Source organism: Corynebacterium nasorum (genome assembly GCF_032821635.1).
In the GTDB taxonomy this organism is placed as follows: Bacteria; Actinomycetota; Actinomycetes; order Mycobacteriales; family Mycobacteriaceae; genus Corynebacterium; species Corynebacterium kefirresidentii.
This window is the reverse complement of the sequence record NZ_JAVBIE010000005.1, coordinates 1-57,671: the sequence shown is the minus strand read 5'-3', so window position 1 is coordinate 57,671 and position 57,671 is coordinate 1. Positions and strand designations below refer to the sequence as shown.

The following is a 57,671-nucleotide window of genomic DNA, read 5'->3' as shown; positions in this document are numbered from 1 at the left end:
CCGGCAAAGACCTCGCGGTAGGCGCGGGCCACACGGGCCGGGGTTTCGCGCAAACCCTCGCGGTCGGGGTCCTCCCCCACTGCAAGGAGCAACTCGCGTACCGCCGCCTCCGCCCGGTCCTGGTCGAAGGGGGCACGGGCGGGAATGTGATTATCAGGCATTAGTTATCTTCTTGCTTGTCGTCCTCGCGCGCATAGGGATTCTTGCGGCGATCCTTCTCGTCCCAGCCAGGGCTAAACCACTGGCTGGTCTCAGCCTCAGCATCCGCGCCGGCATCCGGCTTGTGATGCTTACCGCCGCCCGTAGCGGGGCGTGCGGCAGGGCGTGCCGTCGGACGCTCAGCGGGTTCGGAAGGCTGAGCCGGCCGATCAGGCTGTGCGCCAGCTCGTTTGGTGTCTGTGGACTCCTTGCCCTGGTTTGTTGGGGTGCTTCCCAACTCGCGGGCGGTGTCCGGATCGACGTAATCGCCAGCGTGCTGGCCAAAGTTGAAGCCCACTTCACCCTTCGGTTCTTCACCGGCGAGGCGGCGCTCACGGGCGGCCCTGGAGGCATCGAGAAGCGTCATGCGCTTAGGCAGCTCCTCGCCGCGCTCCTTAGCCAGCTCGACCGGGGTCTTGACCGGCGCATAACCAATCTGGCGGGGGAAGCGATCATCCTCGCCTGGGAAAACGTCGAAGGCTTCGCGTGGCTCGATGCCATCGAAGATTCGCTCCAGGTCGGGGCGGCGCAGGGTTTCCTTCTCCAGCAAGGCCTCTGCCAGCTTATCCAGGTAGTAGCGGTTATTGCGCAGGATGTCATAGGCCTGCTCGTGCGCGCGCTCGAGCAAGTAGCGCATCTGCTCATCGATCTTGGAAGCAACCTCATCGGAGTACTCGATGGAGCCGCCGCCACCCATCTGGCTAAAGGGATCGCCCTGCTCCTTGCCGTACTTCACGGTGCCGAGCTCCGGCGAGAAACCGTACTCGGTGAGCATGGAACGAGCGATCTTGGTGGCGTTTTCGATATCGGAGGACGCACCGGTCGTCGGCGCACCGAAGACCAGTTCCTCGGCCGCGCGACCGCCCATGGCAAAGACCAGGCGGGAGAAAAGCTCATCGCGGGTGTACATGCCCTTGTCATCTTCCTGCGAAGTCATGGCGTGGCCGCCGGTGCGACCGCGGGCCAAGATGGTGACCTTGTACACGCGCTCAATATCCTTGAGTGCCCACGCGGAAAGCGTGTGTCCGCCCTCGTGGTAAGCGGTGACTTTCTTCTCGTGCTCGGAGATGATCTTGCCCTGGCGGCGCGGGCCGCCCACGACGCGGTCGGTGGCCTCTTCCAAAGCGTCATAGGTAATGACGTTGCCGCCGATGCGGGCGGTAAGCAAAGCGGCCTCGTTGAGTACGTTGGCCAGGTCCGCACCGGACATGCCGGCAGTGCGCTTGGCCAGCTGCGCTACGTCAACCTCTTCTGCCAGCGGCTTATTCTTCGCGTGCACGCGCAGGATCTGCTCGCGGCCGGCCAAGTCCGGGTTGGTGACCGGAATCTGGCGGTCAAAGCGGCCTGGGCGCAGCAGCGCCGGATCGAGGATGTCCGGGCGGTTGGTGGCGGCGATGAGGATTACGCCTTCACGGTCACCAAAGCCGTCCATTTCTACCAGGAGCTGGTTGAGGGTCTGCTCGCGCTCATCGTGGCCGCCGCCGGTGCCGGAACCGCGCTGGCGGCCCACGGCGTCAATCTCGTCCACGAAGATGATGCAGGGGCTATTTTCCTTCGCCTGCTTGAACAGGTCGCGCACGCGGGAGGCACCCACGCCGACGAACATCTCCACAAAGTCAGAACCGGAGATGGAATAAAACGGCACGCCGGCCTCGCCAGCCACGGCGCGGGCCAGCAAGGTCTTACCGGTACCCGGAGGGCCATAAAGCAGCACGCCGCGCGGGATCTTGGCGCCTAGGTCGTGGTAGCGGGTGGGGTCATCCAAGAAGTCCTTGATCTCTTGCAGCTCGTCCACGGCTTCGTCCGCGCCGGCCACGTCCTCAAAAGTATTGGTCGGCATATCCTTGGTCAGTTCCTTAGCCTTGGACCCGCCGATACCAAACATGCCGCCTGCACCCTGCTGCATGCGGGACATGAGCCAGAAGAGCACACCGAAGAGGATGATCATCGGCAGCAGCATGCTGAGCATGGAGCCCAAGAAGGATTCCTGCGTGACATTGGTCTGGTACTTCTGGGCACCAGAATCCTTGACAGAGTTAAAGACCTGCTCGGAGGCGCGGGCCGGGTACTTGGCCACAATCTCCTTCACGCCTTCGCGCTCGTCTACCGTGATTTCGTCCTTGAGCTTGATGCGCAGGCGCTGCTCGCGGTCATCAATTTCCACCTCATCGACGTTTTTGTCTTTAAGCTGGGTCAGTGCAACGGAGGTATCCGCTTGCACGTAGCCGCGGGCATCGTTGCTAAAGAAGGTAAAAGCGTACAGCGCGATAAGGATAAGTGCCGCAATCCCGCCGTAGCGAATAATCTTGTTATTTTTCATTACTGCGCGATTTTAGTCGGTGGTGTAGACATCAGGGTGAAGGGTGCCCACGTAGGGCAGATCGCGGTAGCGTTCCGCATAATCTAGCCCGTAGCCGATGACGAATTCATTAGGGATATCAAAGCCCACATCCAAAAGGTCGATATCGGCCTTTACTACCTCCGGCTTACGCAGCAGCGTGACCACATCAAGCGAGGCTGGGTTTCGCCCCTTCAGGTTCCGAATAAGCCATGACAGGGTAAGGCCGGAATCAATAATGTCTTCCACAATAAGCACGTTGCGCCCCGCAATATCGCGGTCCAGGTCCTTCAAAATGCGCACCACACCGGAAGAAGAAGTGGAGGCGCCATAGGAGGACACGGCCATAAACTCCAACTCAGAGGGGATAGATAGCTTGCGCGCGAAATCCGTAAGGAAGAAGGCCGCGCCCTTGAGCACGCAGACCAAAAGCAGGTCTTGCTCAGCGTCGGCATACTTTTCAGAGACCATATCCGCGAGTTCTTGGACGCGGTTTTGCAGTTCCTCTTCTCCAATGAGGATTGCTTCTACATCCTCACCGTAGCGGTTTGCGGGAACGGCGAAGTCTTTCTTGTCGTGCACGAGTGGGCTCCTTTAATGACCAGACAACAGTGCCAGTTTGCCACCTATACGGGCTACTTCCAACCTCTGCCCCACCTGCCGCGCCGATCGCACAGCCACCGGCCCTTGCCCGCGCCAGTGGGTACACAGCTTAGCGACGTCCCCCACTCCCCTCCGGGTCACCTCTACCCCTTCGCTGACTAGCCACGCCGCGATCGCTCGCCGACGCCGCGGTTCTGCCAATGCCGCCAGCTCCGCGCAGTCCGTGGTGGGTGGGGTGTAGAGAGCGGCATCGTCAAGCGCGGCGTCACGTGCCGCTTGCGCCAGCGCTGGCACCGCATCCCCGCCGATGATGCGGCTCAACTGCGGGATTACCTCGCGGCGCAGCGCCACGCGGCGAAAATTCGTGTCCGCATTCTGCGGGTCCTGCCACACCGAAAGCCCCAATTCCGCGCAGGCGCCCTCGGTATCGGCGCGGCGCACGTTCAACAGCGGCCGCACCACGCGGGCGCCTTCCACCTCGCTGCGCTCACTCATGCCGGCCACCCGTCCGCGCAGCGCGCCGAGCAAAAGCGTTTCCGCCTGGTCATCGGCCGTATGCGCCACGGCAACCTCTAATCCTTCGTCCGCGCACGCGGCGGCCAGTGCCCGATACCGCGCCGCCCGCGCGGCCGCCTCCATCGACTCCGCCCCCGCCGCAGCGTCCGCCTCAACGCTAAGCACCTGCGCCCGCGCGCCTAGCGTTCGCGCCTGGTCGGCCGCGCGCTCGGCCTGCGCCCGCGATCCGTCCTGCAACCCGTGGTCCACGCACAGCGCGAGCACCTCGTGCCCCTCCGCCACCAGCGCCGCCAGGAGAGCCAGCGAATCCGCGCCTCCGGACAGCCCCACCGCCACTGCGTGGTCAAGGCCAGCGGCGCGCACGCCGCGCCGACACGCCAGAAAGTGCGGCGAAACCCGCGGCCAAAAGGGCTTATTAGAACTCATGCAGAGCAGAAGCCAACGCGTCTTGGGCCTTGCGGGCGGCCAAAATATCGCCGTCATTCACCAGGAAGGCAAAGGCATATACGCGCCCGGAATCACCCTGCGCGGTGCCGGCCAAGGCCGAGACCCCAGTCAGCGTGCCGGTCTTAGCTCGCACGTAACCCTTGGCCGCGGAATCGCCGTAGCGCTCGTACAGCGTGCCATCGCCGCCGGCTACCGGAAGGTAGGACACCAGCGGGCGCAGGCGCGGATCCTTGACCGCGCCATTAATAAGTTGCGTCAGCAGCCCGGCCGTGAGCCGATTATCCACCGAGAGCCCGGAATTGTCCTTAATGTCGACACCCTCGACGTCGAATCCTTGCTCCCGCAGCACCTCGAGCGTGGCCTGCGTATCGCCTTCAAAGCTGGCTTCCTTGCCACGGGACATCGCCAGCTCACGCGCAATGGCTTCGGCCATGACGTTATCGGAATGGCGCACCATTTCTCGGGCGCGGTCCGCTAACGGCGGCGAATCCACGCTCGCCACCTCCTGCGCGTTCTCCGCCACAGAGCCCATGCCTACCTTGCCCGCGCCGAGGCGATCGCCTAGCTGCTTAGCGACGTCCAAAGCCGGCTCATGACTCCTCGGCACGTCCCCCGTCGTCGCGCCCAAGCGACCACCGTAGAGCATGGCCGGTTCCATCGGCGCGACGAAGCCGCCGTCCACGTTTTCCGGATCCCAGCCTGGGGCCTGCGCCTCGCCGGACCACACTGAGGTATCGACGTAGACGCCATCGACCTGCTCGACGTTCTTCGAAATCTGCTCGGCCAAATCATCGAGCTGTTCGTGCGTCATCCACACATCGCCCGCGGCTTTAATGACCACGTTCTTTTCGTTCGACCCACGGTAGACCTTGGTGGTGATTTTCTCATTCTCATCCAGCGCCAACGTCGCCGCCGCAGTGGTAAGGACCTTCGTAGACGAGGCCGGGGTAAGCCGCTTATCCGCGTCGCGCTGCCACACCACGTCACCGGTTTCGGTATCGATCACCTCGCCGCCAAAAGTGGCAAGGTCCTTATTCTTGGCGAGCTCATCCAGCTTCGCGCTCAGCGCATCCAGGTCTGCCTCTCCCGGCTCTGCTGCGCTCAACGGCTCCTCAGGAGCCTCGACCGCCTGCGCCTCCCCGTGCGAGAGATCGCCGTATTCGCGCTGGAGGGTAACGCCCAGCGCAGCCGTACCTCCGACCGCTGCCGCTACCACGAGCGCGGTCGCTGACCACCAAACATGCTTTGCTTTCATTGCCTTTAACCCTAGCGCGAATCCGCAACGCGCTAGACTATGGGCAGTAATTGATACCCAATCCCCCATGGAGGACATCGCTGTGAGCGTTGAAGTAACCATTGAAATCCCGAAGGGCTCCCGCAACAAGTACGAGGTTGACCACGATTCCGGCAAGGTCTACCTCGACCGTTACCTGTTCACCCCGATGGCTTACCCGGCTGACTATGGCTTCATCGACCACACCCTGGGCGAGGACGGCGACCCGCTCGACGCCCTGGTCATCCTGCCGGAGCCGGTCTTCCCGGGCGTAGTCGTTGAGGCCCGCATCGTCGGCGTCTTCAAGATGACCGACGAGGCCGGCGGCGACGACAAGCTGCTCGCCGTCATCGATGACCCGCGCTGGGAGCGCTACCAGGACATCAACGATGTGGAGCAGCACATCAAGGACGAAATCGAGCACTTCTTCGTCCACTACAAGGACCTGGAGCCGAACAAGGAAGTCACTGGCTCCGGCTGGGGCGACAAGGACGAGGCAGAGAAGATCCTCGAAGAGGCTAAGGCTCGCTTCAAGTAAGCGCTTCTGCCGCACGCTAACGGCGGCACTGTGAAGGTACGTTTCCGCAGACGGTGGGGACCGAAGAGGTTTCCCACCGCGCGCCGAAGCGTACCTTTCGCGTTTTCCGACTAATCACTGTCGTTCACGGTACATAGTGGCGAAAAATAGCGTGTTTCGGGGCGTTATTTGCCGTGAACGTTAAAGGCACCTGTGGACGAAAACCGCGCCTTAGAAGCCACAATGGGAGGCAAGCCAGCCGTCGAGCTCAGATTCCGGAGCATCAGGAGCGATGGGGTCCTCGACGAACTCCTCACCTGTGCACGCCTTGTCCTTGGCAGTAGTGAGCATGAGCGAGCGGCCGTCCGGGTAATCCAGCACCACGTTGGCGGAGGCGTAGCCGGCGGTCGGCTCGCCGAAGGTGCGCACGTTGTCCAGGCCGCGGAAGGTCAGGAGGATGGCTTCGGCGGAGGAGGCGGCGTCGATGGCGGCATCGAGGAGCTCCGCGTTGGTCGGGTCCTCTTTCAAAGCCTCGCGGGCGCGCTGAAATTCTTCACTCTCGCCATAGATTCCGGTATACGCTGCGGTATCCACCACCGCGGTGTTGATGTGTTTTTCGCTGGCGTTGAAAAGAAAATAGGGCTAGCCCAGCAGCGCCCCGCCATAGGAGGGGCCGAGGAAGTACACGGCGGCGAACACCGCGATAAAGGCAACGCTGAAGAGTCCGCCAAGAATTTTCAGTACAGTTTTCATTCTTTTTTCATTCTTTTCGACCTCCTGTGCGCAGCACGTAGCCGCGCAACGGTTCAACAAGGACAATGGCAAGAAGCGTGACCACCCAGCCCACCGCCAGGAAGCCGAAGGCCATAAGCAGGCGAGCGCTCACATCGACGTCGCTTTGCTCGACGTTGGAGAAAAACATCAGCGAAGCAATTCCGCCGCCGAAGAGAAAACCGAAGGAGCTCAAGGCCACGACCGGCCCCATGACGGTCAGCGCCCCGGAGCGGAACTGGAAGCCGCGCGGCACGCCCATCAAATCCAGAGAGCGGATGAGCTCCTTGTCCTCGAAGATGCCGGAAACCTGACCCAGGATGATGGACATGGTGGTCAACGTGAAGCCGAAAACGAGGGTTAGTACAACGCCAGTGGAGATGTCCTTGAACACCACGTTCATTCCGGGATCTTCTTCGAGCACCGAGGCCAAGGCATCGGAGCCCAGGGGCGCGGCAACGAGGAAGCCGGCCAGGTAGCCGAAGAAGCCGATGGCAGCGCTGCGCCGCCATGCCGGGCGGGCATTGCCCGCCACGCGCTGGCAGGCCACGAAGTGCGCGGTTCCGGGGAAGAGGGAGAAGACGTGCGCGCCCAACTGCAGGATGAAAGGCGCGATGAGGTTGATGCTCATCAGCATGCCAAACATGACCACGATGACCATCGCGGTGGGCGGGCCCGCCTTGCCCGTGAGGAACACGCCGCCGACTGCCACGATGATGAGGAAGACGATGGCGCGCCACCAGCGGTAGGCCGCGGGCATCTGGCGTTTGGCCACGCCCAGCGGGCTCACCCGCACGCGGCGCATGCCGTACAGTGCCGCGCCGATGGCCAGGAGGAAGAGCACGCCGGCCACGGCTATATATCCCCACCAGGGCAGCAGAATCTCTGTCAGGTCAATGGGCCGCATTTGGAAGTCCAGCTGGGTAAAGACCGGTGCGACGAGTAGGCTAATCAACCCGCCGAGCACGATGCCGATCACCGCCTGGAGGCCGGTTTCCACAATTGCCATGCGCTCCACCTGGCGGGAGCTTAAGCCCAGCAGGCGCAGGGTGGCTAGGCGCTGCTCCCTTCCGGACGCACCCAGGACGGCGGCCTGGGAGGTGAGGTTAAACAGCGCGGGAAGGATGAACGCGCAGGAAAAGAGAGCCAGGGCGAACCAGGGATAGAGGAAGGCCTCCATCTCGTTGCCAAAGGCCTCCTTGAGGGCGGGCGCGGCGTCCTCGACGTGCTGGGCGCGCTCCCAAAACATCCAGGTGCCGCCCGCAACCAAAAAGGCGATGGCGGAACCGATGGTCAGGCTCACAATCGCCAATAGAGAGACGATGCCCGTGCCCGAGCGCGCGCGAATGGATTCGCGCTGCAGGTCATAGACCAAGGTGGCGGTGTTCATCGAATCACCCCCAGGCGGCGGTCGTCGTGAATGATGCCATCGCGAATCTCCACGCGGCGCTGCATCCAATCGGCCACCTTCGGGTCGTGCGTGACCATGACCAGGCTCGCCCCGGCCTGGCGCACGATGGTGGTGAGCATCTGCATGACCTCGTGGCCGGTGGACTGATCCAGCGCACCGGTCGGCTCGTCGGCGAAGACAACGCCTGGGTTCGCCACTAGCGCACGCGCAATGGTCACGCGCTGAGCCTGGCCACCGGAGACCTGCGCCGGGCGGCGGTCCGCCAGGCCACCCAGGCCCAGCTGATCAAGAAGCTCCATCGCGCGCCTGCGGGCCGCACCCCGCCCCATACCGTTAAGCATGGCCGGCAGCGCCACGTTATCCACGTTGCTGAGCTCCGGCAGCAGCTGACCATCCTGGAAGACGAAGCCGAAGTTGCGCAGGCGGGTGCGGGAGCGGGGGTGTCGGAAAGCGCGGAGAGCTCCTCGTCCCCGTAGCGCACGCTACCGTGCGTGGGGGTGAGCACGCCGGACATGCAGTGCAGCAGCGTGGACTTGCCGGAGCCAGACGGCCCCATGACAGCCACGAGCTCGCCCGGTTCAATGTCGAGGGAAATTCCGGCGAGCACCGGGCCGCCGCCGAAGTCCTTGGTGATGTCTGTCAGGGAAAGTATCTGTGCCATGTCTCTCATTTCACCGTGCCGGGCCCGCGGAAAGAACAGCCCTAGCGTTGCTCTTTAAGGTAGTGCCAGCACTACCCCTGTAGTTCGGGACACCCGATATGCTGTGAACCGTGTTCCGAAAGAATCCCCAACCCACCACGCACGAGCAGCAGCAGGCGCAGCAGATTGCGCAGCTCACGGCCTCGCGCCGCGCCATCGCGGACGCCTACGAGGTCGAGCGCGCCCGCATCGAGCGCGACCTGCACGACGGCGCGCAGCAATACCTCGTGGCCGCGAGCATGAAGTTGGGCGAGGCTCTTCTCGACGCCCCCGCTGGCCTCACCGAGCTCCTCACCGCCGCAAAGCAGGACGTGGACCGCGGCCTGAATTCCCTGCGCGCCACGGTGCACGGTATTCACCCACAGGTGCTGCAGGATCACGGCCTGGTCGCCGCGCTTGCCGACGCCGCCTCCTCCCACGGCCCCCACGTCAGCGTCTTTGCCCCGCATTCTCTGCCTGAGCTCTCCGCCTCCGTGCTGGCCTGCGGCTATTTCTTCGGCACGGAAGCTTTGACGAATGCGGCCAAGCATGCGCCGGGCGCGCCGGTTTCGGTGCTGGTGACCTCGGACGATTCGCTGCGCATCACCGTGGTGGATGAGGGCCCCGGCGGCGCACAGGTCGTCCCCGGGCGCGGCCTGGCGGGGATGGCCGAGCGTCTTGCTGCCTTCGGCGGAGAAATGTCTTTGTCCTCACCGCCTGGCGGCCCGACCCGGGTGGCCGGGTCCACTCCCCTTCTTCTCGATCGCGGACAGCCAGGAGTGTAAAAGATGAGCTTAAGGATTGTGGTAGCGGATGACTCCGCCATTCTGCGCGAGGGCCTGGCCGGCCTGTTGGAGCGCCGCGGGCACTCTGTAGTGGACCAGGCTTCCTCTGCCCCTTCGCTCGAGGCTGTGGTGGATAAACTGCGCGACGACCTGCCAGACATCGTCATCACGGACGTACGCATGCCGCCGGGCATGGGCGACGATGGTTTGAAAGCCGCCGTGAATTTGAGAAACGCCTACCCGGGCCTGCCTGTCATGGTGCTCTCCCAATACGTGGCCCCGGCCTATGCGGTGGAGCTCTTCGACTCCCCCGAGGCCGGCACCGGCTACCTTTTGAAGGACCGTGTCTCCGAGGTGCGCGACTTCCTGGCCAGCCTGGACGTGGTGGCCCAGGGCGGCACCGTCATCGACCCCACCGTGGCTCAAGCTCTCATGAGCTCCGGACGCAGCGGCTTGGGCGAGCTCACCCCGCGCGAGCGCGAGGTTCTCGAATTAATGTCCCGCGGCAAGTCCAACAAGGACATCGCCGCCGAGCTCGTTTTATCCGCCGCCGCGGTGGCCAAGCATGTCTCCAACATCTTCACCAAGCTTCGCTTAGACCCCAGCGAGGACAACCGCCGCGTCAAGGCGATTCTGGAGTACCTCTCCGCGCACCGTTAAAACGCGCACGCAGGCCTCCGCGGGGCCAGCGCCGTGTGTGTCACTTTGACCCGATGCGCCACACAAGAATCGCCGCGGGCAGCCCGCACGACGCTCACGGTAAATAGAGCGCGAACCCCCCAATTTCCGACGCTATTTACAGAAAACGACATCGACTCCTCACACGAACCGACGATTTAAGTGCCACAGCCAGATCCGCGGCTTGCACCTGCGTGCTCTCCGCCAGAACCCGTTCTTCAACACGACGAATCACGCGGTCCTTCACATTTTTATTCCGGGCAGGTGTGGCCTAACTTTCTGGCCGGTTTGTGCTCTGATTCAGCAAGGTGCGAGTTTTAACCTTCACTAGGTTGAGATTCCACAGTCGAGCCTCATCGACCATAGCGAATTCGGTGGTGTCCTCATCCGAGATGTCCACTTCGATGGTGACAGCATTGCCTGCGGAAGACATGATGGTGTAGTTAAGCCCTTCAAGCCTGTCAATTAAGGTGGTGACCGCTTCGCTTCTCGGGGAGGTCTTGCCCGAAAGCGCAGTAGCAATATCAACGAGCTTCTTTTCATCGATTGCTTCATCGCCGCTGTCGATGAAGCAATATTGTTGAATTGGCGATCCATCCTCTACAGGAGCGATGGAATGCTCTTCCGCTGAACCAACTTTTCTAAGTGTCAGCGTCCCGGTGACGTCCTCAAAAGCTAGCTGCTCCCGTGGACTGCGGTTGTTGCAGGCAAAGTGAATGGTGTCGCCTTCCCTCTCAGTGATAACAATTCCTGAATCACCAGTCATGCATTCGTATCCAGGTTCGACTCCTTCCATGTAACTATGGAGGTATTCGTTAAAGACACTGAGCCAGTCTGACTTTTGTCCGGTTCGCAGACGAAAGCCTGCGCTATTGCTAACGCCATCGGTAAGACGAATGCTGTTTTCTGTCTCATTATCAAAGAGCACGAACTCAGCGCTAAAGGTCCTAAGCCTCATTGCAGTGGGAGCCGTTCCTTGGCGAACTTCAAATTCGAGGTTGACAATATATTCGGTGTGAGGCTCCAAGCTCACCTCGATATCGCTTTCAATGGTTATGCCATCGATTTCAAGCGTGCCTTGTCGAAGCTCTGTCCGCATCTCTGCCAGACTTTGCATCAAAAATTTCCCTTTCAATTCAGATGAGCGTTGAAAGCGTGGCGGAGAAGCCCCACTCTCGCCATGAACAGAAAGCCGTACCGTGGGCTGTACGCCACTCTAATCACAACCAAGACGGGTTCGCCTGAATTCATCTCAGTTGCCGCTGGAAATTCATGCCCTGCGCACATCCGCCGCGGATGCCAAGGATTTGGACCAAGGCATACTCTAAGCCTCGACTACAAGGGGTTAAACGCCGAAGCAGATAACTGTTTGGGCTACAAATCTGGCGAGACAAGAGCTAAAGCTGCTGGAACAGACAATTGACGCAACGGGCCGAGCTCGCATGTTGTCGCCGTCCCTAGTTCCTCACGGCTCTTCTCGGACGCGGCACGCGGAGCAGCATAAGGACCTATGCGTGACTAGGGTATGAGGCATGAAAAACGTTCAACCAACCGAAGTACCAGAAGGCGCTCAGCTCATTGATGTCCGCGAGAATGATGAGTGGGCAGTGGAGCGCGCGAAGGGCGCGACCCACATCCCGATGAGCGAGATTACGGGTCGCATCCAGGAAATCGACCCAGATAAGGATATCTACGTAATCTGCCACGCAGGCGGTCGCAGCATGCAGGTCTGCCAGTATCTAGAACATGCGCTGGGCTGGGACACCATCAATGTGGATGGCGGCACGGATAAGTGGAAGGCTTCTGGGCTTCCCATCGAAACGGATTAATTGGCCTTAACCAATCTTTTGGGATTATGATGATGGTATGGCTTCCACGAATAATTCTGTAATCCCAACGACCCTGCTCGAGTCCCCGTCGTTCCAATTGGAGCGCCTCCGCCGCCGCACCCGCGATGGCGTAGAGGCTGCTTTGCAGACCAAGCAGACAACGCTGCGCGAGTACTGGGTCCTTACCTGTCTGGTCGACGCGGATGCCGCGTCGCAGTCTTATCTGTCCGAAACCCTGGCCATTGACGCCTCTGACATGGTGCGTCTTATCGACGCCCTCGAGGACCGCGGCTGGGCAAAGCGCGAACGCGACCCAAAGGATCGCCGCCGCCAGATCGTCGCTTCCACCAAAAAGGGCACAAAGGCCCACAAGGACCTGGCGGTGCTGGTCGCTACCGCCGAGGACGAGGCATTGGATGAGTCCACCAATAAGCAGCTCAAGCATCTGCGAAAGTTGGCTAAGTCCATCATTGCCGCGGACGAAGAAGAGGCATAAATGGCGGGTCCCGAATCGCTCGTCCCACAGCAGTACCTTCTAGGAAGCGCGGCACCGCGGCCGCGCACGCTGTGGGACATCATTACCACCACCGCGGAAATGAACCCCGATGCCGCCGCGCTTGATGACGGCGAAATCATCACCTATTCCGAGCTCATCCACGAGGTCGAGGCATGGGCTGCCGAGCTGCACGCCAATGGCGTGCGCCGCGGCGATCGCATCGGCATTAGGATGACCTCCGGCAAACGCGAGCTCTACCTCGCCATTTTGGCGACCTTGGCGGCAGGCGCAGCCTATGTGCCTGTCGACGCCGATGACCCTGACGAGCGCGCCGAGATGGTTTTCGGCGAAGCCGATATCGATGGCGTTTTCACGGACGACGGATTCCGCTTCCTGCGGGACTCCGCGCGCCCGGACGCCCCTGCCGAGGAGACGAATGCTCCGCGCCCAGAGGACACCGCGTGGATCATCTTCACCTCAGGTTCGACCGGCAAGCCTAAAGGCGTGGCCGTCAGCCATCGTTCCGCGGCCGCCTTCGTGGACGCGGAAGCGAGCCTCTTTTTGGTCAACCACCCGCACGGGCCCTTAGGTCCTGAGGATCGCGTGCTCGCCGGCTTGTCCGTCGCCTTCGATGCCTCCTGCGAGGAGATGTGGCTGGCCTGGGGCCACGGCGGCTGCCTGGTCCCAGCACCGCGGTCTCTGGTGCGTTCCGGCATGGATTTGGGCCCATGGCTCATCCGCCGCGACATCACCGTCGTGTCCACCGTGCCCACCCTGGCGGGCCTCTGGCCGGCCGAGGCTCTCGACAATATCCGCCTACTCATCGTCGGCGGCGAGGCCTGCTCGCAAGAATTGGTGGACCGTTTGGCCACCGAGGACCGCGAGATGTGGAATACCTACGGCCCCACCGAGGCCACCGTCGTCGCCTGTGCGCAGCAGATGCTGCCGGGCCGGCCGGTGTCCATTGGATTGCCGCTTAACGGTTGGGACCTGGTGGTCGTCGATAAGCAGGGCATGCCCGTGGAAATGGGCGGCGTCGGCGAGCTGGTAATCGGCGGCGTGGGACTGGCGTCCTATCTGGATCCGGCCAAGGACGCGGAAAAATACGCACCGCTGGAGTCCATGGGCTGGCAGCGCGCCTATCGCACCGGTGACCACGTTCGCCTGGAAGAAGACGGGCTGTACTTCGTCGGCCGCGTGGATGACCAAGTAAAGATTGGCGGGCGCCGCATCGAGCTCGGCGAGGTCGAAGCTAATGTTGCGGCGCTAGATAACGTCTACAACTCGGCCGTGGCCGTGCAAAAGACTCCCGGCGGCGAGTCCGTTCTGGTGGGCTATGTCTCCCTCGAGGATGAGGCCAAGGGCTTCGATCACGAGGCCGCGCACGCTCGCCTGGCCGATACCATGCCGGCCGCGCTCGTCCCACGCATCTGCGTGATGGAAGAGCTGCCGGTGCGTACCTCCGGCAAGGTGGATAAGAAGGCCCTGCCGTGGCCGCTGCCTGGAGTGGGCGTGGAATCGACCACGCTGACCGAGACCGAGAAGTGGCTCGCGGAGCTGTGGGTAGAAACGCTCGGCGTATCCGTGGAGGACGAGAACGCCGATTTCTTCTCTCTCGGCGGCACCTCGCTCGCGGCCGCGACCCTCGTGGGTCATATCAGGGAGCGCTACCCCACCGTGGCCGTGCGCGACCTCTACGACCACCCACGCTTGGGCTCGCTGGCCGAGCTCATTGCGGGAGCCGAACCGCGCCCCGCTGCTGCTGACGTCCCCATGCGCGAGGTCACCAAGATCGGCTTCGGCACCCGCCTCGCCCAGACCCTGATTCAGATCCCCGTCATGACACTGGCCGCCTCCAGCTGGCTGGCCTGGCTCATGTTGGGTTCTACCGTGGCGGCATCACTGGGCTTTGAGTGGGCCGCGGCCTATCCGTGGTGGCTGGTCATTGCCCTGCTCATCGTCTTTGTCACCCCCGTCGGCCGCATCCCCATTGGCGGCTACGGCGCGCGTCTTATTACGGCCGGCATTAAGCCGGGCGATTACCCGCGCGGCGGGTCGACGCACCTGCGCATCTGGGCGGCCGAGCGCTGGGCTAATGCCTCCGGCGCGAGCTCCCTGGCCGGTGCCACGCGCGTGAATAACTACGCCCGCACGCTTGGCGTCAAGGTCAAGCGCGGCGTGGACCTACACTCCCTGCCGCCGGTGACCGGCCTGCTCACGCTGGGCAAGCACGCCGCCATCGAGCCCGAAGTGGATCTTTCCGGTTATTGGCTGGACGGCGATATCTTGCATGTGGGCGCCATCGACGTCAAGGAAGGCGCTCGCGTGGGCGCGCGCTCCACGCTGTTGCCTGGCACCGTGGTGCGCAAGTATGCCCACGTGGAGGCCGGTTCCACCGTTACCGGCCGCAAGAAGATCAAGGACGGCCAACGCTGGTCCGGCTCGCCTGCCCAGAAGGTGGGCCGCTCCAAGCACCGCTTCCCGTCCCATACGCCAAAGCGCCGGCCGTGGTGGGTGGCTATCTATGACGCCACCTCCGTCCTCCTCGCCATCCAGCCGGTCGTGGCGCTGGCGATAGGCGCGGCCATCGTCCTCGCCCTTGTGCATTCCACGGGTGGCGATAGCTTCATCGGTGCGGTCTTCTTCGCGCCCGTCGGCGCGCTGGCGGCCTTTGCCACCTATATGCTGCAGACCTGGCTGGGCGTGCGCATTCTCTCGCTGGGCATTAGCCCGGGCGTGGCACCCGTGCGCTCGGCCACGGGCTGGCGCCTGTGGGCCATCGAGCGCCTCATGGACGAGGCCCGCACCAAGCTCTTTCCGCTCTATGCCTCCCAGCTGACCCCAGCCTGGCTGCGCTCGCTCGGCGCGGAGATTGGCGCCAACGTGGAAATCTCCACCGCGGTCATGATCCCCAAGCTCACCGAGGTCAAAGAGGGTGCCTTCCTGGCCGATGACACCATGATCGGCGGCTACGAGCTCGGCGGCGGCTGGATGCGCACCGGCGAGACCAAGGTGGGTAAGCGCTCCTTCGTGGGCAACTCCGGCATCACCGCACCCGGCCGCAAACTATCGAAGAACTCGCTGGTTGCCGTTCTTTCTTCTACCCCGAAGAAGACGAAGGCCGGCGCCAACTGGTGGGGTGCGCCGCCAGAGCGCATGCGCCGCGTGACCGTAGAGGTGGACTCCCCCGCCAACTCGGGTGAGGCGCTGACCTATAACCCGGGCTTTGCCGTCAAGGCCGCCCGCGGCGTGGTGGAAACCATGCGCCTTTTGGCACCGATGTTTTCTGCCATGTTGCTCGCGGCAACCCTTAGCGTCTACGACTTGCTTCTCGACGCCCTCGGCTTCCCCCTGACCTGGCTCCTCTCCGGCCTCGTGCTCATGGGCATGGGTGCGGTGGCCATGGCCGTCACCGTCGCGGTGAAGTGGATCTGCGTGGGCAAGCACCGCGCGGCTGACCACCCGCTGTGGTCCGCTTTTGTCTGGCTCAATGAGCTGCAGGATACCTTCGTGGAGGTCGTCGCCGCGCCGTGGTTCTTCCAGCACACCTACGGCTCCGGCGAGATCAACCTGGGGCTGCGCGCCCTCGGCGTGGAAATCGGCCGCGGTGCGTGGATCGATTCCTACTGGTTCCCGGAAACGGACCTCATCCGCGTCGGTGAGGCCGCCACCGTGGGCCCTGGCACGGTGGTGCAAACCCACCTTTTCCAGGACCGCGTGATGAGCCTAGATACCGTCACCATCCAGGACGGCTCCACCCTAGCCGCCCACTCGGTGGCGCTGCCTGCCTCGCTCATCGGCACTGCATCCACCGTGGGTCCCGGCTCGCTGGTTATGCGCGGTGACCGCGTGCCCACCAACGCCGTATGGCAGGGCAACCCCATCGAGCCGTGGGAGCGATAGGTCGCCGGCCATAATCTGCGCCCTACCGCGCGAAGTCCTGGTATTTAATCATCTCGCCGGACTTGAAGTCCCAGGCCTCCACCCGGACACGGTCAGCAAACACCTTGACCCGCAGTCCGGTGGAGGCCTCTTCCTTTTCCTTAACAATTTTTTCGTCGTTATCGCCATCCGGTAGGTACTCATTGAGAATGGCGCCGGTGTTGACCACGGGGAAGCCGGTACGGCCAGCCTCACCAGTGCCGTCATAGCGGCGGGTTCCCCACCAGTTATTCTGACGCAGCGAAGAGTGGCTGTGGCTGCTAAACCACACGATGTTGTTGTACTTATTGACCACGTTGGATAGCGCCTCGAGGTCCTCAAAGTCATTCTGGTACCACGCCGAATGAGACATCGATACCGTCTGTGGCAGCAGCGGATGGCTAAAGACCAACGCCGGAGTGCCCTTAGCATCCCAATAAGCCAGGCGCTCATCTAGCCAATCGAGCTGCTCCTTGCTGATGCGCTGGAACGGCTCCTTGCCGTGGCGCAGAATATCGGAATAAAACTCGGTATTTACCGAAATGAGCGGCACCCCATCCACCACTTCTTCCTTCCACGGTTTATCCTGGCCGGAGTATTTGAGAAAGCGATCCAGGTAAGTCTTAGAGCCTTCCTTGCCATACATTTCGTGGTTGCCGATGGTCCACAATTCCTTGCCCGAATCGTGCGGCACCTCGCTGTGCGCGGCCAAGAAATCATCCCACTGCTGCTGCGAGCCATCGTCCACGAGGTCGCCGTTGAGCACCAGCGCCCCGGCCTTGTCCTCCATACCGTTCAACTGGCGGACCGCGTCTTTGTAGTCTTGGGGGTCGCCCTGGACGTCGGAAAGCACGTCTACTGTGGCTTGCGGTGAGCCTTTAAGCTCGCCCAGCGGCTTGACGACGCCCACATTATCCACCGCCCACCACCAGTCATCATTGCCGTTGTTGTAGCGGAAGTTGACCTGCATCTTCCTTGCGCCAGCCGGCACATCGATGCCGATGGACTCGTGATTGGAAAAGACGTCCCTATCAAAAGCGGCAATCTCCTGCGCCTTACCGCCATCGAAAGAAACCTCCACGGTGGCATTCTGCCCATCTTTGCCTTGGCGGTAATGGTGATCGAATTCCACGTTTACCCGGTCCTGCCCCGCCACCGGGATGTCCGGGGTCTTCAGACCCGCGGTCATGGAATCGCCTTCGGCCAAGCGCTGCTGCTTGTTGTCGATGATGGCGAAGGTGTCATGAGCCTGAGTGAAGTAGTGGCGCATATCGGTACCAGATGCCCAGGTCCAGTGGCGCATATCGCCAAAGGTCCAGCCTTTCCAGCGCGCCTCGCCCGAGTCCACGCCCTGCACGTCGGTCTTCCACCCCTCCGGCGCGCGATGGGTGAACCATGCCGGGGTATCCGCCCCGTCGAAGCTTTCCTGCCACAGCACCCGAGACTCAGTGGCGTCCTCCTGCTGCACATCGTCTCCTGTGGAGGAACCGTGGGAGGAGCTCGGTGAAGAACTCAGCGAAGAGCCGAATGACGACCCCAATGAAGAACTAAGGGACGAACCCGGAAGCGAGGACTGGGCCGCAGCTCCGGGTGCGCCTACTATTGCGGTAAGCGCCAGGACAGAAGAGAAAGCACAGAGTTTATTTTTCATAACTCAATTTCTATCTGGCCTGGGCAACACGGCGGTTACATATACGTAAACTCTTGGCAAGCACTAAATGCTTGCCAAGAGTCCTGGCCTATGTTCCTTGCTATCTAGGCGTGACGGTGCAGCCAATCCACGACCGTATCGAGGGCTTGGTCGGCCGCCGGCTCATTGAAGACCTCGTGCTTCTGGCCCTCCCAGGTCACATACTCCACGTCCTTGGAGGAAATGGAGTTGTACCAATCCTGGGAGAAGTACGGCGGAACGATGCCGTCTTTGGTGCCGTGCATGATAAGCGTCGGAGCGGTGAAGAGGTCTGCATTGACGGCGTCATAATTCGCAATTGCTGCCAGCTGCAAGGCCGTGCCAGCACTGGTCTTTTTTGCGATAAGCGGGCTCGAAGCATATTCGTCCTTCACCGCCTGGTTAGTGGAGATGCCATCTGTAAACGGATTAGACATCGTGATGCCCTTGCTCCACTCCGGCGAGTCCACACCGATTTCGGTACGGTGCGGGATTAGGTTCTGCGCGTAGCGGGCATTGAAACTGGTGAGCTGGGCCAACGGCAAGCGTTCAAAGATAGTGGGATCCAGCTTCTTCTGGGTCTCAGAAATATCATCCGGCGTGATGTTCTTTCCCGCAACATTCTTGCCCGAAAGGTTCAGCGGCGCGCCGCCACCGTTAGTGATGATGCCATCGACCTTGCCCGGCTCACGAATGCCATAGGCCTCCACGGTCAGCGAGCCCATCGAGTGGCCCAGCAGGAAGGTCTTTACTCCCTGATTTTCTTCCTTCGCCATGTCCACGACACGGTCGAAATCATCGAGGATGTACTGGAAATTATCGATATGCCCCATCGGTACGCTGCCGCCGGCGGATTTGCCGTGGCCGCGGTGATCTACGCGGTAGACGTTGTAGCCTGCATCGAGCAAGCGCTTGGCGACGTAATCGTAACGCCCCGAGTGCTCAGATACACCGTGCGCCAAAACCACCGCACCGCGTGGGTTTGCCACCTTCTGCTTCCGGTAGTAAATCTTTACACCCTGACCGCGCTGGCTATCGAAGTAGCCATCCTCGTCACAAACCTGCTTGTCAGAGACGGTCGGGCGTCCCAATACATCTGGCTTCTGGTCTGCCGTTGGGGCCGGTGCCTCTTGAGCAGCTGCGCCAACTGTAAACGTTCCAGATACCGCCACTGGTGCCGCCATGACAGCAGCCGCCGTCAAGCAAGCGGTTACATGCTTCTTCATCATCACCGTCTCCTCTTTAGTGTTGTATCTCATAGTGCTTTCCTGGATGAGATTGAGATAACAGTGATGCTAAATACGCGACGATATAAAGCACAAATAACTTCCAATTATGTAACCTACGGTTCCGTAAAATAACCGCACGGAAACGGACTTTTAGGAAGAACAAATTTTGCCAAAACTATTGCCCAAATCCACCCCCGTTACCCCCTTAATACAAAAAGCGGGAAACTCGAAGTTTCCGAGTTTCCCGCCGTCGTGATGGCTAATCCAGCTAAAGCTTAGTCACCAATCTGGTCGCGACCACGCTTAACAATATTCTCATCAACCTCGCCCACCAGCTCGTGATCCTTGTTCGTATACTCGAACTTGGACAGTACATAGCGCATAGCGTTAATGCGGGCACGCTTCTTGTCGTTGGACTTAATGGTAATCCACGGCGACTCTTCCGTATCCGTATAACGGAACTGCTCTTCCTTAGCACGGGTGTAGTCGTCCCACTTATCCAGCGAGGCCAAGTCCATCGGGGACAATTTCCACTGGCGCACTGGGTCAATCTGGCGAATAGCGAAGCGAGTGCGCTGCTCCTTACGAGTAACCGAGAACCACAGCTTGGTCAGGGAGATACCCGAGCCCAGAATCATATTCTCCAGCATCGGAACCTCGCGAAGGAATTCCGCGTGCTGACTTTCGGTACAAAAGCCCATAACCCGCTCCACCCCGGAACGGTTATACCAAGAGCGGTCAAAGAAGACGATTTCACCACCGGCCGGGAAATGCTCGATGTAACGCTGGAAGTACCACGAGGTGGACTCACGCGGCGACGGCTTTTCCAATGCCACTGTGCGGGCACCGCGCGGGTTCAGGTGTTCGTTAAAGCGCTTGATAGTGCCGCCTTTACCGGCTGCGTCGCGCCCCTCAAAGATAATAATATGACGCTGACCAGTTTCCTTGGTCCAGTTCTGCCACTTCAGCAATTCAATCTGCAGCGCACGCTTAACGGACTCGTACTCATCGCGAGTCATGCGTTCATCGTAGGGGTAATTTTCACGCCAAGTCTGAACCGGGGAACCATCCGGCATGATCAGCGAAGGGTCATCCTCATCGGTTCCGTCGACGACGTAGCCGTCTGTTTTTGCCAGGTCAATCTCGGGAAGATCGTCGTCTTTAATATCAGCCATGCATTAAGTGTAACCCGAATATAGACAGCAAGCGCGTTAAACTTTCGAAGTTATCCCTTCCCTAAGAAGTTATCCCTTCCCTAAACAGCCACCAAAACGAAAAGAAGGCCTACCGAGACGGTAGACCTTCTTGCTTCAGTGAGCTTTAAAGCTTAGAACTGGAGGATGTTCTTATACGAACATGCCGATCAGCTTGGAAGCGCCTTCAGCAATGGACAGCAGCGGAGAAAGAACCTCGTGGATAGAGTTGAACAAATTGCTGCTCAATTCTACGAAGCTGCCGAAGTTGGAGGAAAGTTCCTGCATTTTAGTGTCTCCTTATTGAAGGTTGGTTGATGGAAAGGTCTTGCTTACTTGGAGCTCAGTTCTTCCAAGCCGTCACCGAAAGTCTCGAAAGCTCCCTTCAGGGCCTCAAATCCTTCAGCGACGCCTTTCCAGTCCTGGATGCCCTGAACAATCTTGCTCCAGCCTTCCCAGGTAGTTACGAAGTTATCCAAGTGCATCTGAATGGTGGAGAGATCCATGTTTGAACTCCTAAAATAGATCCGAAGCTACTGCCGCGGAGGGGTTTGCAGTTTGCAGACACCCTCAGCGGGCGTCACAAAAGATATTTTGACACAAGTTTGAACGAAATCAAGTCAAATTTGCATAGATGCCCCATCACGCAGGCAACTTGATAGGGATAAGTTTATGGCTTTTGGAGGCATTAAAATTTTTTACCTTAACTGAAAGGCTACTAAACTGGGCTTTTACATTACGCTTTAAATAGCTAGGTTAGCTCAGGCTTAACACTGTAACGCTTCCGGAGTAACGAACGATAGGTAGGCGCAAAACCCACTCTCCGAGAGCGAAAAACCTTTTTAAATTCCGCCCCTTCGGCTACCCCTATACGGGGTCACTGGGGTGCATGGTTCGCATGTTAAAAGCTGTGGCGGAGAATCGCGAGCCATATAGCGCGGTGAATTTCCCAAAAGCTCTCCGATCTCCAGCCCCAATTGAAACCGACTATGACGAGCACATTCGGAAAGTCATCTCGTAAAGACGCAGCGTTCACATATCGCATCACTTAAAGAAAATGGTGCAGACACGCCGAAGCGCCCCGTTTCATGCGCTCTAAAGCACAGAAACGGGGCGCTCAGGCTGATGCTAGGCCCGTTGTTATTGGCGGCCTATGGGGTATAGGGCGTTAGAAGCCCATGCCGCCCATGGCGTCAGCGTCCGGCATGCCGTTGTTGGCTCCGGCCGGCTCAGGCTTGTCGGCAACGACGGCCTCGGTGGTCAGGAACAGAGCTGCAATGGAAGCAGCGTTCTGCAGGGCAGAGCGGGTGACCTTAACTGGGTCATTGATGCCAGCCTCCATGAGGTTTACGTACTCGCCGGTAGCAGCGTTCAGGCCTTCGCCTGCTGGCAGGGAGGCAACCTTGTCAGCCACAACGCCCGGCTCCAGGCCAGCATTGTGTGCAATCTGCTTCAGCGGTGCGGACAGAGCCTCACGGACGATCTTGACGCCGGTAGCTTCGTCACCCTTGAGGTCATCCAGGGAATCCAGAACGGAAGCGGCCTGCAGCAGGGCTACGCCACCGCCGGCAACGATGCCCTCTTCCACGGCAGCCTTAGCATTGCGGACCGCGTCCTCGATGCGGTGCTTGCGCTCCTTGAGCTCAACCTCGGTAGCGGCACCGACCTTAAGGACGGCAACGCCGCCGGAGAGCTTAGCCAGACGCTCCTGCAGCTTCTCGCGGTCATAGTCGGAATCAGAGCTTTCGATCTCGGCACGGATCTGCTTGATGCGGCCGTCGATCTGCTCCTGGGAGCCAGCACCCTGAACGATGGTGGTCTCGTCCTTGGTGACAACAACCTTGCGTGCCTGGCCCAGGTACTCCAGCTCGGCGGTCTCGAGGGAGAGTCCGACCTCCTCGGAAATAACCTGGCCGCCGGTAAGGATGGCCATATCCTGCAGGGTGGCCTTGCGGCGGTCACCGAAGCCCGGCGCCTTCACAGCAACGGACTTGAAGGTGCCGCGGATCTTATTGACAACGAGGGTGGACAGTGCCTCGCCCTCAACGTCCTCGGCGATGATAAGCAGCGGCTTGCCGGACTGCATAACCTTCTCCAGCAGCGGGACAAGATCCTTGATATTGGAGATCTTGGAAGAAACGAGAAGGATATAAGGATCCTCGAGGACTGCCTCCTGGCGCTCCATATCGGTAGCGAAGTAGCCGGAGATGTAGCCCTTATCAAAGCGCATACCCTCGGTTACTTCGAGGTCAACGCCGAAGGTATTGGACTCTTCCACGGTGATAACGGAGTCCTTGTTTACGGAGCCGTTGCCCACGGTGTACATAGCCTCAGCGATCTTCTCGCCGATAGCCGGGTCAGCAGCGGAGATGCCTGCGGTGGTAGCGATCTGCTCCTGGGTTTCTACTTCCTTAGCGGAAGACAGCAGAGAATCTACAACCTTCTTGGTTGCGGTCTCGATGCCGCGCTTGATGCCCATAGGGTTGGAACCTGCGGCTACGTTGCGCAGACCCTCGCGTACCAGAGCCTGTGCCAGCACGGTTGCGGTGGTGGTGCCGTCGCCAGCGACGTCATCGGTCTTCTTAGCTACTTCCTTGACCAGCTCGGCGCCGATCTTCTCATAAGCATCCTCGAGCTCGATTTCGCGAGCGATAGAAACACCATCGTTGGTAATGGTCGGGGCGCCCCAGGACTTTTCCAGGACGACGTTGCGGCCCTTAGGGCCGAGGGTGACCTTGACGGCGTCGGCCAGCGTGTTCAGGCCGCGCTCAAGGCCGCGGCGGGCCTCTTCATCAAAAGCGATAATCTTTGCCATTGTGTTTGTGCTCCTTGGTTTATTGAGGACGACACTCACGTCTTTCTCGCTGCGGACGCCCGCGACGGCATGGCTGGTGAGTGTGAACCAACCTCAACCACAACGATGTAGATTTATCTGGCACTCATACTGTGCGAGTGCTAACGACCATTCTGGCACTCTCCCATCGCGACTGCAAGAAAAAATGGCGCCCCCATGCAGGGACGCCATTATATTAAGGAATGGATCAGAAACTAGGAGCTCTTCACCGTGCGCTTGGTCCAGCGGTAGATAAACGTCAGCGCAAGAATAAAGAGGATCACGCCAACCACTGTGGCGGAGGTACCGCCTGCAAAGATCTCCAGCGGGCTATCACCGCCAGCAGCGGCGATAATGCCGGCATTGACCACGCCAAAGAGGGACTCACCCACGATCAAGCCGGTAGCCAGGAGGGTTCCCATGCGCTTGGCAAACTCAGGGCGGGATTGCTTCGCGGCCCACTTATCGTAGAAAGTGCCCAGGATGGCGCCGATGGGGATGACGATGGTCAGCGCGGCCGGCAGGTACATACCCATGCCAGCTGCCAGCGGGGACAATGAGTACTTATCGGTGAACTTGCGCAGGAGCTCGTCAATAATAATGAGGACAGCGCCGATGGCCATGCCTATAAAGATAAGGTCCCAATCCAGCGAGCTATCGAAGATGCCGGAGGCAACCGAAGACATCAAGGCGGCCTGTGGGGCGGCCAAGGCGTCTTCGCCCGCACCCTCCATGCCTTGGAAACCGAAACCGTTGAGCATGACCTGCAAAATCGGCGGGATGACTAGGGAGCCGAAGACCACGCCGATAATGAGCGCTACCTGCTGCTTCCACGGGGTAGCGCCAACGAGTGCGCCGGTCTTCAGGTCCTGCAGGTTGTCATTGGAAATGGTGGCAATACCAAAGACAATGGCCGCGGTAAAGAGCGTATACGCCACCAAGGACAAAGGATCAGCGCTGGTGCCGCGGGTAACGGCGGCGATGAGCAGCGAGGCAGCAAGCACGGCGATGATACCGATGGAGGAAATCGGCGAGTTAGACGCACCAATCAGGCCCGCCATGTAGCCGCACACGGAGGCGATAATGAGGCCTACCAGCAACGTAAAGAGCACGGAGACGGTAATGAGCACGGCCATATAGTCATGGATATCGGTACCCTGCACGAAGTCCCACAGCAGCAGCGCGATGGGCACCATAAACGCCACGATGGTGGTGGCAACATAGGGGAAGGGAATATCTCGCTCGGTCACATCCACGGCGGACCCGGACTTACGGGCGCGCGAGGAGGCTAGCGACTGGCGGATACCCAGCGCAATGGGCCCGGCAATCTTCAGCAGGGTCCAGATAGCGGCAATGGCCATGGTGCCCACGCCGATGAAGCGGATGTCATCGGAGAAGGTGGTATCGACGACGTCGGCAAGCGCGGTGGCGCCCGAAATATCACCGGTGGTGAAAATGGGCAGCAAGATGAAATAGGAAATCACAACGCCAACCAGCATGGCGATGCCCACCGGCAGGCCCACCAAGTGGCCCACGCCGATAAGGGCGGTAGAAAGGCTCGTGCCCAGGGTGGTCGCGCCGGCGCCGAGTTTGAAATAGGCGGTGACCTCAGAGGCGGCCGCCTTCATTGCGGTCAGCAGCGCCATGACGGCCGAGGTAATACCGCCGGCGACGATGATGCGCAGACCCTTGGCATTTTCTTCCTGGCTGGCGCCGGAAGCATTTTCATCGCCCACCTTGAGGACCTCGGCCGCGGCCACGCCCTCCGGGTAGGGCAGATCGGAGCCTGTTACCAAAGCGCGGCGCAACGGGATGGAATACATCACGCCCAGCACGCCGCCGATGATGCACACGCCGGCCGTCTGCAGGAAGCCGAAGCCCTGCCAGTACCCCACCATCACTAGGCCCGGGAGGACGAAGATGATGGCGGACAAGGTGCCCGCAGCAGAGGCGATGGTCTGGACAATATTATTTTCTTTAATGTTATGACCTTTGAAATGGCGCAATACTGCCATGGAAATCACGGCAGCGGGAATGGAGGTAGCAAAGGTCAAGCCCACCTTCAGGCCTAGGTACACGTTGGCAGCGGTGAAGATGAGGGTAATCAGGCCGCCGATGATAATGCCGCGCAGAGTCAGCTCGGGCAGGGTGGCCTTGGAACCTGCGGCGGATGATGCGTTCGCCATGCCAGGTCCTTTCTATTCTCGGCTATGAAAGTTTCTCGTTTCACCCCGCGTAACAAACCGCAGCCTGCCACGTCCGTTCCTGTCTGTTTGGCCCCGATTCCTCGCCGGAATAGGGTCCGAACGGACAAAATCCGCACAGGGTGGAATGAATAAATTTTAGTTCACCACCCCAGCGTTTTCCTATTCCGGTTGCTCTATAGCTTGGGCAGGGCGGGTACGGTAGTACACATGACTGCACTTAATGAAAGCATCCGCAACGACCGCGAGACCATTTTCCGCCAGCTCAGCGAGCTCGTAGCCTTCAACTCCGTCCACAATGAGGAAGGCTTGGAGGACCAGACCAAGGGCGCGAGCCAGTGGGTTAAGTCCGCACTCGAAGAAGCCGGAGTGAGCGTGGAAACCATCACCACGGCCGATGGCTCCACCGCCATCTTGGGCGAGCGCAAGGGCGACGAGGGGGCCAAAACCGTCCTGCTTTACTCCCACTATGACGTAGTACCGGCGGGCAACCGCGAAGCGTGGGATTCTGATCCTTTTACCCTTACTGAGCGCCAGGCCGCCGATGGCTCTACTCGTTGGTACGGCCGCGGCGCCGCCGATTGCAAGGGCAACGTGGCCATGCACCTAGCGGCCCTGCGCGCGGTGGACAATAACGGCGGCACCAAGGTCAACCTGAAGTACCTCATCGAGGGTTCTGAGGAACGCGGCGGCGAGGGCCTGTCCCAGCTCATCAAGGACCGCCCGGAGCTTTTTGCAGCCGATGCCATCCTCATCGCCGATGCCGGCAACTCCGCCGTAGGCCAGCCGACCTTGACCACTTCCCTACGCGGCGGCGCGCAGATTGGTGTGCAGGTCGATACGCTGGCCGCCGGCGTTCACTCCGGCCAATTTGGTGGCGCGGCCCCGGACGCCGCCAAAGCCCTGATGCGCGCCATCGACTCCCTATCCGATGAGTACGGCCGCACCGTTATCGATGGCGTAGATACCACCGCCGAGTGGTCCGGCCAGGAATACTCGGCCGAGGCCTTCCGTGCCGATGCACAGCTGCTGGAGGGCACCAAGATCATGGGCGAAGATGACCCGGCTGGCGCCACGCCAGTGGCCTCTATGGTCTGGTCCCGCCCAGCCATTACCGTCACTGGCTTTACCTCCACCCCAGTATCCGAGGCTGTCAACGCCGTGCCCGCTACCGCTTCCGCCCAGCTCAACCTGCGCGTTCCGGCTGGCGCCGATGCCGCCGCGATTGCCGACGCCGTCTGTGCGCACCTCCGCAGCCACACCCCGTGGGGAGCCCACGTCAAGGCCGAGGTGCTCGAGTCCAATGCCGGCTTTGCCGCCGATCCGGAAAAGCCAGCCGCTGCTCTGCTAGGCGAATGCCTTTCCGAGGCATATAACGCAGAGACCGCCGCACAGGGCATGGGCGGTTCCATTCCGCTGACCACCGAGCTGCAAGAGGCGCATCCTAACGCGGAGATCGCCCTCTACGGTGTGGAGGAGCCCAAGTGCACCATTCACTCCGCCAATGAGTCGGTGGATCCCACCGAGATCGAAAATATTGCCGCAGCCGAGGCGCTCTTCCTGCAGCGCTACTCCTAAGGCTTGCGCCCCTAGCCCAGCCTGGGTCCTGGCTATTGCCGCGGCACTGCGGCGTACCCCGCTCCCCACGGAGCGGGGTTTCTTTATGCCGCAGAATAGCAGCATATAATACAGCGCCAAAAATAGTTCTTTCAAAGCCGTAGAAAAGCCGGTAAAGTGGCAAAAAGTTGGCCCCGCGCTCGGCCATGTTGCTTGCACTATGCCACCGCGGCGTACTCAGCGGCGTGCGGCTCGTGAATGTTCTCGTCTCTCGGTAGTTGTGATGCTCGTGGTGTTCGCGGCAGCGGGGCAAGAGAACGCGATACAACCAAAAGGAGCGCAGTAACCAACGTGCTAATACTCCTGGGTACTCTCATCGCCGCCACCGTGGTGGCACCGCTGCTCATCATGCGAATGGGTCGCCCGGCATTTGGAATTTTGGCCCTAGTCCCCGGCGCAGGCTTTGTGTGGACGCTCATGCACTTTCTGCGCGGCACCTTCGCAGACGGTGGCGCGGTTGAGCATACCGTGGAATGGATGCCCTCCGCGAACCTAAGTTTTGACCTCCGCTTAGACGGACTAGGCGCGCTGTTTAGCCTCATCATCTTGGGCATGGGCGCGCTGGTATTGATCTACTGCTGGGGCTATTTCGACGGCACGCGACGCCGCTTGGCCATGTTCGCGGCGCAAATGGTGGGCTTCGCCACCGCCATGTTTGGTCTAGTGGCCGCGGATAATTTCCTGCTGATGTACGTGTTCTGGGAGATTACCTCCCTGCTGTCTTATCTCTTGGTTAGCTACTATGCGGAACGAGCCTCCTCCCGCCGCGCGGCCCAGCAGGCGCTGATGGTCACCGCGCTGGGCGGGCTAACCATGCTCATGGGCATTATCTTGCTCGGGCGGCAAACTGGGGCGTGGACCTTTAGTGATATCTCCGCCTATGAGAACTTTGCGCAAACACCCTATGTCACGGTGGCCATCGTGCTCATCTTGGCGGGCGCGCTGACAAAGTCCGCAATCGTACCGGCGCACTTTTGGCTCCCCGGCGCGATGGCGGCGCCGACTCCGGTCTCCGCTTATCTCCACTCCGCCGCGATGGTTAAGGCCGGCATCTACCTCGTCGGGCGCTTGGCGCCCTCGATGTATGAGGTGGCAACCTGGCACGTGGTGGTTATCTCCTTAGGCGTATTTACCATGCTGCTCGGTGGCTGGATGGCGCTCAAACAGCGCGACCTGAAGCTGATTTTGGCCTATGGCACCGTCTCCCAGTTGGGTTTTATCACCTCCATCATGGCCGTAGGCTCGCGGGAAGCCATGCAGGCCGGCCTCGCGCTGACCTTTGCGCACTCGCTATTTAAGGCGGCGCTTTTTATGGTCGTCGGAGCTATCGATCACTGCTCGGGCACGAGGGATATCACCAAGCTATCCGGCTTGGGGCGCAAGGAGCCCTTCCTTTTCGGTATTGCGATCATTTCCGGGTTCTCCATGGCCGGCGTCCCACCACTGTTTGGCTTCGTGGCTAAAGAGGCCGTGCTGGAAGCCACCATGCACGAAGAGCTCTTGGCCGGCATGCCGCGCAATATGATGCTTGTGGCCTATGTCCTCGGTTCTATCCTCACGATGGCCTATACGCTGCGCTTTTTGTGGGGTGCCTTTGCCACCAAGAAGGAGGTCAATGGAACAGAGCCGGCAGAGGCCGTCGCCAAGATGCATCCGGTCAACCTGGGGCTATGGCTCTCCCCTGTCTTACTTACCGTCCTGACAGTGGTACTTGGTGTATTCCCCAAGCCGCTTTCGGCAGCCTTTGACCAACACCTCAATTCCACCTTCGGCCCGGAGGAGCATAGCGAGCTAGCCCTGTGGCATGGCTTGACGGTGGCGCTGGGCCTCTCCGCACTCATTATTGTGGCCGGTATTATTATGCACTGGCAACGCCAGGTCCTGGTCAAGTGGCAATTCTCCTACCCCGCACTGGGCAATGCGGATGACGCCTACGATTCGGTCATCGCTCTTTTGCGCCAGCTCTCGCTGCGCACGACGGCAACCACGCAGCGCGGCTCCCTGCAGCTGAACTTGACGGTTATCTTTGCCACGTTGATGCTGCTGCCACTGGCTATGATCATCAAAGGCGATCTCACTGATATCCGCATGATAGTGGCGGAAAATCCTTGGCAGATCGTCGCCGCCTTCATCATCATGGTGGCCGCCGTGGCTGCCACGGTCACCGATAATCGTTTATCAGCCGTCATCATCGTCGGGGTGACTGGCTATACGCTCGCCTTCATCTTCGCTCTGCACGGTGCGCCGGACTTGGCGCTGACGCAGCTGTTGACCGAGACCATCGTGATGGTTCTTTTCATGCTGGTTCTGCGCCGCATGCCGGCCTCCACCGAATGGAAGCAGGACCCCAAGATGGGCCGCCTGCGTGCCTGGCTTTCCGTGGGCACGGGTCTTACCGTCACCGTAGTAGCGATGTTTGCTATTAACGCGCGTCAGTCCAAGCCCATCTCCGAGTTCATGCCGGATCTGGCCAAAGAGATTGGACACGGTGCCAATACTGTCAACGTCTTGCTGGTGGACCTGCGCGCCTGGGATACCTTTGGCGAAATCACGGTGATTATCATTGCCGCACTGGGCGTGGTCTCGCTGATTTATCGCACCCAATCTTTCGGCCGTGAAAGCCGCCGCCCCACCCTGCGGGTTACCGGCCGGCGGTGGCTGGCCGCCGGGGTGGAATCTGAGCAAGCACTCAACCGCTCGCTGATGATCGATGTCTCCACCCGCGTGCTCTTCCCGTCCATGGTCGCACTGTCCTTCTATTTCTTCTTCTCCGGCCACAATGCTCCTGGCGGTGGCTTTGCCGGCGGCCTCGTGGCAGCGCTAGCACTCATCCTGCGTTACCTGGCTGGTGGGCGCGCGGAGCTGGAAGAAACCCTGCCTATTGACGCCGGCCGCACCATGGGCACCGGTCTCTTGCTGTCCGCACTAGCCACGGTGACCCCGATGTTCTTTGGTCACCCGCCGCTTACCAGCGGATACACCTCACCGGAGATTCCGCTCATCGGCAAGGTTTCGCTACCTTCAGCGTTGGTCTTTGACGCAGGTGTCTACCTCATCGTCGTGGGGCTCACGCTCTACATCCTAAATTCCTTGGGCGCCAAGCTGGATGAAGAAGAGGATATGCGTAAGCAACGTGCCCGCGATCGCGCCCGCTCGCTGGCCCGGCAGCAGCGCCAACGCACCGCCAAGCAAAAAGCGCAACGGGCCCAACGCAAGGAAAAGAAACAAGCCGCTACAGCAAGCACAACCGCCACCACAGGGAAGGAGAAATAAATGGAAGCCAACCTCTTCCTCCTCTTGGCCGCCGGTGTGCTCGTAGCCGCGGGCGTCTACCTGCTCCTGGACCGCGCCATGACCAAAATGCTGCTTGGACTGCTGCTTTTGGGCAATGGCGCAAACCTCTTCCTGCTGCAGTCCGGCGGTTCGGCCGGTTCTCCGCCTATCGATGGCCGCGACTCGGAACCTTTCGGCACCGAGATTGCAGATCCGCTGGCACAAGCAATGATTCTGACTGCCATCGTCATTTCCATGGCGCTGACGGCCTTCATCCTTACCCTGGCCTACCGCCAGTACCGCTACCGCACGGATGATGTCATTGAAGATGACGCGGAAGATACCGCTATTGCCGCCAAGGCCGCGCGCCCCGGCAATGCGGCCGCCAGCCCGGACCAAGATGCGTCCAATGATCCGGCTACCGGCCGCGCCACCAAGCAAGGCGATAACTTCGGCCCTGCATCCTTCGAGGAACCAGTAAAGGGGGCCCGCGATGAGTGAGACCGTACAGCCGCTTGTCGATGCCCTCTTTCCCTACATCGGCTACCTCATTCCGCTGCCCATTATCATCCCAGCAGTGGCCGCGGCCCTCGCCTTGATCTTTTGCCGCATTCCCAATGCGCAGCGCCAGATCGTATTTTTCTCACTGCTTATTACCGCCGTGGTCAATGCCGTACTCATCCTCATCGCGGATTTTGAAGGCATCCAAACCCTGCAGGTAGGAGGCTGGGACGCCCCGGTGGGCATCACGCTCGTGGCGGATCGCCTCTCTGCGGTCATGCTCTTTACGTCCTCCGTGGTGCTGTTTTCTGTCATTTGGTACGCCATTTCCCAGGGCGTTCGCGATGGCACCAAGGACGAGCCGGTGGCCGTCTTCTTGCCCACCTACATGCTGCTGACCATGGGCGTTAATATCTCCTTTTTGGCCGGCGATCTCTTCAATCTCTACGTGGGCTTCGAGGTCTTCCTCGTGGCGTCCTATGTGCTGTTGACCTTAGGTGCCTCGGCTGGTCGAGTGCGCGCCGGCGTGGGCTACGTGATGGTGTCGATGGCCTCATCCATGATCTTCTTGCTCGCGTTGGGGTATGTGTATTCCTCCGTGGGCACGATGAACATGGCACAGATTGGCCAGCGCATGCAGGACATTCCGGAAGGAACTCGCACCGCTATCTTTGCCACGTTGCTCGTCGCCTTTGGCATTAAGGCCGCCGTGGTCCCGCTGGATGCCTGGCTGCCGGACTCCTATCCCACGGCACCTTCGCTGGTCACGGCCGTCTTTGCCGGCCTGCTGACCAAGGTGGGTGTCTACGCCATCATCCGCGCCCGCACCTCCGTCTTTACTGCGGGTGGGCTCGATACCGTGCTCATGTGGGTAGCCCTCGCCACGATGCTGGTGGGTATTTTGGGCGCCATCGCGCAATCCGATATTAAGCGCCTTTTGTCTTTTACCCTGGTCAGCCACATTGGTTATATGATCTTCGGCGTCTCTTTGGGTACCGCGCAGGGGCTTTCTGGCGCCATCTTCTACGCCGTACACCACATTCTGGTCCAGACTGCGCTATTTCTGGTGGTCGGACTGGTTGAGCGCCAGGCCGGAACATCTTCGCTGCGCCGTTTGGGCTCGCTGATGTATTCCGCCCCGCTCATCGGAATCTTGTATTTCATCCCCGCCATCAACCTGGGCGGCATCCCGCCGTTCTCCGGTTTCCTGGGCAAGATCATTTTGCTGCAAGCCGGTGCGAATGAAGGATCCTGGATGGCCTGGGTACTTATCGTTGGAGCCGTGGCTACCTCCCTGCTTACCCTCTACGTGATGATGCTGGTGTGGGCTAAGGGCTTTCAACGCGACCGCGCCGATGCCCCTGAAGGCAACGTGGCGCTCGCCCGCCCGGCCCCGCTTTCCGATATCACCGATGAGGTGGAATTTTCCTCCCGCCAGGATGTGGGCAGGGTGCCCTTTGGCATGATCGCCTCTACGACCCTGCTGGTGGCCGCGTCTACGTCCATTACTTTCCTGGCCGGACCGATTTCCGGTGTAACCTCGCGCGCGGCCGAATCCGCGCAGGATACGTCCATCTACCAGTACGCCGTGCTGGGCGACCGCGCGGATGATCCCACCCGCCACCTCAACCAGAAGGAGCGCTACACCGGCGGCGCTGATTCCTATGAAAATAGGCGCAGCCACTCTCCTGAGGCGGAGCCCCCGGCCTCGCCGGGCCTGGATTCCCGCACCGATCCAGAAGCCGGTGGACGCGATGCGCATTCCACCACCGTAAAGTCCCCGGACGCCGCCAAGAGGAAGGATATTAGCGATGACTAACTCGCGCTTTTCCGGCCTGCACCACCGCTTCCGTCCGTGGTTCATCGTCTGGCTCATCATCATGTGGTGCATGCTGATGGGCGAGGTCACCGTGGGAAACTTGGTGGCGGGACTTATCATCGGCGTCGTTATTGTCTTTGCCCTACCGCTGCCGGCCATGCCGATTACCGGCATCGACGTCTCCTGGGGCAAGCTCATTGCTTTTATGCTCCGCTGGTTCTGGGAGTTGTTCTACGCCTCGCTCAAGGTGGGATGGCTGGCCGTGCGCCCGCAGCCGGTGCCCAAGACCGCCATCTTAGAGCTGCCCATGCGCTTGGATAATGAGTTTGCCATCTCTTTGGCGGTGACGCTGTACAACCTGCAACCGGGTGGCACGGTAACCGATATTGATATTGCTAACCGCATGCTCACCGTCCACATCTTAGATGCCCACGATGAGGAGCAAATCCAGCGCGAGATCAATGCCGTGGCCCGTATGGAGGCCTCATTCATCGAAATCTTTGAAAGGAGCCACCCCTAATGGATCCTCAGATCTACAATGCGATTTTGCTGGTGGCCGCCGCGCTGCTGGTCGTCTCCTTCCTCATTACCGTCTGGCGCATTATCACCGGGCCTAATTCGCTGGACCGTTTGGTGGGTATGGATGGCTTTACCGCGATGTTCCAGTGCGCGCTTGCTACCTACATGTGCTGGTCGCTCAACACCACGGTGGCCTCGGCCATGCTGGTCATTGCACTCTTGGGCTTTATCTCTACCGTGTCGGTTACAAGGTTTAGGAAGAGGGATAACCAATGAGCTGGTCCTTTATCGCTGATGTACTCTCGCTCATCCTCATTATTAGCGGCAGCCTCCTCACCTTGGCCGCAGCCATCGGCATCGCTCGATTCAAAGACACAATGTCGCGCGTACACGCGGTGAGCAAGCCGCAGACCACCGGTCTTATCCTCACCATCCTGGGCGCGATCATCCGCCTCACGGGCGCGGAATCCTTCAGCGTGGCCGAGCGGGGGGATTTAGGAATGCTCATTTTGCTGGTACTGTTTGCCATGTTCACTAGCCCGGTAACCGCGCAGCGCACCTCACGTATTGCACGCCGTGAGGGCCTATACGGCACCGAGGAAACCATGTCCCGCAACGACCGCCCCGCCGCGAAGTCGCTGCGCCGCAAGTAGGAGACGCTTTTCACCGTGAAAAAGCTTTATGGGCTTCCCACTGTGGTGACTTTGCTCGCCGCCCTCATCGGCGTCATTGTCTATCGCTTCAGCATCTACGATGGCAATAGCGCCTTTGTGTGGCGCGTTCCGCTAGATCTGAAGATTTATTGGCTCGCCGGTGGTGAGGTAGCGCAGGGCGCAAACTTGTACGATAACGCCTATATTGGTGACCTGCCTTTTACCTATCCGCCCTTTTCCGGCACTCTTTTCACGTGGCTTTCCTCGCTTGCCGACGCCCCTTTGACACTCCTTTGGCAAGGCGGCACCGCCCTTGCCCTGTTTACGGTCATCATGCTGGTTCTGCGCGAGCGCGGGCTCAAGCTCTCCCCGGCAATGTGGTTATTGGGCATCTTGCTTTTGTGCTGCACCCCGGCAAATGAACCGGTACACGGCACTCTATTCTTTGGCCAGATCAACATCTTTTTGATGTTGCTGGTTGCTTTGGACCTCCTCCCGCGCAAGCGGGCCCTGCCGGGCATCGGCATCGGTTTGGCTGCGGGTATGAAACTTACCCCCGCTTATATGGGACTGGTTCTGCTCTTCCAAAAACGCTGGTGGCAGGCGATTATCGCCATCTTGACGTTCGCGGTAACCGTTGCCATTGGCTTTGTAACTATCCCGGATGCCGCCGAATTCTGGACCGATGCCATCTTTAAATCCTCCCGCGTGGGCGAGCACACTAACCCAGGAGCGCAGTCCATCCGCTCCGTGATGGTCCGCGCATGGGGCATCGACGGCGGCTGGGTATGGCTTGCCGCCGTGGTCGTGGTCTTTATTCTGACCTGCTTGGCGCTGCGTACCGCGATGAAGCACCGTAATAACTCGGCCGCGCTTGCGCTCGCCGGTATCAGTTCCTGCTTGGTCTCCCCCTTCTCCTGGTATCACCACTGGGTATGGACGGTGCCGTTGGCCGTCGTCGTACTGGTTTCCGTTAACCAGGCGCTGGGCAGGCGCTTGCACGGCTTCCTCGGCGCACAGTTCGCTGGTTTCGTATCCGTGCTGGCCATGTGTGCGGTAACCATGCCGTTCATTTCCGCCCCCGTGTGGCTATCTGCTGCGAGCCGTTCCCTCAACCACTGGGATCTGCAGCCCTGGGGCATGTTGGCCTTTACCGGCGCCGGCGTTATCTATATCGCCTTCTACGCGGTGTGGGGATTTATCCCTGGCACCCAACCGGCCAAGGAAACGACCGCCCCTGGTAGCCCCCAGCAGCCCGCTGCCGCGCAACCTGCTGCCACCACGACCGCGGCCCGTCCGGCGCATTCAGTGAACACCGAGTCTACGACCCGTGGTGGTCATTCACGGGCAGCGCGCACTATCAGCGATGAAACGGCAGAAATGCCCGCGGTGGGTCCCGAAACGCGCGCTTTCCCCGCGTCCCAGGACATCACCGATATCCCCGATACCCCGGCTTATGGGCGCCACTCGCGCTCCGAGGACTAAGCCCGAGGCGGCTACCGGCCCCCTGCCCTCCCGCTTTAGAGCGGGCGGAAGGTGCGCAGCTCGCGGCAGGTCTCCTCAACCACCTCGCGCCAGCTGCCAGTTTCTTTGAACAAGCGGCGCTGCCGCTCATAGCCGGCGCCGCCATCAATAATTTCGTGGATAAGCTGCAGCTCATTAAAGCATCTCAGCTCGCGGGCGATGGGGGCGAGTTCTTCCACCATCTGCGCTAGCTCGTCTTTGACCCAGGCTTCATCGGTCTCGCGGGAGGTAATTACCAGCGCATCCATGCCGTAGCGGGCGCCGCGCCACTTATTTTCTGCCACGTGCCAGGGCTGCAGGGTGGGAAGGGGTTCCGCGGCGTCGATAAGCCGGTCGTAGTAGACCACCAAGCAGTGAGTAAGCGCAACGATGGCGGAAAGCTCGCGCAGATTCGACGTCGCATCGCTCACGCGCACCTCCACCGTGCCCCACTTGGCGGCCGGCCGAATATCAAAGTGCATGGAGCCGGTGTGGTTGATAACGCCGGAAATCGCTTGGTCGCGCATATAGGACTGCCACTCGGCCCAATCGCGGAATTGATATGGCATGCCTGCGGTAGGCAGCTGCTGGTAGAGCATGGTGCGGTTGGAAGCATAGCCGGTATCCAGGCCCTCCCACCCCGGCGAGCACGCTGATAAGGCCAGCAAGTGGGGGTACTTGGTCATTAGCGCATTGATGATGGGCCACACGCGGTCCTCGTGGCTAATGCCCACGTGCACGTGCGTGCCCCAAAGCAACATCTGCTTGCCCCAGTACTGGGTGCGCGCGATGATTTCTTGATAGCTGGGTTTATCCGAAAGCGGATTCTCGCGGAAATCCGTAAATGGGTGCCCACCGGATGCCCAGACATCTACCCCCAGCTTATCGGCGGCTTCTTCCACCGCGTTCAGGGAATTTTTCAGGTCAGCGATTGCTTCCGGAACGGTGTGGCAAATGCCTGTAACTAGCTCCACCGTATTTTGGAGAAATTCCTTTTCCAGATGGATATCGGGATAGGTCGCATTGGCCAGATCGATAAGTTCCGCACCGCGCGGGACGAGGTCGCGCGTTTCGCGGTCCACGAGCGCTACCTCCCATTCCACACCTAGTGTTGGTTCGGGAGAGCGGGCGAATTGTTCTGCCGGGATCTTCACCCATTCAGCTTAACGGCTGACAGGTATTAAGACGTGAATTTTATTTAACCCATTCTCAGCGGCGGCCGTGCGGGTAGGCAATATCTCAGATCATAAAAGTCCAAGGGCATCCGGCCACAGAACAATAAAGTTTCTTTCTGGCCGGATGCCCTTGGACTTTAGGTCAGGTACGCAGCTAGCTTAGGCCTGCGGCACCGCTAGGGCGACAACGACGGCGCCGTCATCGGTTGCCTCCTTAGGCAGGTCGCGATTCATGGGCGCGATATCGGCCTGGTAGCGAGCGGCTACCTCTTTGGCCAGTGCTTCAGCGGAGGTATCGCCTTCCGGGTAGAAGACGGTGGTCTTCGGGACGGTAAGGACATCGCCAGGCAGGTTGCCCACGTAGCCCACCTTGAAGCCGCCGCCTTTGAGGGAATCGGCTTCCTTCTTGGCTTTGTCTACCTCACCGGAGTTATTGAGGACGCTGACCTTAATATCTTTGCGGTCGCGCGCGGCGGAGTGGGCGTTTTCCTCTCCTGCAGCGTCATTGCCCTGAGGCGCAGCAGCTTCGTCGGCAGCACCGGAAGCAGCCGAATCACGTGGGGCATCGCCCTTTCCTGGCGCCGGTGCAGGGGAAGGAGCGCTTGCGCCCTCGGAAGCGCCTGGGGCACCGGGGGCACGGGAACCTGCGGCATCGGGACCAGCGGAGCCTTCGGGTGCGGCACCAATGGTGGAACCGGTGGAGTTTTCTTGCTTGCTCTCGGAGGCCACGGTGGAATCATCGTCGCCCGAGGTTATGGAGTACAAAGCCCAGAGGCCGAGCATGACGGCCACCGCGATGAGGACCATCGCCAGGCCGCGCAGCGGGAGTCCGCCCTTTTTAGCGTGCGCGCCGCCACCAGCGGGGCGCTTAGCGGCACGGGAAGCGGACGCACCGGCAGCGGAGCCGGCGCGGGTTTCGTCGGGTACCTTGTCGGTCGAATTTTCCGGATTCACATTAGTCACATACGCAACACTAGTACCCAGAATTAACTAAAAGGGGTATTTCCCCGCGTGGCGCGCCGCGTGTTTTCTCTCTCCTCGCGCACGCGGCGCAGCCGGGCGACTAGGAGCGGGTGGGATTGGGCGGCCGCGGGGGCGTCGAGAAGCAGGTTAAGGCGCTGATGGTAGCGCACCGGGGAGATATCCAGTTGCGCGCGGATGGCCTCTTCCTTGCGGCCGATGCTGCGCGGCGCGGTTTCTTCAAAGTCCAAAATGGCGGCGTCTAGGTCAGACAAGGGGTTCATGCCTAAACTGTAAGGCATGACTATTCGCCCCATCGTTATCCACGGCGAGCCCGTGCTTCACAACCCCACCCAACCGGTGGAAGAATCCGAAATTTCCACCCCGGAAATGCAGCAACTCATCGCGGACATGTATGAAACCATGGATGCCGCCCATGGCGTGGGCCTAGCCGCAAACCAGGTAGGAATTGGCAAGCGCCTCTTTGTCTACCACTGCCCTGATACGGACGGACCCAATGGCACCGAGCTGCCGTCCGAAAAGGCAGGCATGCGCAAGGGCTGCGTTATTAACCCCGTGTTGGAGACCTCTGAAATTCCGGAGACCATGCCGGCTGACGACGGCTCCGATGACGAAGGCTGCCTCTCCGTTCCAGGCGAGGGCTTTCCCACCGGCCGCGCCGACTGGGCACGCGTGACCGGCAAGGACGAAAACGGCAACGACATCTCCGTCGAAGGCTATGGCTTCTTCGCCCGCTGCCTGCAGCACGAGACCGGCCACCTCGATGGCTTCCTGTACACCGATACCCTCATCGGCCGCTATAAGCGCCAGGCCAAAAAGGCCATCAAACGCAATGGGTGGACCGAGCCGGGTTATTCCTGGGTACCGGGCGAGGACGCCGATCCCTTCGGCCACGACGACTAATGTCACGTATCTTCCGCTCCGATGCCGTCCAGGTGGGCGAGCGCGTGGTGGCCCGGCGCGATTTCGGCGGCGTACATAGCGACGTCATCGGGCACGTACTGAGCCTCAATCCGCTGGTTATCCGCCCGCAGGAGGTCGGTGGTTTCCCCTCTGACCTGGATGCGGTAGAGATCCCGCCGGAACAGCTGAAGATTATCAAGAGGCTCTCCCCGCGCATGGTCCGCAATTCCGATATCCGCGCCGTGGAGGTTGCAGCGGCCGCGGCTTTCCCCGGCGGGGAACACGCCTGGACAAGCGATGGTTCCTGGCTCCTGCGCGCCGGCGACGGCGCTACCGGCAGCTCCAATTCGGCCGTGCCTTTGGGCCCTTCGGCCGGCTTTACCCCGGTGCCGATGGAAGAGATTAAGGACTTCTTCACTCGCCACGACCTGCCGGTGCGCCTATTGGTTCCAGAGCGCATTGGCAAACCCGCCGAGCGCCTGCTTGCCGACGCCGCGTGGGAAACCGAACCAGAAACGCTCGCTATGGTCTTGCGCGATCTGCCCGCGCTTGCCGAAGCCCCCTCTGCTTCCCCCACCTTCCATGTCGAAGACCATCCCGATGACCAGTGGCTGGAGATGTATCACTCCCGCAGCGGAACCCTTTCGCCTCAGGCACTGAAGCACCTGAGCGCCCCCATCGAGGGCACACTTGGCTTTGGCCGCCTAGCGCTCGAAGGCGTAACCGTCGCCATTGCCCGCGGTGCCATTAGCAAATCCGGCGATGGCACCGCGTGGCTGGGCCTTTCTAATGTGGAGGTAGCTGCGAACTCCCGCCGCCGCGGATTCGGCACCCTGCTAGGCCAGCACCTGCTGCGCTGGGGCCGCGATAATGGCGCGGAGCATGCCTACCTCACCGTTCCGGCTTCCAATACCGCAGGAGTGCGGCTGGCTGAGAAGCTCGGCTTCATCGAGCAACACCGCCGCGTCTACGCCCGCCTGCGGGGCTAGGCCCCGCGCAGCACCCTTTCGGGCTGGGTGGTGAGCCTTATGGGACTGCCCACTGACCTCGCTGCAGCGGGCAGGTACTGTATGTGGCATGCGCATCGCCACGTGGAATATTAACTCCGTTCGTACCCGCACACAGCGGGCGCTGGACCTTATCTCCAAGCACGATATCGACGTTTTGTGCCTGCAGGAAACTAAGGTAAAAGACGATAAGTTTCCACGCGAGCCCTTCGAGGAAGCGGGTCTGCACGTCACGTGCCACGGGCTCAACCAGTGGAACGGCGTGGCCATCGTGTCCACAGACGCGCCCGAGGAGGTCTTTGTAGGTTTCCCGGGACAACCCGGCTTTGCCAAAGATCCAGATAGGCCACAAGACCGTGAAGCACGAGCGCTAGGGGCCCGCATCCGTGGCGTAGAAATGTGGTCCCTCTACGTGCCCAACGGCCGCGAGATCACGGACCGCCACTATGACTACAAGCTGGACTTTCTCTATCACCTGGCGCACTATGCGGAAAATAATGCGCAGTCTAAACTTCTCTTGACCGGTGATTTCAATATTGCTCCGCGCGATGAAGACGTATGGGACATCGAAGCCTTCCGCGGCAAGACGCATGTCACCGAGCCAGAGCGCGCCGCATTCCAGATGCTGGAAGAGTCCGGGCTCGAGGAGGTCACCCGCCGGTTCACGGAGGACCAGCGCTATACCTACTTCGATTACAAGAGCATGCGCTTCCAAAAGAACGAAGGCATGCGCATCGATTTCCAGTTGGCCTCCGCCCCACTTGCCCAGCACGTAACGGGCGCACAGGTAGACTTGGTTGAGCGCGCCGGCGATAAAACTTCCGATCACTGCCCGCTTCTCGCAGATTTCGATCTGCCCGATTTCGATTCCGTGCGATAAATGTCTTGGTCGCTTGATCTCAGCTTCTGGCAGCTTTTATTCCTAATCCTGGATTACGGCATCAAGATTATTGCCGTTGGCTTCGTGCCCGAAGGCCGCCGCCCGTCCAGTTCCACCGCGTGGCTGCTGGCTATTTTGGTGCTGCCGTTTATCGGTCTGCCGCTGTTTTTGCTTATGGGCTCGCCGTATATCAACCGGCGCCGCCACCGCATCCAGCAGCAAGCAAATGAGAAGATTGAAAACGTCACGGCCCACACCCCTGACCACCCACAGGGCATACTTTCGGCAGAAACTGAGTCGGTCATCCGGCTCAACCGCGAGCTGACCGGATTCCCAGCGTTGGTGGGCCACAACCTGGGTCTGCACGCGGATTATGACGAGTCCATTCGCGCTATCGCCGCCGCCATTGACCGCGCCAAGAAGTACGTGTCCATCGAGATCTACATCCAGTCCTGGGACGAGGTCACGGACGTCTTCTTCGAGTCACTGCGCAGGGCTACCGCCCGCGGCGTGAAGGTGCGGCTACTGCTGGATCAGATCGGCAGTTTTAAGTACAAGGGCTATTTCAAGCTGGGCAAGCAGCTGACAGAGATAGGCGTGGACTGGCATCTCATGCTGCCCATTCAGATACACCAGGGCCGTTTCCGGCGTCCGGACCTGCGCAACCACCGCAAGCTGGTGATCATCGATGGCAAGGTGGGCTTTATCGGCTCGCTGAATATGATTAAGCGCCAGTACAAAACCAAAGACCGCTACTGGATCGACTACATGGTAGAGCTCTCCGGGCCGATTGTGACTTCCATGTCCGCGGTCTTCGCCGTGGATTGGTACCTAGAGGCAGACGAGAACCTTCCCCTCGATGAGCTGCCTTATGACGACGCCCAGACTGCCGACGCCAATCACCTCCAAATCATCCCCTCCGGACCTGGTTATACCACTGAGCCAAACCTGCGAATGTTCAACTCCCTGGTTCACCACGCCAAGGACCGGCTAGTTTTGTGCTCGCCCTACTTTGTCCCGGACGAATCCTTGCTGGAGGCCGTGACCACCGCTTGCTACCGCGGCGTGGATGTGGAGCTTTATGTATCGGCAAAGGCGGACCAGTTTATGGTCAACCATGCCCAGTCCTCCTACTACCAGGCCCTGCTAGAGGCAGGCGTACACATCTACCAATTCCCCTATCCCTTTGTGCTTCACTCCAAGTTCATTATTACCGACCCGGACGATCCCGGCCGCGATCCGCTGTGTATGTTCGGCTCCTCCAATATGGACCCGCGTTCCTTTGGTCTGAACTATGAGTCCACCATGCTGGTGGCCAAGGGAGACCTCATTGACCAGTTCAACCAACTCGTAGCCAATTACCGCGCCGTGTGTCACGAGCTAACTTTGGAGGAATGGAATGAGCGCGGCTTTATCCGCCGCTACGTGGATAATGTCATGCGACTTACCTCCGCGCTGCAGTAGAGCGAACACGGACCACCGCGGCTGCAGCGAAAACGGTCCGGAAACAAGACACCGCCCCGGCGGGCAGCGAATGAGCTGCCGGCCGAGGCGGTGAAGCGCCTAAGCAATGGGGGCTTAAGCGTTAGAGGTGTTTAGACGTCGCGCTTTTGCAGGACGATGACGCCGAGGACCCACAAAAGGAGAGACCAGGCAATAAATACCAGGCAAAATACCCAGTTATCTTTCCAGGGAGCATCAACCGGATCTATCTCCCACAGCCAAGACTGGAAAGACTTGAACGGCATAAAGTTGACCAGCTTGCTACCAAACTTGGGAAGGCCAGCCACAAGATTATCCACGCCGAGGAAGAGGATGAGACCAATGGCCACGGAACCAGCCGTCGAGCGCAATAACAGTCCGAGACCTTGGGAGAAAAGGACGAGCAGCGCGGCGGCTAGAGGATACTTCCACAGCTGCTTCTGCCCCATCTCATCGTCCCAAGGCTGGAATTGCGCGGCTACCTCATCGTGAGCAAAAAACTCGGTGAGTAGGTAGGCACCCACCACGGCCACAAAGGTCAATGCTGCGGCGATAACCGCGTACATGAGCAACTTGACCACAGCGACCGACCAGCGGCGTGGGGTGGCCATGAAAGTGATGGTCTGCGTACCAAAGCGGTACTCAGTGGTGACAATCATGATGGCTTGGATCATGAGTACAGGCAGGCCAAGGGAAAAAAGGAAAGTCACTGCGCCATCTGGGGTAATAATCCCCATGCCCAACTCTACATCCTCGGGGGTTTCCGCCGGTTGGGTAAGGCGAGCATTCAAGATGGCCCAACCCCAGACAAAGAAGAGGAAGATGAAGGTAGTCCACCAGAAGGAGCGGGTGGTGTGCAGCTTGGTCCATTCGGACTTCAAGGTATTCAGCATGGCGAATTAAACCTCCTGCTGGGTGGGTCGAGCGAACGGAGTGGCGGCGCCAGCGGTTCCGGGGGTGGGGGCGCCGGTGGAGCCGTGGTACTGGACGGCGTCGCCAGTAAGCTCCATGAAAGCATCCTCTAGGGAGGCGCTCTTGAGGCTTAGCTCATTAAGCGGCACACCGGTGGAGTACGCCAGCTGGCCCACGAAATCCGTGGTCTGGTTGGCAATCACCAAGCGGGGGCGGCCTTCCTCGTCAGTGGACTCGGTAAAGGAGATTCCCTCGGCGCGCAGAGCAGAGCCAAAGGCATCGAGATGATCGGAGCGCACCAACACGGAGGACTCCGAGTGGTCCTTCACAAAGTCATAGGTGGGCTGGTCCGCTACCAAGCGGCCCTTACCAATGACCACGAGGTGATCTGCGGTTTGGGACATCTCCGACAGCAGGTGGGAAGAAATCAAAATGGTGCGGCCCTCTTTGGCTAGGGCACGTACCAGCTGGCGCACCCAGCGAATGCCCTCCGGGTCAAGGCCGTTGACCGGCTCGTCCAAAATGAGGATGCCCGGGTCACCGAGCAGTGCGCCGGCGAGGCCCAAGCGCTGGCCCATGCCGAGGGAGAAGCCGCCGACTTTCTTACCGGCGACGTCGGAAAGCCCTACCAGCCCCAAGACCTCGTCAACGCGGGAAGTAGAAATGCCATTGGACTGTGCGATCCATTTCAGGTGATTAGCGGCGCTGCGGTTGCGGTGCACTGCCTTGGCATCGAGCAAGGCACCCACCTCACGCAGGGGCTGCTTGAGCTCGTGGTAGTGCTTGCCGTTAATGCGCGCCTTGCCGGCCGTAGGAGCATCCAAGCCGAGGATCATGCGCATGGTGGTGGATTTGCCCGCGCCATTGGGGCCTAGGAACCCGGTGACCATGCCGGGTTTTACCTGAAAGGTGAGATCATCAACGGCGCGGACAGACTTATATTGTTTAGTCAGTCCTTCTACTTCGATCATGGCACTAGAGTGCCATAAATCTGGCAACTTTACCTGTTCAATGCCTCCATACTCTCCCGCAGGGTGGGAAAGGAACGGCGGAAGGCAGCCAATAATGGGAGGGTCTCTACCTCGTCGAAAGGCACCCAACGCAGCTCATAGGACTCTTCATTAGCTGTAGTAGGAAGCGGAACACCGGTGCGCGTGCGCGCGAGCACGGTGGTATAGGTCCACTCCCCCGGTAGATCCCCCGCTGCGGGATAAGGCCCGGCCGTGACTTGCGCATCGAGTACCTCCACATCGTGGGGCGCAATCGCGCATTCTTCCTGAGTTTCGCGCAACGCGGCCTGGGTCGGCGTCTCCGTAAAATCACGGGCGCCACCCGGAATCCCCCATGTATCGCCGTGATTGGTCCACGCGGCACGGTGTTGGAGAAGCACCTTGCGCCCGGCAACAAGAAAGAGGCCAGCGGCACCGAATTTTCCCCAGACCCGAATGCCGCCAGGACCTGCCGCCCAGCCGTCTCCACTGTGAGGATTATGCATGCTGCCTATCCTAGCCACACACGCGGGTATATGGTGGCGCCCAGCACACTGCGGACGCTATTCTGAGTTAATGACCGAGCAGGCAGTCCGGGCAGAAGGCGTGCACAACGAGCACGCTCACCCGAGCGATCACTGGCTCGATGAGGTCACCGCGCCCACCGGCCCGGCCTTCAGCGGGCTCAGCAGCCGCGCCATGCAATGGTTCGCAGGCCCGGCGCGCCTGATGCGCCGCTTTTACTACTTTGCCTCCACCACCCCGGGCAAGCTTTTTACGGTCACGCTCATCCTCACCGTGGCCCTGGGCGCTGCCGGCTTATCGATGTCCCAATCTTCCGCCGCCCGCCACTCCGATTTGGACGAGCTGCTAAGCACTACCGAACCGATGTCGAATGCGGCGCACCACCTTTATAGTTCGCTTTCGGTGGCCGATACCGTGGCCACCACCGGCTTCGTACAGGCCGGTGTGGAATCAGAGCAAAATCGCGATAGCTATAACGAAGCTATTGATGCCGCTTCGGTGGCAGCCACCGAATCCGTGCTGGGTACCACACAGGAAGATGGCCGTGTGCGCGAGCTGGTGACCTTTATCCAGCGCGAGCTGCCCGTCTATACCGCGATGGTGGAAAAGGCCCGTTCTAATCACCGGGCGGGCAATGCGGTGGCCAATTCCTATATGTCCAATGCCTCGGCGCTCATGCGCGAGCATATCCTGCCGGCTGCCTCCGAGCTATTCCAGCTGACCACCGCCAAGGTGAATCAGCAACAACAAAAGCTCACCTCGCCGCAGTGGGTGCCGCTCTCCGGCCTCTTTGCCGCGCTCTTTTTCCTCGTTGTGGCCCAGTGGTGGCTGTGGCGCCAGACCCGCCGGCGTTTTAATCGTGGCTTTTTGACGGCCAGCGTGCTGCTCTTCCTGGCCATTTCTTGGGTAGCACTATCCAACCTCGCTACCTGGTCCACCGGCCACCAGGGCTTTGAGACAGCCTCGCGCCCATGGGATTCGCTGACGGCTTCGCGTATTGAGGCGCAGCAGGCGCGCACCTCTGAAACCCTGGCGCTGGTGCTGCGTTCCTCCGAGGAGGATACGATGGTGCGCTTTTCCAGCTCGATTAACTCCATCGAAATGGCCTTGCAGGATTATGAGGATGCCCTCAATGATGAGGACGTGGAGGTCACCGACCCCGAACTCATCCACAGCGCCCGGGCGGCCGCCGAGCAGTGGCGTGGCACCCACGATAAGCTCATGGGCGCGCTGAAAGACGGCGACTATGATGAAGCCATCTACCAGGCCACGGCCACCGAGCCCAAGGACGGTGAGATGACCACGGCGCGTTCCTATGACGAGCTCGACGCGGAGCTCTCCGATCTCATTAGTCAGGCGCGCGTCGCTATGCGCAGCTACCTGGAACGCGGCCTGACCGCCATGACCGCGGTGTCCTCGGCCGTATTCTTGCTGACCTTATGCGCCATTATCGCCGTGTGGCTGGGCATCCGTCCCCGATTGCAGGAGTACCTCTAATGCGCCGCCCACGCCTCGTCCTCGCTTCGCTTGCCTGCGTCTGCGCCGCGCTGCCTCTGGCTTCCTGCGATGTCCGCTCTACCCCGCCACTGGAGGCGCCCGCCGAGCAGGCCCTTGACGCAAAGCCGGGCCCGCCGCTGCCAGATGGGGCAAAGATTGAAAAGGCAGGAACCACCCCCGCGCACCGCGCCTCTGGTGAAGACATTAAAGGCAGCTACCGCCCAGATGACAAGAAAGCGAAAGAACGGGTGCCGGACATCGTCAAGCGCGGCCGGCTCATCGTGGGTGTGGACCGTTCCAATAACTTGCTGAGTTACCGCGACGCCGCCTCGGGTGAAGTACGCGGCTTCGAGGTAGATATCGCCCGCGAGGTTGCCCGCGATATTTTTGGTGATCCCAATAAGGTGGACTTCCGCTTCGTGGAATCCTCCAACCGAGTCGATGCCCTTAATTCCGGCGCGGTGGACATGATTGTGCGCACGATGACCATTAGCCCGGAGCGAGAGCGGGAGGTGGCCTTTTCCATCCCCTATATGCGTACCCAAACCCGCATGCTGGTGCTCAGCAAATCTGGCATCAAATCCATCAAGGACACCGCTGGGAAGACGCTGTGCGGTGTGGGCGAATCCACCGCACTCGATACCATCCGCGAGCACGCCCCCAAAGCCGATATCTTGGTCACCCGTTCCTGGGGCGATTGCCTCATGGCACTGCAGCTCAACCAGGCCGATGGCATCGTCGTCGATGATGCCCTGCTCTCCGGCATGGCCGCCCAGGATTCCTATACCTCTATCGTGGGCGAACCACTGGAAACCGAAAACTACGGCGTGGCCGTGCGCCTGCCCAGCAAGCAGCATGACACCCGCCCACTGCTGCGCCAAATAAATTCCACGCTAGAGCGCATACGCCGCGATGGCACGTGGTCTTCCCTTTTTGAGGAGTGGCTCGGTGCCTACTTAGAAGAGCCCACGCTGCCGGCCGGAAAGTATATCGAGGAGGAGGCTAAACCATGAGCCATAACCCGAACTTTAGCGATGATGAGCTCGAATACATCGAGCCGGAAAACCTTGATACCCAGCGTGCCTTCCGCCAGCCCACCAATGCCACCAATTCCGCGCAGGAGCCGGATGCGCTAGGCGATGCCCCCTCGGACGACGGCCCCGCCACCGCAGCCGTAGCTTTTGACCCGTTTGCGGACGAAGACGAGGAAGCAACCGCGGCGGTGGCCTTTGATCCCTTCGCTGACGAGGATGAAGCAGACGGTGATACCGGCACCTCCGCGGTAGCCTTCGATCCCTTCGCAGACGATGACGAGGATGGCGATGGTTCCATCGACCCGGACCATATCTCTAGCCTCTTGGCGGACCTAGACAATATCCGGGCTAAGCGCGAACAGCAGCGCGCCCAGCAGGCCCAGGAGGACTCCTCGCAGCGCTCGCGCCGCCGCGCACTCGATACCTTCCGCGAGCGCCGTGGCACCCACCGCACCGAGCGCCGCGTGGCCGATGGCATGGTGCGGCTGCCGTTTATCACCCCCTCCGAGCCGACCGACGCCCTGATCGACCCACACGAGGCATCCTCCGGTAAAAAGATCCCGCCACCGCAGTTACAGCCTGGTGACATGGTGGCCGGCCAATATGAAATCTTGGGCGTCATCGCCCATGGCGGCATGGGCTGGATTTACCTGGCCAATGACCACTTTGTTTCTGGAAGAGTGGTGGTCCTCAAAGGTATGCAGGCCCAAAAATCGGCCGATGAAACCGCCGCTGCGGTGGCAGAACGCGAGTTCCTCGCGGATATTACCCACCCGGGCATCGTCAAGATTTTCAACTTCATCGATGACCCCCGGGTACCCGGCGGCTTTATTGTCATGGAGTACGTCGGCGGGCCGTCGCTTAAAAACAGGCGGAAAAAGCAGACGGACAAGCTACTGCCGGTCGATATCGCAATCGCTTATATCCTGGAAGTCCTGCCCGCGCTGGAGTACCTGCATTCGCGCGGGGTGGTCTATAACGACTTAAAGCCCGATAACATCATCGTCACCGAGGACCAGGTCAAACTCATTGACTTGGGCGCGGTCTCCGGCATCGGCGCCTTTGGCTATATCTACGGCACCAAGGGTTATCAGGCCCCGGAAGTCGCCACCGAGGGGCCTTCCATCGCCAGCGATATCTACACCATCGGCCGTACCTTAGCCTCGCTGTGCCTCAAGCTTCCTACCGAAGACGGCGTTTATCTGCCAGGTATCCCCACCCCCACCGAGGAGCCGGAACTGCGCCGTTTCTTGTCCTTATACCGCCTGCTACAGCGCGCCACGGACCCGGATCCGGAGCGCCGCTTTACCTCCATCAAGGAGCTGCGCACCCAGCTCTACGGCGTGCTGCGCGAGGTCATTGCCATCCGCGACGGCCTGCAATATCCTTCCCAGCACTCGCTCTTTTCGCCGCAACGTACCACCTTTGGCACCAAGCACTTGGTCTTTCGCACCGACCAGCTTATTGACGGCATCGATCGCACCGTCCAGATCACCGCCCCCGAGGTAGTCTCCGCCCTGCCCACCCCGCTGCTAGACCGCGACGATGTGGGCGCCGGCCTGCTGCAGGGTGCTTCCTACGCGGAGCCACAAGAAGCCCTCGAAACCCTCCGCCAGGCCATGCAGACCCCCGAGTACGAGCACTCGGCCGAAATCCCACTCGGCGTGGTGCGCTCCATGATCGACCTGGGCTATACCGGCCAGGCGCGGCAGTGGCTCAGCTCCATCGAAGACCGCCTCGGCCGGGACTGGCGCTTCCAGTGGTATGCCGGCATCACGGAACTGCTCCTAGATGACTACCGCGACGCCCAGAAATACTTCTCCGCCGTCCTCGATCTCCTTCCGGGCGAGGCGGCACCCAAACTCGCCATCGCCGCCATCAACGAGCTCATCCTGCAGCAACTGGACTACAGCGAAATCTCGCTCATTGATCCCAGGGTGGCCCGGGCCTGTTCCAATATGCATTCCACCTTGGCCGATCTCCCCAACTCCGCCTTTGAGGGCCAGCCAGAAATCTGGAACCACGTCACTCAAGACCCCGCTGCCCTGCGGTTTAACTCCATGCGCCTCTACGGCATCGTGTGGTCCACCAACCCCACGACCGTGTCTTCCTCTTTTGGCCTCGCCCGCCAGCTGCGCTCCGAGGGAGAGGTGGAGGTCGCCGTCACCGTACTAGACAAGGTTCCTAATGCCTCGCGTCACTACCGCATGGCCCGCTTGACGACGATCCTTCAGCTCATCGTCCACGATCTCTCCGAGTCCCGCATCCGCCGCGCTGCCCGACGCCTCGAAGAGGTCCCCACCAACGAGCCGCGCTTCCTCCAGATCAAGATCGCCGTCATCTCCGCCGGCCTTAACTTCCTGCGCAACGCCGATCTTTCCCATGCTGCCTCCCCCAACGATCTTTTCGAGTACGCCTTCACCCAACGCGGCCTGCGCACCGGCCTGTCCGAGACCCTTCGCGCCCTCGCCCGCCAGGCACCGTTTAGCCGCCACCGCTACGCCCTCGTGGACCTTGCCAACCAGGTCCGCCCCGTGACCACCTTCTAGCTTGCGTTCTTTCATCTACTCGCACAGCGCAGAAAACAAAAGAAGGGGCGTGCGGTCTTCTTTACCGCACGCCCCCTTGTTCACTGCTCGGCCGCTTTCGCTGGCCGGGGAGGAACCTTTCTATTTGTAAAGCCCAGCCTCACGCGCCATAGCGGCGATTTCGGCAGACTTCTGCGCGATAGCCAGCTCCTCATTGGTCGGAACGACAAAGACCTTAACCGGGGAATCCTCAGTGGAAATCATGCGCGGCTGATCGGAGCGGACCAAGTTGCGCTCCTTATCAAAGTGGATGCCGTACATATCCAGGTTGTACAGGGAGTCCTGGCGCACCTCGGTATCGTTTTCACCCACACCGGCGGTAAAGGTGATGGCGTCAACGCGGCCCAGGGAAATCATGTAGGAACCGATGAAGCGGCGCAGCTGGTGGATGTAGATATTGTAGGCCAGCCACGCGTCCTGGTCCTCGTTGTCGATGCGCTCGCGCAGCGTACGGAAGTCATTGACACCAGAGATGCCCTTGACACCGGACTGCTTATTGAGCAGGTTGTCAATCTCATCCACGCTCATGCCCGCTTGGCGGACAAGGTGGAAAATGATGCCTGGGTCAATATCGCCAGAACGGGTACCCATGGCCAAACCGGCCAGCGGGGTCAGGCCCATCGAGGTATCAATGGCGCGGCCGTTGCGGATGGCTGCAGCGGAGGCACCGTTGCCCAGGTGAAGGGTGATCTGGTGGGTGTGCATCGGATCGCGGCCCAGCAGGCCTGGAACCTGCTGAGAGACGAACTCGTGGGAGGTGCCGTGGAAGCCGTAGCGGCGAATATCGTACTTGGATGCCACCTCATTATTGATGGCATACAGCGCGGCTGCCGGCGGCAGGGTGTTGAAGAAGGCGGTATCGAAGACGGCAACGTGCGGGATATCCGGCAGCATCTTGCGAGCCACGCGGATGCCGTCCAAGTTAGCCGGGTTGTGCAGTGGAGCCAGCGGGATGAGGTCCTCAATCATGGACTCGATCTGGTCCACGATGAGCTGCGGCTCGGAGAAGAGGCGTCCGCCGTGGACGACACGGTGGCCAACGGCGATGACATCCACGTCGGTCGGGCCCACGTTGTGCTCACTCATGATGGCAAAAGCGCGCTCAAGGCCGAAGGAGTGAGTAGGAATTTCCAGCTCTTCCTTGTACTTCTCGCCACCGGTCTTCACGGTGACAGCGCCGAGGGGCTCGCCAACCTGCTCGACCAAACCAGAAACCAACGGGGTATCCGTGGCGCCGGATTCGGGATCGACCAGCTGGAATTTAACGGAGGAAGAACCTGAGTTAAGGACCAGAACGTATGACATTTATTTCTCTCCAGCCTGAATAGCGGTGATTGCAACGGTGTTGATGATGTCCGGAACGGTCGCACCACGCGACAAATCGTTAACCGGCTTGTTCAGGCCCTGCAGAATCGGGCCCACGGCGAGCGCGCCGCCGGTGCGCTGTGCCGTCTTGTAGCCAATATTGCCGGCCTCCAAGTCCGGGAAGACGAAAACATTTGCCTGTCCGGCAACCTCAGAATTCGGCATCTTCTTCGCAGCAACGCCTGGATCGCAGGCGGCATCGAACTGCAGCGGACCATCCACCTTGACGGAGGAATCCAGCTTCTTGGCGGCCTCTACGGCGGCCACGGCGCGCTCGACGTCCGGGCCGGAACCGGAAGTACCGGAGGAGTAGGACAGCATGGCCACGCGCGGGTCGATGCCGAACTGGGAAGCGGTCTGTGCGGAGACAATCGCGATCTCACCCAGCTGCTCGGCGGTGGGGTTCGGGTTGACGGCGCAGTCACCAAAGGCCCACAGGCGGCCGCGCATGACCATCAGGAAGATGGAGGAGACGACGGAAGCATTCGGCTTGGTCTTGATGATCTGGAAGGAAGGCTTGATGGTGTGGGCGGTGGTGTGAGCAGCGCCGGAGACCATGCCATCGGCCAAGCCCTTGTGGACCATCATGGTGGCGAAGTAGGAGATATCCTGCATCGTCTCGCGCGCCTGCTCGAGGGTGACACCCTTCTTCTTGCGCAGCTCGGCAAAGTCGGCGGCGAACTCCTCTGCCAGCGGGGACTCGAGGTGGTTGATGATCTCGGCACCAGCCAGGTCGAGCTTGAGCTCTTCGGCGCGGGCCTTGATATCGGCCTCATTGCCCAGAATGGTCAGCTTGGCAACCTTATCGCGCAGCAGCACATGAGCGGCTTCGAGGATGCGGTCATCGTCGCCCTCTGGCAGAACGATGTGCGAACCGGCGGCGCGGGCCTGATCAATAAGCTGCTTCTGGAAGAGGTCTGCGGACATGACCGGGGAGACGTCGCCAAGCGCAGCAAGTGCGCCCGGAACCGCTTCCAGGTCGGTGAAGATGCCAGCAACGGTGGCACCCAAGGATTCCGCATTGTGCTGTGCCAGCTCGCCGGTGCGTTGCGGGGCGCCGGAAATGATGGCCAGCGGCAGGCCAAGGGCGGCAGCTACTTCGGCATCGAAGGCGATATCGCCGGTGCCCTGCGCCACGATGTTCTCAGCGGCGGGAGCCTCAGCAAGTACGGCGGCGACGGTGGCATCGAAGTCTTCGAGGCGGATGAGCTCCGCGCCTAGGTCTTTAGCCAAGGCGGGCACATCGAGGCCATCGAAGCCACGGCCGATAGCGCTAATAACTGCGGAATGAGATGCAGACATGCAATTTACCTTTCAGTCACGGTCACTTGAACACAATTAACGCGTGTCATAACTTCATGTCAGCCATCACAGTTATTAACACGCGGTGACTATTCCACTGTACGCGATTTACCCCCTCCTATGCCCCATCGTGACCGCCCTAAACTGGGGTTAGTAATGCTGTGGTTTTTATCGCATAGTGACCGCGTAGAATATGCAGCACAACGAAAGAAAGGACACCCTAAGCACATGACTAACCCAGCGCGCGTCGCCGTGGTCGGCTCCGGCCCGGCAGGCATTTACGCCTCTGACCTTCTAGTGAAATCCGACCTCGATGTGCAGATCGATCTTTTTGAAAAGATGCCGACGCCGTTCGGTTTGATCCGCTACGGCGTGGCACCGGATCACCCGCGTATTAAGGGCATCGTGCAGTCCCTGCACAACGTTATGGAAAAGGAAGAGATCCGCTTCCTGGGCAATATTGAGGTGGGCAAGGACATCACCGTCGAGGAGATGCGCGAATATTACGACGCCATCATCTTCGCCACCGGTGCTACCGCCGATAAGCGCATGGGCATCCCGGGCGAGGACCTCAAGGGCAACCATGGCGCCGGCGAATTCGTGGGCTTTTATGACGGCAACCCCAATTTCGAACGCGATTGGGATCTCTCTGCAGAATCTGTCGCCGTAGTTGGTGTGGGCAATGTCTCCCTCGACGTCTCCCGTATCCTGGCCAAGACCGCCGACGAGCTGCTTGTTACCGAGATCCCGGATAACGTCTACGCAGCACTCAAGAAAAACCGTGCCAAGGAGGTCCACGTCTTCGGCCGCCGCGGCCCGGCACAGGCCAAGTACACGCCGAAGGAGCTCAAGGAGCTAGACGAGTCCCCGACCATCGAGGTCATTGTCAACCCCGAGGACATCGAGTATGACGCCGCCTCTGAGGAGGCACGCCGCGCCGCCAAATCCACAGACCTGGTGTGCCAGACGCTGGAGTCCTACGCCATGCGCGAGCCGGGCGATGCCCCGCACAAGCTCTACATCCACTTCTTTGAGTCCCCGGTAGAGGTGCTGGGTGAGGACGGGCACGTTACCGCGATCAAGACCGAGCGCACTGAGCTCAACGGTGATGGCACCGTAACCGGTACCGGCAAGTACACCGAGTGGCCGGTCCAGGCAGTCTACCGCGCCGTGGGCTACTACCCTCAGTCCGTCGATGGCGTGCCTTTCGACGAGACCAAGGCCACCATGCCAAACGACGGCGGCCATGTGCTGGCCAATGTCGACGGCGAAAAGCTGCCCGGCCTCTACACCACCGGTTGGATTAAGCGCGGCCCGGTGGGCCTGATTGGCAATACCAAGTCCGATGCCAAGGACACCACAACCATGCTCATCGCCGATTACAAGGCCGGCGACTTGGAGCCTGCCACCAAGCGCGACCCGCAGGACATCCTAGACTTCCTGGCCTCCCGCGATATCGCCGTGACCACCTGGGAAGGCTGGCACCGCCTGGATGCCGCTGAGCGCGCCGCCGGTGAACCGCACGGCCGCGAGCGCATCAAGATCGTCGAGTGGGACGAAATGGTCAAGCACGCCGGTCCGCAGGCCTAGACCTTGCCGCATTTCATTTCCGCCGCGCCCTTGGGCCAACTGGCAGCCTTGGACGTCCACCAGCTCTACAAGCTGCGGGTAGACGTCTTTGTGCACGAGCAGCGCAGCCCGTACGCCGAGATTGACTCAACCGACGCCGACCCCCAGACCGTGCACCTACTGGCCTGGGACGCGGAAACCCACGAGCTGCTCGGCACGGCCCGCGTCTTTCCGGCTGCGCCTGCCGACGACGCCGCGCTTTCCGACGCCACGCCTACCAACGCCCCGACCACCGGCGCACAAATCGGCCGCTTCGCGCTCACGCCGGCCGCACGCGGCACGGGGCTCGGCCGCGAGCTACTCCAGGCGGCCATAGACCTTGGCGAGCGCATGCGCCCAGGCCAGCCGCTCTATCTGGAGGCGCAGGCCGGCCTAGTGGACTATTACGCTTCCTTCGGCTTCACGCCGACTGGAGAGCCATTCGACGACGAGGGAGTCCCCCACCAGCCGATGCTGCGCCCCGCCGGCTAGCCGCATAGCCAGCTAGCCGGCTACTAGTCGGCGTCGGCCACGCCGGAGGCGAGCTTCGGGTCGAGCTCCACGCCGCCCTCGTACTCCACGACCTCAATATCGGGAACATTCTCGGTTTCTGGATCGATGCCGCGGGCGCCGTCTTGCGCCAGCAGGCCCGGCGTGGAGGTCACCTCGATCTTGTGTGCCGCTAGTGCTGCGCGGTCGCGCGCTTCTTCCACATTTTCTGCAGTAGAAGAGACCAAACCCATGCGGCGGCCCTTGTAGGCCCCCGGCTTGCCAAAGAGCTTCACGTCCGTCTCCGCATAGCTGAGGGCCGCGGCGACGCCGGTATAGGCCACCTCATTCGGCTCCTCGTCCGCGTGGATGACCACGCTGGCACCCGGGGTGACCAGGGTGGCGTCAATGGGGAAGCCCAAAATCGCGCGCGCATGCAGGTCAAACTCGGAAAAGCGCTGGGTATAGCAGGTCAGCATCGCCGTATCCGCGGGACGGGGGGACACGGAGGAAAAGTACACGTCATCGCCCGCAACGAAGAGCTCCACGCAGTACACGCCGCGCCCGCCCAGCTCATTGGAGATGCGCGCGGCCACCGAGCGGGCATTTTCCAGCGCAATCTCGCTCATGCCGGTCGGCTGCCACTCCTCCACGAGGTCACCGCGCTCATGGCGGTGACCAATGGGCTCGCTAAACCACGTGGCCAACTTGCCCGTGGCCGGGTCGATGGACCGGATGGCCAATAGGGTGACTTCCAAGTCAAAATCTACGAAGCGCTCGGCCACTACACGCTGCGAGTCCGAGGACACCCGCCGCACGGTCTCCCAGGCCACCCGTACATCGTCCTCCTCGCGGGCAATCATGTGGCCCTTACCGGAGGTGGACACATCCGGCTTAATAATGCACGGAAAGCCCAGCTCCCCGACTGCTTCTTCCAGCTCCTCCACAGAGCTGGCAAAGCGGTATGCCGAAACCGGCAGCCCGATATTCTCCGCCACCTCGCGCACGCACTGGCGATCTTGCGTCATGGCGCAGGCACGAGCGGAAGGCACCACGATGGCGTCGCTATGCGCTTCCATCTCCTCCAGGGCTTCTACCGCAACGGTTTCTACCTCTGGAACCACAAAGTGCGGCTGAATCTCCTGTGCCAGCTGCAGGATGCGCCCGGTGTCCTTAATATCGGCGACGTAGCTATACTGCGCCACCTGGTGCGCCGGCGCGCCCGCATACGAGTCCACCGCGTGGACCTCCAAGCCCAGGTTCTGGAAGGACATGGCCAGCTGCTTGCCCAGCTCGCCCGAGCCCAGCAGCAATACCTTGGTGGCATTGCTGGTCAGCGGCGTGCCAATATGACCGGCGATCTCGCCTGGATTATCCATGAAAATGCTCCTTCTAAGCCGCAGGCAGCGGCGTTTACTGCCCTAAATTATTTCATATTTAGGCCCCAACCCCACCACCTACATGCCAGGTAAGCCGGATAAGCAAAGGTGCCCTGTGGGCAATTCCACAGGGCACCTGAAACATTTCCGCCTAGGCTGCAGGAGCCTCAGCCGGCGCCTCCCCGGCCGGTTGCTCGGCGGGCTGCTCTGGCTCGCCTACCGGCTCCGCCACGGTAATGATGTTGTCCTCATAACCCAGCGCGCCGCCAACAAACTGGCCGCCGCAGGTAATAAGAACCAGGCGATTCTCGCCTTCCTTATCGTTGACCACATCCGGGAATCCGGAACCCTTGGGCAGACGATACGGCGCTTCGGTCACGCGGAAAGTGCGCTCTTGGCCGTCGATGACCACGGTAAATTCCTGGTCCTTCTTCAGCTTGGTGAACTTCTCCGCATAACCAGTGCCCTGGCCCTGGTAGTTAATGTGGCCGGTAATCACACTCGAGCCCACATTGCCCGGCTCACCCGGTACTGCGGAGGCGGAATACCAACCCACGCGGGTGACGTCGTGTGGCGGAAGCAGCACGCCCTGGTCCGTGACCTGTACGGGATCCACGGCCGCGTACTCGCCATCAATCCCTACGGACATTCCCTCAAAGCCCTTGAACTCACCAGGCGCGGCTTCGTACTCGTGCTCCTGCTGGCCCGAATCATCCACGAAAGCATCAGACTTCGGTCCAGATTCCTCCGGTGCGCTCTCGCTGGCCACCGTCTCCGGCGCCGAGCCAGCCTCATCCTCATCATCGCGCGCCAAATACAGCACTACCTGCAACAAGATCAACGCCACAACAATGATGGCCGCGATAATAGCGATCAGCTTGCCACGGCCCATGCCCCGCTTGCCGACGCCCCCTTCTTCCCCACTCGCCGGATACTGCGAAGCGCCGTTTTCCTCCGGCTGCTCTGGCTCCCTGTGCTTTCCCATAGCTAGCTTCCTTCACTTCCTCGATTTGTCTACCCTGTGCAGGTTATATGCAAATCCCCTCCAGCGTGTGCAATCACACCCTGGAGGGGATTTTTGGTGTTTAAGTCTCAGCCCCAGTGGGGCGACCCGCAGGCCGCCTCACCGATGCTCAGGGATTACTTGATGTAATCCTGCATACCCGGCTCAAGCTCGGTTGCGCCGGACGGTACGGACTTAATCTCAACGCGGTCAGCGTTGGATGGCAGTGCGTTACCAGTCTCTTCAGGTTGCTGACCCTGGACCTCGATGCCGTGGCCGTGTCCATTGTCAGAGTTGCCGCCCTTAGGAGCGTCCTGGCCCTTGACCTCGTGACCATTGCCGCCATTGTGGCCGTCGGTGTGCTTACCGTTGCCACCATCATGGTTACCGGTGTTGTCACCGTGGCCACCGTTGTGGTTGCCATGATCCTTGTGGTCGAAGTGATCCTTGATGATCTTGCCCAAGCCGATGCCCGGAATCAGGATGAGCCACCACGGAATCTTGCCCTTGGAGGAACCGCCTGGCGTGTCCTGATCGTGGACCTCGTGAGAGGTCACAGTCTGATCCTTATCGTTGATGTCCTTGTGCTCAGCGATGTGGTTCGGCTTCTCCGAAGTAGCATCCGGAGTCTCCTTGCCATTCTTATCAACCTCGACAGAGGTCAACTCCTCAAAGGCAACCGCAGCCTCAACCGGCTCCGTCACATCATCATTAACAGTGATCTCAACCTCAACCTTGCCGTTAGAAGCCTCCGGCTTGAAGGTCTTCTCACCGGTACCCAGAACAGACTCGCCGTCCTCCTTGCTAATCAGCTCAGCCTTCAGGGTGTATTCCCTACCCGGAACCAGACCCTCATAGGAAACCTCATCAACAACCTTGGCACCAGCAACAACCTCGTGGGAACCATCAGCGAAGTCAGCATTAGTGGAAATCTTCGGGGTCTTCTCAGAACCCTCAGAGGTCACAGTCTGATCCTTATCGTTGATGTCCTTGTGCTCAGCGATGTGGTTCGGCTTCTCCGAAGTAGCATCCGGAGTCTCCTTGCCATTCTTATCAACCTCGACAGAGGTCAACTCC

General features: G+C 60.5%; 49 protein-coding genes and 1 pseudogene (1 of these 50 running past the window's edge). 23 read left to right on the top strand and 27 right to left on the bottom strand.

Features of this window, described 5'->3' with window-relative positions:
- The 5 genes in view from folE to dacB are tightly spaced (at most 12 nt apart) and all read right to left on the bottom strand, a layout consistent with a single transcriptional unit that may run on beyond the window.
- On the bottom strand, positions 1 to 161 hold the beginning of the coding sequence (gene folE / locus RAE07_RS05690; protein WP_023019934.1) for a GTP cyclohydrolase I FolE. It extends 433 nt beyond the left edge of the window; the window shows 161 of its 594 coding nt (coding positions 1-161); it begins with the start codon at positions 159 to 161; the stop codon falls past the left edge of the window.
- Positions 161 to 2,518, bottom strand: a complete 2,358-nt coding sequence (ftsH, locus tag RAE07_RS05685) for an ATP-dependent zinc metalloprotease FtsH (RefSeq protein WP_023019935.1) — start codon at positions 2,516 to 2,518, stop codon at positions 161 to 163. The genes folE and ftsH overlap by 1 nt, the downstream gene beginning before the upstream one ends.
- 12 nt (positions 2,519 to 2,530) lie before the next feature.
- Entirely contained in the window at positions 2,531 to 3,118 is a 588-nt protein-coding gene (gene hpt / locus RAE07_RS05680) for a hypoxanthine phosphoribosyltransferase (protein WP_248100091.1), read from the bottom strand.
- A gap of 12 nt (positions 3,119 to 3,130) precedes the next feature.
- The gene (tilS, locus tag RAE07_RS05675) at positions 3,131 to 4,081 is read right to left on the bottom strand and encodes a tRNA lysidine(34) synthetase TilS (RefSeq protein ID WP_317001502.1); all 951 of its coding nucleotides are present in this window, start codon (positions 4,079 to 4,081) and stop codon (positions 3,131 to 3,133) included.
- Positions 4,071 to 5,357, bottom strand: a complete 1,287-nt coding sequence (dacB, locus tag RAE07_RS05670; protein WP_239208087.1) for a D-alanyl-D-alanine carboxypeptidase/D-alanyl-D-alanine endopeptidase — start codon at positions 5,355 to 5,357, stop codon at positions 4,071 to 4,073. Before dacB ends, tilS begins: the two co-directional genes overlap by 11 nt.
- 67 nt (positions 5,358 to 5,424) lie before the next feature.
- On the opposite strand from dacB, the gene RAE07_RS05665 reads away from it, so the two are divergent.
- Positions 5,425 to 5,913 carry an inorganic diphosphatase gene (locus RAE07_RS05665; protein WP_317001500.1) on the top strand — a complete coding sequence of 163 codons (489 nt, stop codon included), beginning with the start codon at positions 5,425 to 5,427 and terminating at the stop codon, positions 5,911 to 5,913.
- 210 nt (positions 5,914 to 6,123) lie between these two features.
- Here RAE07_RS05665 and RAE07_RS05660 read toward each other — a convergent pair whose 3' ends face one another.
- From RAE07_RS05660 to RAE07_RS05650, 3 genes and pseudogenes are all read right to left on the bottom strand, one after another.
- Positions 6,124 to 6,489 carry a S41 family peptidase gene (locus RAE07_RS05660; protein WP_023019940.1) on the bottom strand — a complete coding sequence of 122 codons (366 nt, stop codon included), beginning with the start codon at positions 6,487 to 6,489 and terminating at the stop codon, positions 6,124 to 6,126.
- A 163-nt stretch (positions 6,490 to 6,652) separates the two neighbouring features.
- Positions 6,653 to 8,053: an FtsX-like permease family protein gene (locus RAE07_RS05655; RefSeq protein WP_023019941.1), complete on the bottom strand. Its 1,401-nt coding sequence runs from the start codon at positions 8,051 to 8,053 to the stop codon at positions 6,653 to 6,655.
- Positions 8,050 to 8,735: pseudogene (locus RAE07_RS05650) on the bottom strand (ABC transporter ATP-binding protein). Before RAE07_RS05650 ends, RAE07_RS05655 begins: the two are co-directional and overlap by 4 nt.
- Positions 8,736 to 8,845: 110 nt before the next feature.
- On the opposite strand from RAE07_RS05650, the gene RAE07_RS05645 reads away from it, so the two are divergent.
- Together RAE07_RS05645 and RAE07_RS05640 are read left to right on the top strand one after the other, a co-directional pair.
- Positions 8,846 to 9,538 carry a sensor histidine kinase gene (locus RAE07_RS05645; protein ID WP_317001499.1) on the top strand — a complete coding sequence of 231 codons (693 nt, stop codon included), beginning with the start codon at positions 8,846 to 8,848 and terminating at the stop codon, positions 9,536 to 9,538.
- Positions 9,539 to 9,541: 3 nt separating this feature from the next.
- Entirely contained in the window at positions 9,542 to 10,198 is a 657-nt protein-coding gene (locus RAE07_RS05640) for a LuxR C-terminal-related transcriptional regulator (protein ID WP_023019944.1), read from the top strand.
- A 289-nt stretch (positions 10,199 to 10,487) separates the two neighbouring features.
- Here the strand turns inward: RAE07_RS05640 and RAE07_RS05635 are convergent, their stop codons facing one another.
- The gene (locus tag RAE07_RS05635) at positions 10,488 to 11,333 is read right to left on the bottom strand and encodes a hypothetical protein (RefSeq protein ID WP_317001498.1); all 846 of its coding nucleotides are present in this window, start codon (positions 11,331 to 11,333) and stop codon (positions 10,488 to 10,490) included.
- Between the two features lie 415 nt (positions 11,334 to 11,748).
- Here RAE07_RS05635 and RAE07_RS05630 point away from each other — a divergent pair, with 415 nt between their 5' ends.
- From RAE07_RS05630 to RAE07_RS05620, 3 genes are read left to right on the top strand one after another with little or no spacing between them, the layout of a single operon-like run.
- Entirely contained in the window at positions 11,749 to 12,045 is a 297-nt protein-coding gene (locus RAE07_RS05630) for a rhodanese-like domain-containing protein (RefSeq protein WP_023019946.1), read from the top strand.
- A gap of 37 nt (positions 12,046 to 12,082) precedes the next feature.
- A complete protein-coding gene (locus tag RAE07_RS05625) occupies positions 12,083 to 12,541 on the top strand; it encodes a MarR family winged helix-turn-helix transcriptional regulator (protein ID WP_023019947.1) in 459 nt (152 codons plus the stop codon).
- Positions 12,542 to 16,444: a Pls/PosA family non-ribosomal peptide synthetase gene (locus RAE07_RS05620; RefSeq protein WP_317001497.1), complete on the top strand. Its 3,903-nt coding sequence runs from the start codon at positions 12,542 to 12,544 to the stop codon at positions 16,442 to 16,444.
- A gap of 22 nt (positions 16,445 to 16,466) precedes the next feature.
- Here RAE07_RS05620 and RAE07_RS05615 read toward each other — a convergent pair whose 3' ends face one another.
- The 7 genes from RAE07_RS05615 to RAE07_RS05585 all read right to left on the bottom strand — a co-directional run bounded on the left by RAE07_RS05615 (position 16,467) and on the right by RAE07_RS05585 (position 25,572).
- Positions 16,467 to 18,113: a metallophosphoesterase family protein gene (locus RAE07_RS05615; protein ID WP_317001496.1), complete on the bottom strand. Its 1,647-nt coding sequence runs from the start codon at positions 18,111 to 18,113 to the stop codon at positions 16,467 to 16,469.
- A 104-nt stretch (positions 18,114 to 18,217) separates the two neighbouring features.
- On the bottom strand, positions 18,218 to 19,390 hold the full coding sequence (locus tag RAE07_RS05610; RefSeq protein WP_317001495.1) for an alpha/beta hydrolase: 1,173 nt from the start codon (positions 19,388 to 19,390) through the stop codon (positions 18,218 to 18,220).
- Positions 19,391 to 19,635: 245 nt separating this feature from the next.
- Positions 19,636 to 20,535: a polyphosphate kinase 2 gene (gene ppk2, locus RAE07_RS05605; protein WP_023019951.1), complete on the bottom strand. Its 900-nt coding sequence runs from the start codon at positions 20,533 to 20,535 to the stop codon at positions 19,636 to 19,638.
- A 171-nt stretch (positions 20,536 to 20,706) separates the two neighbouring features.
- Positions 20,707 to 20,841, bottom strand: coding sequence for a hypothetical protein (locus tag RAE07_RS05600; RefSeq protein WP_023019952.1), 135 nt, complete (start codon positions 20,839 to 20,841; stop codon positions 20,707 to 20,709).
- 44 nt (positions 20,842 to 20,885) lie between these two features.
- Positions 20,886 to 21,059, bottom strand: coding sequence for a hypothetical protein (locus RAE07_RS05595; RefSeq protein ID WP_284835471.1), 174 nt, complete (start codon positions 21,057 to 21,059; stop codon positions 20,886 to 20,888).
- Between the two features lie 662 nt (positions 21,060 to 21,721).
- The gene (groL, locus tag RAE07_RS05590; protein WP_086588229.1) at positions 21,722 to 23,368 is read right to left on the bottom strand and encodes a chaperonin GroEL; all 1,647 of its coding nucleotides are present in this window, start codon (positions 23,366 to 23,368) and stop codon (positions 21,722 to 21,724) included.
- Between the two features lie 233 nt (positions 23,369 to 23,601).
- Positions 23,602 to 25,572, bottom strand: coding sequence for an OPT family oligopeptide transporter (locus RAE07_RS05585; protein ID WP_317001494.1), 1,971 nt, complete (start codon positions 25,570 to 25,572; stop codon positions 23,602 to 23,604).
- A gap of 228 nt (positions 25,573 to 25,800) precedes the next feature.
- Between RAE07_RS05585 and RAE07_RS05580 the strand changes: the two genes are divergently transcribed.
- The 8 genes from RAE07_RS05580 (at position 25,801) to RAE07_RS05545 (ending at position 35,457) form a co-directional block, all read left to right on the top strand.
- The gene (locus RAE07_RS05580) at positions 25,801 to 27,168 is read left to right on the top strand and encodes a M20/M25/M40 family metallo-hydrolase (protein ID WP_317001492.1); all 1,368 of its coding nucleotides are present in this window, start codon (positions 25,801 to 25,803) and stop codon (positions 27,166 to 27,168) included.
- 330 nt (positions 27,169 to 27,498) lie between these two features.
- Positions 27,499 to 30,480, top strand: a complete 2,982-nt coding sequence (locus RAE07_RS05575) for a Na+/H+ antiporter subunit A (RefSeq protein WP_317001490.1) — start codon at positions 27,499 to 27,501, stop codon at positions 30,478 to 30,480.
- A complete protein-coding gene (locus RAE07_RS05570) occupies positions 30,481 to 30,981 on the top strand; it encodes a Na(+)/H(+) antiporter subunit C (RefSeq protein ID WP_023019959.1) in 501 nt (166 codons plus the stop codon).
- On the top strand, positions 30,974 to 32,800 hold the full coding sequence (locus RAE07_RS05565) for a Na+/H+ antiporter subunit D (protein WP_317001488.1): 1,827 nt from the start codon (positions 30,974 to 30,976) through the stop codon (positions 32,798 to 32,800). Before RAE07_RS05570 ends, RAE07_RS05565 begins: the two co-directional genes overlap by 8 nt.
- The gene (locus tag RAE07_RS05560) at positions 32,793 to 33,320 is read left to right on the top strand and encodes a Na+/H+ antiporter subunit E (RefSeq protein WP_239205427.1); all 528 of its coding nucleotides are present in this window, start codon (positions 32,793 to 32,795) and stop codon (positions 33,318 to 33,320) included. The genes RAE07_RS05565 and RAE07_RS05560 overlap by 8 nt, the downstream gene beginning before the upstream one ends.
- Positions 33,320 to 33,595 carry a monovalent cation/H+ antiporter complex subunit F gene (locus RAE07_RS05555; protein WP_023019962.1) on the top strand — a complete coding sequence of 92 codons (276 nt, stop codon included), beginning with the start codon at positions 33,320 to 33,322 and terminating at the stop codon, positions 33,593 to 33,595. The genes RAE07_RS05560 and RAE07_RS05555 overlap by 1 nt, the downstream gene beginning before the upstream one ends.
- A complete protein-coding gene (locus RAE07_RS05550) occupies positions 33,592 to 33,972 on the top strand; it encodes a monovalent cation/H(+) antiporter subunit G (protein WP_023019963.1) in 381 nt (126 codons plus the stop codon). Before RAE07_RS05555 ends, RAE07_RS05550 begins: the two co-directional genes overlap by 4 nt.
- Positions 33,973 to 33,987: 15 nt before the next feature.
- Positions 33,988 to 35,457 carry a glycosyltransferase 87 family protein gene (locus RAE07_RS05545; protein WP_248100068.1) on the top strand — a complete coding sequence of 490 codons (1,470 nt, stop codon included), beginning with the start codon at positions 33,988 to 33,990 and terminating at the stop codon, positions 35,455 to 35,457.
- 35 nt (positions 35,458 to 35,492) lie between these two features.
- Here RAE07_RS05545 and RAE07_RS05540 read toward each other — a convergent pair whose 3' ends face one another.
- The 3 genes from RAE07_RS05540 to RAE07_RS05530 form a co-directional block, all read right to left on the bottom strand.
- The gene (locus tag RAE07_RS05540) at positions 35,493 to 36,629 is read right to left on the bottom strand and encodes a glutamate--cysteine ligase (protein ID WP_317001486.1); all 1,137 of its coding nucleotides are present in this window, start codon (positions 36,627 to 36,629) and stop codon (positions 35,493 to 35,495) included.
- Between the two features lie 180 nt (positions 36,630 to 36,809).
- Positions 36,810 to 37,613 (bottom strand): LytR C-terminal domain-containing protein, encoded by an 804-nt coding sequence (locus tag RAE07_RS05535; protein ID WP_234288159.1) that lies wholly within the window; start codon positions 37,611 to 37,613, stop codon positions 36,810 to 36,812.
- A gap of 23 nt (positions 37,614 to 37,636) precedes the next feature.
- Positions 37,637 to 37,912, bottom strand: coding sequence for a DUF3263 domain-containing protein (locus RAE07_RS05530; protein ID WP_317001485.1), 276 nt, complete (start codon positions 37,910 to 37,912; stop codon positions 37,637 to 37,639).
- Here RAE07_RS05530 and RAE07_RS05525 point away from each other — a divergent pair.
- The 4 genes from RAE07_RS05525 (at position 37,911) to cls (ending at position 41,885) form a co-directional block, all read left to right on the top strand.
- Complete coding sequence (locus tag RAE07_RS05525; protein WP_023019968.1) at positions 37,911 to 38,534, top strand: peptide deformylase; 624 nt, start codon at positions 37,911 to 37,913, stop codon at positions 38,532 to 38,534. The two genes, RAE07_RS05530 and RAE07_RS05525, sit on opposite strands and share 2 nt — an antisense overlap.
- Entirely contained in the window at positions 38,534 to 39,523 is a 990-nt protein-coding gene (locus RAE07_RS05520; RefSeq protein WP_317001484.1) for an N-acetylglutamate synthase, CG3035 family, read from the top strand. Before RAE07_RS05525 ends, RAE07_RS05520 begins: the two co-directional genes overlap by 1 nt.
- Before the next feature lie 88 nt (positions 39,524 to 39,611).
- Positions 39,612 to 40,421, top strand: a complete 810-nt coding sequence (locus RAE07_RS05515; RefSeq protein ID WP_317001483.1) for an exodeoxyribonuclease III — start codon at positions 39,612 to 39,614, stop codon at positions 40,419 to 40,421.
- A complete protein-coding gene (gene cls, locus RAE07_RS05510) occupies positions 40,422 to 41,885 on the top strand; it encodes a cardiolipin synthase (protein WP_317001482.1) in 1,464 nt (487 codons plus the stop codon).
- 131 nt (positions 41,886 to 42,016) lie between these two features.
- Here the strand turns inward: cls and RAE07_RS05505 are convergent, their stop codons facing one another.
- The 3 genes from RAE07_RS05505 to RAE07_RS05495 are packed head-to-tail and all read right to left on the bottom strand — an operon-like array spanning position 42,017 to position 44,310.
- Entirely contained in the window at positions 42,017 to 42,796 is a 780-nt protein-coding gene (locus RAE07_RS05505) for an ABC-2 transporter permease family protein (protein ID WP_317001481.1), read from the bottom strand.
- A gap of 6 nt (positions 42,797 to 42,802) precedes the next feature.
- Positions 42,803 to 43,786: an ABC transporter ATP-binding protein gene (locus RAE07_RS05500; RefSeq protein ID WP_023019973.1), complete on the bottom strand. Its 984-nt coding sequence runs from the start codon at positions 43,784 to 43,786 to the stop codon at positions 42,803 to 42,805.
- Positions 43,787 to 43,815: 29 nt separating this feature from the next.
- Complete coding sequence (locus RAE07_RS05495) at positions 43,816 to 44,310, bottom strand: NUDIX domain-containing protein (protein ID WP_023019974.1); 495 nt, start codon at positions 44,308 to 44,310, stop codon at positions 43,816 to 43,818.
- A 70-nt stretch (positions 44,311 to 44,380) separates the two neighbouring features.
- On the opposite strand from RAE07_RS05495, the gene RAE07_RS05490 reads away from it, so the two are divergent.
- The 3 genes from RAE07_RS05490 to RAE07_RS05480 are packed head-to-tail and all read left to right on the top strand — an operon-like array spanning position 44,381 to position 49,409.
- Positions 44,381 to 45,826 carry a GlnX family signal transduction membrane protein gene (locus tag RAE07_RS05490; RefSeq protein ID WP_317001479.1) on the top strand — a complete coding sequence of 482 codons (1,446 nt, stop codon included), beginning with the start codon at positions 44,381 to 44,383 and terminating at the stop codon, positions 45,824 to 45,826.
- Complete coding sequence (locus tag RAE07_RS05485) at positions 45,826 to 46,839, top strand: glutamate ABC transporter substrate-binding protein (protein ID WP_023019976.1); 1,014 nt, start codon at positions 45,826 to 45,828, stop codon at positions 46,837 to 46,839. The genes RAE07_RS05490 and RAE07_RS05485 overlap by 1 nt, the downstream gene beginning before the upstream one ends.
- Positions 46,836 to 49,409 (top strand): serine/threonine protein kinase, encoded by a 2,574-nt coding sequence (locus RAE07_RS05480; RefSeq protein ID WP_317001478.1) that lies wholly within the window; start codon positions 46,836 to 46,838, stop codon positions 49,407 to 49,409. The genes RAE07_RS05485 and RAE07_RS05480 overlap by 4 nt, the downstream gene beginning before the upstream one ends.
- A gap of 120 nt (positions 49,410 to 49,529) precedes the next feature.
- Here RAE07_RS05480 and RAE07_RS05475 read toward each other — a convergent pair whose 3' ends face one another.
- Together RAE07_RS05475 and pta are read right to left on the bottom strand one after the other, a co-directional pair.
- On the bottom strand, positions 49,530 to 50,753 hold the full coding sequence (locus RAE07_RS05475; RefSeq protein WP_023019978.1) for an acetate kinase: 1,224 nt from the start codon (positions 50,751 to 50,753) through the stop codon (positions 49,530 to 49,532).
- A complete protein-coding gene (gene pta, locus RAE07_RS05470) occupies positions 50,754 to 52,115 on the bottom strand; it encodes a phosphate acetyltransferase (RefSeq protein WP_317001477.1) in 1,362 nt (453 codons plus the stop codon).
- 228 nt (positions 52,116 to 52,343) lie between these two features.
- On the opposite strand from pta, the gene RAE07_RS05465 reads away from it, so the two are divergent.
- The gene (locus tag RAE07_RS05465; protein WP_269953920.1) at positions 52,344 to 53,705 is read left to right on the top strand and encodes an FAD-dependent oxidoreductase; all 1,362 of its coding nucleotides are present in this window, start codon (positions 52,344 to 52,346) and stop codon (positions 53,703 to 53,705) included.
- A 3-nt stretch (positions 53,706 to 53,708) separates the two neighbouring features.
- The gene (locus RAE07_RS05460; RefSeq protein WP_317001476.1) at positions 53,709 to 54,215 is read left to right on the top strand and encodes a GNAT family N-acetyltransferase; all 507 of its coding nucleotides are present in this window, start codon (positions 53,709 to 53,711) and stop codon (positions 54,213 to 54,215) included.
- Between the two features lie 23 nt (positions 54,216 to 54,238).
- Here RAE07_RS05460 and purT read toward each other — a convergent pair whose 3' ends face one another.
- The 3 genes from purT to RAE07_RS05445 all read right to left on the bottom strand — a co-directional run.
- Complete coding sequence (gene purT / locus RAE07_RS05455) at positions 54,239 to 55,591, bottom strand: formate-dependent phosphoribosylglycinamide formyltransferase (RefSeq protein WP_317001474.1); 1,353 nt, start codon at positions 55,589 to 55,591, stop codon at positions 54,239 to 54,241.
- Between the two features lie 151 nt (positions 55,592 to 55,742).
- Positions 55,743 to 56,576 (bottom strand): class F sortase, encoded by an 834-nt coding sequence (locus tag RAE07_RS05450; RefSeq protein WP_248100049.1) that lies wholly within the window; start codon positions 56,574 to 56,576, stop codon positions 55,743 to 55,745.
- Between the two features lie 155 nt (positions 56,577 to 56,731).
- On the bottom strand, positions 56,732 to 57,671 hold a 940-nt coding region (locus tag RAE07_RS05445; RefSeq protein WP_317001473.1), incomplete at its 5' end, for a VaFE repeat-containing surface-anchored protein.

Bases quoted from the DNA above. Each gene is read 5' to 3' on its own strand.
- RAE07_RS05585 (WP_317001494.1), bottom strand. From the start codon at position 25,572: ATGGCGAACGCATCATCCGCCGCAGGTTCCAAGGCCACCCTGCCCGAG.
- RAE07_RS05565 (WP_317001488.1), top strand. From the start codon at position 30,974: ATGAGTGAGACCGTACAGCCGCTTGTCGATGCCCTCTTTCCCTACATC.
- RAE07_RS05525 (WP_023019968.1), top strand. From the start codon at position 37,911: ATGACTATTCGCCCCATCGTTATCCACGGCGAGCCCGTGCTTCACAAC.
- RAE07_RS05600 (WP_023019952.1), bottom strand. From the start codon at position 20,841: ATGCAGGAACTTTCCTCCAACTTCGGCAGCTTCGTAGAATTGAGCAGC.
- groL (WP_086588229.1), bottom strand. From the start codon at position 23,368: ATGGCAAAGATTATCGCTTTTGATGAAGAGGCCCGCCGCGGCCTTGAG.
- RAE07_RS05500 (WP_023019973.1), bottom strand. From the start codon at position 43,786: ATGATCGAAGTAGAAGGACTGACTAAACAATATAAGTCTGTCCGCGCC.
- RAE07_RS05495 (WP_023019974.1), bottom strand. From the start codon at position 44,310: ATGCATAATCCTCACAGTGGAGACGGCTGGGCGGCAGGTCCTGGCGGC.
- RAE07_RS05465 (WP_269953920.1), top strand. From the start codon at position 52,344: ATGACTAACCCAGCGCGCGTCGCCGTGGTCGGCTCCGGCCCGGCAGGC.
- RAE07_RS05560 (WP_239205427.1), top strand. From the start codon at position 32,793: ATGACTAACTCGCGCTTTTCCGGCCTGCACCACCGCTTCCGTCCGTGG.
- RAE07_RS05625 (WP_023019947.1), top strand. From the start codon at position 12,083: ATGGCTTCCACGAATAATTCTGTAATCCCAACGACCCTGCTCGAGTCC.
- RAE07_RS05615 (WP_317001496.1), bottom strand. From the start codon at position 18,113: ATGAAAAATAAACTCTGTGCTTTCTCTTCTGTCCTGGCGCTTACCGCA.
- purT (WP_317001474.1), bottom strand. From the start codon at position 55,591: ATGGATAATCCAGGCGAGATCGCCGGTCATATTGGCACGCCGCTGACC.
- RAE07_RS05595 (WP_284835471.1), bottom strand. From the start codon at position 21,059: ATGGATCTCTCCACCATTCAGATGCACTTGGATAACTTCGTAACTACC.
- ppk2 (WP_023019951.1), bottom strand. From the start codon at position 20,535: ATGGCTGATATTAAAGACGACGATCTTCCCGAGATTGACCTGGCAAAA.
- RAE07_RS05665 (WP_317001500.1), top strand. From the start codon at position 5,425: ATGGAGGACATCGCTGTGAGCGTTGAAGTAACCATTGAAATCCCGAAG.
- tilS (WP_317001502.1), bottom strand. From the start codon at position 4,081: ATGAGTTCTAATAAGCCCTTTTGGCCGCGGGTTTCGCCGCACTTTCTG.
- RAE07_RS05580 (WP_317001492.1), top strand. From the start codon at position 25,801: ATGACTGCACTTAATGAAAGCATCCGCAACGACCGCGAGACCATTTTC.
- dacB (WP_239208087.1), bottom strand. From the start codon at position 5,357: ATGAAAGCAAAGCATGTTTGGTGGTCAGCGACCGCGCTCGTGGTAGCG.
- RAE07_RS05655 (WP_023019941.1), bottom strand. From the start codon at position 8,053: ATGAACACCGCCACCTTGGTCTATGACCTGCAGCGCGAATCCATTCGC.
- RAE07_RS05475 (WP_023019978.1), bottom strand. From the start codon at position 50,753: ATGTCATACGTTCTGGTCCTTAACTCAGGTTCTTCCTCCGTTAAATTC.
- RAE07_RS05570 (WP_023019959.1), top strand. From the start codon at position 30,481: ATGGAAGCCAACCTCTTCCTCCTCTTGGCCGCCGGTGTGCTCGTAGCC.
- RAE07_RS05530 (WP_317001485.1), bottom strand. From the start codon at position 37,912: ATGCCTTACAGTTTAGGCATGAACCCCTTGTCTGACCTAGACGCCGCC.
- RAE07_RS05640 (WP_023019944.1), top strand. From the start codon at position 9,542: ATGAGCTTAAGGATTGTGGTAGCGGATGACTCCGCCATTCTGCGCGAG.
- RAE07_RS05505 (WP_317001481.1), bottom strand. From the start codon at position 42,796: ATGCTGAATACCTTGAAGTCCGAATGGACCAAGCTGCACACCACCCGC.
- RAE07_RS05550 (WP_023019963.1), top strand. From the start codon at position 33,592: ATGAGCTGGTCCTTTATCGCTGATGTACTCTCGCTCATCCTCATTATT.
- RAE07_RS05490 (WP_317001479.1), top strand. From the start codon at position 44,381: ATGACCGAGCAGGCAGTCCGGGCAGAAGGCGTGCACAACGAGCACGCT.
- RAE07_RS05515 (WP_317001483.1), top strand. From the start codon at position 39,612: ATGCGCATCGCCACGTGGAATATTAACTCCGTTCGTACCCGCACACAG.
- RAE07_RS05635 (WP_317001498.1), bottom strand. From the start codon at position 11,333: ATGCAAAGTCTGGCAGAGATGCGGACAGAGCTTCGACAAGGCACGCTT.
- ftsH (WP_023019935.1), bottom strand. From the start codon at position 2,518: ATGAAAAATAACAAGATTATTCGCTACGGCGGGATTGCGGCACTTATC.
- RAE07_RS05610 (WP_317001495.1), bottom strand. From the start codon at position 19,390: ATGAGATACAACACTAAAGAGGAGACGGTGATGATGAAGAAGCATGTA.
- RAE07_RS05555 (WP_023019962.1), top strand. From the start codon at position 33,320: ATGGATCCTCAGATCTACAATGCGATTTTGCTGGTGGCCGCCGCGCTG.
- pta (WP_317001477.1), bottom strand. From the start codon at position 52,115: ATGTCTGCATCTCATTCCGCAGTTATTAGCGCTATCGGCCGTGGCTTC.
- RAE07_RS05520 (WP_317001484.1), top strand. From the start codon at position 38,534: ATGTCACGTATCTTCCGCTCCGATGCCGTCCAGGTGGGCGAGCGCGTG.
- RAE07_RS05485 (WP_023019976.1), top strand. From the start codon at position 45,826: ATGCGCCGCCCACGCCTCGTCCTCGCTTCGCTTGCCTGCGTCTGCGCC.
- RAE07_RS05620 (WP_317001497.1), top strand. From the start codon at position 12,542: ATGGCGGGTCCCGAATCGCTCGTCCCACAGCAGTACCTTCTAGGAAGC.
- cls (WP_317001482.1), top strand. From the start codon at position 40,422: ATGTCTTGGTCGCTTGATCTCAGCTTCTGGCAGCTTTTATTCCTAATC.
- RAE07_RS05480 (WP_317001478.1), top strand. From the start codon at position 46,836: ATGAGCCATAACCCGAACTTTAGCGATGATGAGCTCGAATACATCGAG.
- RAE07_RS05450 (WP_248100049.1), bottom strand. From the start codon at position 56,576: ATGGGAAAGCACAGGGAGCCAGAGCAGCCGGAGGAAAACGGCGCTTCG.
- RAE07_RS05630 (WP_023019946.1), top strand. From the start codon at position 11,749: ATGAAAAACGTTCAACCAACCGAAGTACCAGAAGGCGCTCAGCTCATT.